Below are 53,065 nucleotides of genomic sequence, written 5' to 3'. Positions count from 1 at the left end.
CCGCCTGTCCATCAGGTATGTCACCTGTGGATAACTATGGTCGGCGGGACGTGTGGGGCTGATCAGGCAAAGGGGTCAAGAGGCTGATCGGTTCCGTCCAATTGTGGTCAGAATTGAACGGATGTCTGGCTTTGTGGCGGCCGTCTTCGTCAGTGGATGATGACGTGGTCGGTGGGGGCGTTCTTGTCGGTCGTCCAGCCGTCGTGGCCGGCCTTGGACTGCCAGTGGCGGCCCGCGTAGCGGACCTCCTTGAGGCCGTAGACCTGGGCGTGCGTGACGGCCCAGGCGGCGACGGCCCAGCCGCCGCGGGCGTTGGTCACCTTGACGCCGTTCCAGGAGTCCGGACGGGACGGGGCGCCCGCGGTGAGCGGGCCCGGGCCGTCCACCTGGAGGCGCGGGCCGAAGGCGCGGCGCATCTCGCGGATCGCGTCGGGGCGGCGGGACCTGGTCTGCTTGTCCGGCGGGTACCAGCAGCGGGCCCCGGCGGGCTGGCGGCCGGTGAAGACCTGGGCGAGGAGCTTGCCGTCCGGTTCGTGCTGGGCGTAGGCGCGGCCGTCGGCGCTGTGCTGGACGCGCTGGGCGGCGTCGTGCACGTCGCGGTCGAGGTAGTCCTTGACCTTGACCAGGGCGTCGAAGAACTTGCTCGTGGACTGGACGGGGTCGCGCAGCTTCGCGGGGCTGCCCCAGCCCTGCGAGGGGCGCTGCTGGAACATGCCGACGGAGTCGCGGTCGCCGCTCGGCAGGTTGCGGATGTGCGACTCCTGGATCGCCGTCGCGTAGGCGATGACGGCGGCGCGTTCGGGGAGCTGCTTGCGGAACGCGACCGCCGAGATCGTCGAGGCGTTCGCGGCCTGGTCGAGGTCCAGCGGCATCTTGGACGTTCCCACGGCGACCTCGCAGCCCGACCCGTGCAGGTAGGGGCGCATCCGGTCGAACGCGATGTAGCCGCCCACCCCCAGCACGAGGACGAGGGCCGCCACGACGAACGGCCAGCGCCGGCGGCGGCGCCCGCCGCCGCCCGAACCCTGTTCGGGGCGCGTCCTCAACCTCGACCAAACAGCCACGCGAAGAAGGTACCGGGAACCGGCCACCAGTAAGCTCAAGGACCATGACGGAAACGTTCACCAGCCCGATTCCCCAGGTCATCGACGAGCTGTGGGAGCGGCGCGCCGAGCTCGGGCCGGACGACGCCGACGCGCGCGCGGCGATCGTCGCCGCCGTCGACCAGCTCGACGCGGGGGAGGCGCGGGTCGCGTGGATCGATCCGGCCACCGACGAGGTGGTCGTGGACGAGCGCGCGAAGCGGTCGATCCTGCTGAGCTTCAAGGTCCTCGGGATGGTGCGTTCGCAGGTCGGCGACTTCCAGTACCACGACCGGATCCCGCTGAAGACCCGGTTCGACGGGGTGCGGGTGGTGCCGGGCGCGATCGCCCGCTGGGGCGCGTACCTGGCGCCGGGGGTGGTGCTGATGCCGTCGTTCACCAACTTCGGCGCATATGTCGACTCCGGGACGATGGTCGACACGTGGGCGACCGTCGGGTCGTGCGCGCAGATCGGGAAGAACGTCCACCTTTCGGGCGGTGTCGGGATCGGGGGCGTGCTGGAGCCGCCGAACGCCAAGCCCGTCGTGGTGGAGGACGAGGCGATGATCGGCAGCCGCTCGATGATCGTGGAGGGCGCGCGGGTCGGGAAGGGCGCCGTGGTCGGCTCCGGGACGAACCTGTCGGCGTCCATGCCGGTCATCGACGTCGAGACGGGCGAGGAGATCAGCCGGGGCCGCATCCCGGATTGGTGCGTCGCGGTCGGCGGCACCCGCTACAAGGAGTTCAAGGGCGGGACGTTCGGTCTTCCGGCGGTGCTGATCCTGAAGCGCCTCGACCCGGGGCAGCGGCACGACAAGGCTTCGCTGAACGACATCCTGCGCGACCACGGCATCAACACCTGACGCGGCTGATACGTGTCGGGGCCTCCTGCGGCAACAGGAGGCCCCGTGCCAATCGTCCCCGCCCGAGCCATCAGACGGATGCATCGATCGGGCCGTCCGGCCGGGATCCGCGAGCGGTCCCCGGCGTCATGGACGACATGCCCAAGGTAAGTCCGTGCGGGCGCCGTCCGGCAAGCCCCTCCGGCGCGGAAACCGCCCGGTCGCGGGCGGGCTCTCTCACCATGCCGTCTGACCTGCGGATATGCGCCGCCGTCGTTCGGTTTCGTTGTTCCCGATATTTGTTCGCCCGGTGCAAGTACATCTGCTCGTTAGCTCGGGCGAATCTTCGAACAACCGGAGCTTGACGCGGATGCGGGAGATCGGGTAATCGCCGGGGCCCGCCAGACTCCGAACAACGCAAATCCCCCGAATGCTTCCGAGTCGCAGCGCCGTCCGCCACGATGAATCTTGAGACGGAACCGGACGGACCCTCCGCGGCGGCAACCGCGTGGCCCGGCCCGCCCGTCGAGATCCACGACCCGCCCGAGCCATCGAACGAGTGAATCGAAAGAGGTTCATCGGTGAACCCTCCGCACCAGAGCGCCTTGCAGGGCGCGCACCGGCGGCACGCGCTCATCCGGATCCTGCTGCTCGTAGTGATCGTCGTCCTCGTCCTCAAGGGGGTCGATCCGTACGGGGCGGTCTTCGTCGCGGCCTATGCCGGTTCGGTGCTGACCGAACTGGTCGTCCGCCGGCGGAGCCGCTCGCGGCACGCGCACCTGTCCGCTCGCGCCGCCGGTGAGCTCTGACCCGCAGACGCCACCGGCGGCGCCCCTCACAAGGGTGCGTCCATGCCGAGACGAGAGAATCCCCTCGATCCGACCGATAACCCGGTCACGGCGTTCGCGGTCAGGCTGCGCCGCCTGCGCGCCGAGGCGGGAACGCCGAGCTACCGCGCCATGGCCGCCCGGTCGTACTACGGCTACACCACGCTGGCCGAGGCCGCGTCCGGGCGCCGCTTGCCCAGCTGGGAGATCACCCGCGCCTACGTGCGGGCGTGCGGCGGAGACCTGGCCGTCTGGGAGCGGCTGTGGCGCGAGACCGCCGAAGCCATCGGCCCTTCGCGCGACTCGCGGCACGGCAAGGGCGGGGAGCGGTCGCCGCCGCAGCCGTCGGCGGAGCCGAACCACGCTTCCGCGGACGCCGCGGTGGACCCCGCCCGCGCCGGCACGCTGCCCGAACTGATGGGGATGCTCGACGGGCTGCGCGCCAGGGCGGGGCTGAGCCTGCGCATGCTCGTCGAGCGGTCCCGCGACGAGCCGGGCCATGGCACGGCCCCGGTTCTGGCGCGGACGACCGTGGCCGACTTCCTGCAGGGCTCCCGGCCTCCCGGGCTCCAGGACGTCCTGCGGATCGTGGAGTTGTGCGGCGGGACCCCCTCGGACCTCCGGGCGTGGGAGACCGCCTGCGACCGCCTTCTGCCGGTGGAGCAGGCTCCGCCGGCAGAAGGCGGGCCCGCCGACGGCGACCAGGCCGGTGGACCGATCGACTACTCGTGGCGCGGCGGTCCCACGGTCCTGCGCATCCTGCTCGGCGCCCAGCTGCGGCGGCTGCGGGAGGAACGCGGCATCTCCACCGAGCGGGCGGGCTACGAGATCCGCGGTTCGCACTCCAAGATCAGCCGGATGGAGCTGGGACGCGTCGGGTTCAAGGAGCGCGACGTCTCGGACCTGCTCACGCTGTACGGGGTGAGCGATCCGGCGGAGCGGGCGTCGTTGCTGGAGCTGGTCAAGAAGGCCAACGCGCCGGCCTGGTGGCACCGGTACGGCGATGTGCTGCCGAGCTGGTTCGAGGTCTACCTGGGGCTGGAGGAGGCCGCGTCGCTGCTGCGGACCTATGAGGTGCAGTTCGTGCCGGGCCTGTTGCAGACCGAGGAGTACGCGGAAGCGGTGGTGCGGCTCGGCTACTCCGACGCCTCCGATGAGGAGGTCGAGCGGCGCGTGTGGCTCCGCACGACGCGGCAGCGGAGGTTCGCCTCCCCGGGTGCACCGACGCTGTGGGCGGTGCTGGACGAGGCGGTGGTGCGCCGCCCGGTCGGCGGCTACGACGTCATGCGCCGCCAGGTCGAGCACCTCATCGCGATGTCGGAGCTTCCGAACGTCACGCTGCAGATCGTGCCGTTCGGGGCCGGCGGGCACGCGGCGGCCGGTGGCCCGTTCACCATCTTGCGGTTCGCCGAGCCGGACCTGTCCGACATCGTCTACCTGGAGCAGCTGACCAGCGCGCTTTACCTGGACAAGCCGACCGACGTCGACACGTACGTGCGCGTGATGAACGAACTCAGCATCAAGGCCCTCCACCCGAGGACGACGCGGCGGTTGCTGCTGGAGCTGCTGGACGGGGTCTGACCAGCGTCGCTAGCCGATCGGCGTTTCGGTGATCTTGAGGGGGCGGTCGGTGAGGACGGCGACGGACGCGGCGTAGCCGGGGCCCGGGGTGAGGTCGGCGAGGCGGACGGGGGAGACGGCCTTGTCGTCGTCCCAGGACAGCACCGCGGCGGGCTCGTCCGGACCGGAGACGTGGATGGCCGTCATCGAGGCGGCCAGGCCGTGGCCGGTGGCCTTGAGCAGCGCCTCCTTGCGGCACCAGTACGAGTGGAAGGCGCGTTTGCGCTGGTCCGGCGGCAGGTTCTGGAGGACGTCCCGTTCCGGGGCGCTGAGGACCATCGTGCCGAGGCGGTCGACGTCCCGGTCGCTCTCCCGCTCGACGTCCACGCCGACCTCCGGGCCGTCGGACAGGACGAGGACGACGCGGTCCCCCGAATGCGACAGCGAGAAGTCCAGGCCGGAGCCGGGAAGGCGGGGCTTGCCGTGCGCGCCGCCGCAGTGCGGGCAGTCGGTGGTGAACCGGATGCCGCTCGGGGCGAGGCCGGTCGCCTCCGACAGGACGGTGCGGGCCAGGAACCGTCCGGTGACGAACCGGGCCTTGTCCTCGGCGCGCATGAACCGCGCGTAGCGGTCGCGCTCACCCGCGTCCAGAAGGTCGCGCATATGCGGTTCGTCCGCCGGGGCCGCCCAGTGGACGGCGCACTCGAGCACAGGCATCTCCACGCCCGCGATCATAAGCCGCGTACGCTTGCTGTCCATGCGGCTTGATCTGTTCTCGGACGTGGCGGACCTGACGGCGGCGATCGTCGACATCGAGTCGGTGAGCGGTGCGGAAGGGCCCCTCGCGGACGCCGTCGAGGAGGCGCTGCGCGCGCTTCCGCACCTCGCGGTGGAGCGCGACGGGAACAACGTGATCGCCCGCACCGACCTCGGGCGCGCCGAGCGGGTCGTCCTGGCCGGGCACCTCGACACCGTCCCGCTGAACGGCAACCTGCCGTCCCGCATGGAGGGCGACCGGCTCTACGGCTGCGGGACGACCGACATGAAGAGCGGCGTCGCGGTCGCCCTGCGCCTGGCCGCGACCGTGACCGAGCCCACCCGCGACATCACCTTCGTGTTCTACGAGTGCGAGGAGATCGAGGCGGAGCGCAACGGGCTGCGGCGGCTCGCCGCGACCCGTCCGGAGCTGCTCGCGGGCGACTTCGCCGTCCTGATGGAGCCGACGGGCGCGCACATCGAGGGCGGCTGCCAGGGGACCATGCGCATCGAGGTGACGGCGAAGGGGGAGAGGGCGCACAGCGCGCGCGCCTGGATGGGGTCCAACGCCATCCACACCGCCGGGCGGATCCTCGACGTCCTGCGCGCGTACGAGCCCACCCGTCCCGTGGTGGACGCCCTGGAGTACCACGAGGGCCTCAACGCGGTGTTCATCCACGGCGGCGTCGCCGGGAACGTCATCCCGGACGAATGCGTCGTCACCGTCAACTACCGGTTCGCGCCCGACAAGTCCCTCGCCGAGGCGGAGGCGTACCTGCGCGAGGTGTTCGACGGCTTCGACGTCAAGGTGACCGACGCCGCGTCCGCCGCCCGCCCTGGGCTCACCCATCCGGCCGCCGCCGCGTTCGTGTCGTCCGTCGCGTCCGGCGGCACCGAGGTCCGCGCCAAGCTCGGCTGGACGGACGTGGCGCGCTTCTCCGAGCTCGGGGTCCCGGCGGTCAACTACGGCCCCGGCGAGCCGACCCTCGCCCACACCAAGGACGAGTACGTCGAGATGCCGCTGATCGCGGACTGCGAGACCCGCATGCGCACCTGGTTGACCGCCTAGGGTCGCTGACCGCCCAGGCGGGCGTGCTCGCCTCCGCCGAGATCGCGCTCGCCGGGGCGCCGGCCGCGCTGCCGCTCGTCCCGGGCCGTCCGGCCGCGGGTTCCGGGGCCGCCCGTAACCGTGCCGCCGCCGGGCCGATCCGAAATCGGCGGCTGACGGTCGGCGCGCCGCACTACCTTGGCCCCATGACACGCGAAGTGAATCCCCGGACGCGCCGGCAGGGGCCGGCCATGCTGCGCGGGCGCGCCGTCCCGCAGACCACCACCGACCAGCGGCTGCTGGACACCCGCGGCCCGGTCGACTGGGTGCACGCCGACCCGTGGCGGGTGCTGCGGATCCAGGCGGAGTTCGTCGAGGGCTTCGGGCTGCTGGCGGAGCTGCCGAAGGCGGTCAGCGTCTTCGGCAGCGCCCGCACCAAGCCGGGGTCGGAGGAGTACGAGATGGCCGTGGACATCGGCGCCCGGCTGCACGACGCCGGCTACGCGGTGATCACCGGCGGCGGCCCGGGGATCATGGAGGCGGCCAACAAGGGCTGCGACGAGAACGGCGGCCTGTCGGTCGGCCTCGGCATCGAGCTGCCGTTCGAGCAGAAGCTGAACGACCACCTCGACATCGGGCTGGAGTTCCGCTACTTCTTCGTCCGTAAGACGATGTTCGTGAAGTACTCGCAGGCGTTCGTGGTGCTGCCGGGCGGGTTCGGCACGCTGGACGAGCTGTTCGAGGCGATCACCCTCGTCCAGACCAAGAAGATCACCCGGTTCCCGATCGTGCTGGTCGGCACCGAGTTCTGGGGCGGGCTGATCGAGTGGGTCCGCAAGACGATGCTGCCGTCCGGGAAGATCTCCCCCGAGGACCTGGACCTGATCCACCTCACCGACGACCCGGACGAGGTCGTCAAGGTCATCGTGGACGCGCACATCGAGGCCGAGCGGCGCCTCCAGGAGGAGCAGGCCGCCGTCGAGGCCGCCGCCGAGCAGGGCATCGACGGCACCTGACGCCGCGTCCTCCGGCCGGTTCCCGCCCCCCGGCGCCGCGGGACCCGGCCGGGAGCCGGTGCTACGCGCCGAAGTAGTGGCCCTCTTCGAGGTCCGCGATGAGGCCCTGCTCGACGGGATGCCAGTCCAGCCGCTTGCGGGTGAGGTCGCTGGAGGCCGGGATGTCCAGCGAGAAGACGCCGCCGACGAAGCCGAAGTGCCCGACGGCGTCCTCCGGCGGCAGCGACGTGACGGGCAGCCCCAGCCCGCGGCCGATGGCCCCGGCGATGTCCCGGACCGGGACGCCCTCCTCGCCGACGCCGTGCAGGACCGTTCCGGCCTGCGCGGACTCCAGGGCCAGCCGGTACAGGCGGGCGGCGTCGAGGCGGTGCACCGCGGCCCACCGGTTCGAGCCGTCGCCCGGGTAGGCGGAGACGCCCTTGTCCCGGGCGGCCGCGATCAGCCACGAGACGAACCCGCGGTCGCCCTTGCCGTGCACCGACGACGGCAGCCGCAGCGCCGAGACCCGCACGTCGCGCGCGGCGAGCGCCAGCGCGTCCCGCTCCGCCGCGTGCCGGACGGCAGCGAACGAGTCGGGATCGGGCGTGCTCTCCTCGGTCGCGACGCGGCCCGGCGTCAGCCCGCCGGTCCCGGACGTCATGATGAACGGCTTGCCGGATCCGGCGAGGGCGTCGCCGATCGCCGCGATCACGCGCCGCTCGATCGCGACGGCGGACGCGAAGTCGGAGAAGTCGTGGTGGAACGCGGTGTGGACGACCCCGTCGGCCGCGGCGGCCGCGCGGGCCAGGCCGTCGGGATCGTCGAGGTCGCCGCGGTGCACGCCGGCGCCGGCGGCCTCCAGCGCCGCCGCGGACGCGTCCGAGCGGGCGAGCCCGGTCACCTCGTGACCCGCGTCCATCAGCTCGCGGACGACGGCGCTCCCGATGAATCCGGTCGCGCCCGTGACGAAAACGCGCATGGTCTGCTCCTTGAACGCAACGATGGGACCGGCCCGACAGAGGCACCGGGACGGTGCAAGGCCGGTATCCCCACCCTGCGCGCCGCAGTCGCTCCACGTCCAAAGCCTGTTCCGTACAGCGCGATACGGATCAGGCATCATCGCACGTCAGAAGCCTAATCAGTCGAGCTGCCTTGAATCTGGATGGATACGCTGACCGTATGTCCGATTCGCCGCAGCCTCCGGTGGACCTCGACTTGCGGCCGGTGCGGTACTTCACCGCCGTCGCCGACCACCGGCACTTCGGCCGCGCCGCCGAGGCCCTGCACATCACCCAGCCGTCCCTCAGCCGGCAGATCCGGCAGCTCGAACGGCAGATGGGCGCCCGGCTGTTCGACCGCACGCCGCAGGGCACCCGCCTCACCGAGGCCGGGGAGGTGTTCCTGCCGCTGGCCAAGGCCCTGCTGCGCTCGTCCGCCAAGGCGGTCGCGCGCACCCGCGCCGCCGCGCGGCCCGGCCGCGTCACGATCGGGTACACCAGCGGCCTCATCGTCACCCCGGCGGTGCAGGAGCTGCGGCGCCTGCACCCGGACGCGGACGTGCGGGTCGTGCACCTCGACTGGAAGGAACCGCGGCGGGCCCTGCTCGACCACCGCGTGGACGCCGTCGTGACCCGGCTGCCGTTCCCGACCGGCCGGCTGCACGTGACGATCCTGTACGACGAGCCCCGCTCCCTCGTCGTGTCCGCCGACCACCGCCTGGCGGGCCGGGAGTCGGTGACCGTCGACGACATCGCCGACGAGCCGCTGCCGCGGGTCCCCGGCGCCGACCCGGCCTGGAGCGCGTTCTGGCGGCTCGAACCTCGGCCCGGCGGACGCCGGGCGCCGGACGGCCCCGTCATGGACGACCTCGAGGACAAGTTCGAGTTCGTCGCCGCCGGGCAGGCCGTCGCGATCGCCGCGGGCACGGGCGGGCACCGGCTGCGCCCCGACCTCGTCATGATCCCGCTGGAGGGCGTCGATCCGAGCCATGTCGTGCTGGCGACCCGCGCCGGCGACCGCTCGGGCCTGGTCGCCGCCTTCCGCAAGTGCGCCGAGGCCCGCCTGACCGGCCCTCCCGCCGGTGACCGCCTGACCGGCCCTCCCGCCGGTGACCGCCTGACCGGCCCTCCCGCCGCGGACCGCTAGACGAACACCATCCCGCCGTTGACGGTGAGGTTCTGGCCGGTGATGAACGCGGCGCGGTCGGAGGCGAGGAACGCGACGGCCTCGCCGATGTCGGCGGGCGCGCCGAAGTGGCCGAGCGGGACGCTCGCGGTGTACGCGTCGCGGGCGTCGGGGCCGATGGAGTCGTGCCGGTCGGTCGGGATCCAGCCCGGCGCGACGGTGTTGACGGTGATGCCGTGCGGGCCGAGCTCGCGCGCCCAGCTGCGGGTGAGGCCGAGCTGGGCGGACTTGGCGGCGACGTAGGCGCTGGAGCGCGCCGGGCCGAGCGCGACGACGTCCGACCCGATCTGCACGATGCGGCCGAACCCGCGCTCGCGCATGCCCGGCACGGCCTTGCGGACGAGCAGCAGCGGGCTCTTGACGAAGAATTCGAGTTGATCGAGGACATCGCGCCAGCGCAGTTCCTCGACGGGCAGGTCCGGCTGCGGTCCGGTGGCGTTCAGCACCAGAATGTCGAGACTTCCGAACTCGGCCGTGATGCGGTCGTACAATTCGTCCACCGCGGCCTCGTCGGTGATGTCGGCGCGGAACAGTTCGGCGCGTCCGCCGGCCTCGGTTATTCGCGTGCGCAGCGCCTCGGCGGCGGCTTCGTCGCGCCGGTAATTGATCGCGACGCGGGCGCCGTCGCGGGCCAGCGCGGCCGAGATCGCGCCGCCCAGTCCGCGTGACGCGCCGGTCACCAGGGCCGTCCGCCGGCCGGATGCGCCGGTCACCGGGGTGCCTTCCGCATCCGTCCCGCCACCTCGCCACCATCCACATGTTGTCGTGATCATGGCTCTCACCGGCACTGACGCGGCCCGGGCGGCCGCGCGAGAGTCCCGGTGCGCGCCGCGGCGGGCGCCGGTGCGCACCGCCGTCGCCGTCACCGTACCCGCGCGCGGTGCGGCCATGCCGTGCGCCGCTCGCCCGGCCTTTTCCCTCTTGCTCCGATCCCGCGCGACATCGGGTGATATTTCCCTTGGACCGTCGAATGCAATATCAAGGCTTTACCTAACGCACTGTTTTGGCGGCGACCGCCGTCGGTGGGTTACCATCTTCTTCCCTGACGTCGATACCGCTCGGGATCTGAGCTCAATTAACATCGGAGCACGGGCCGCACCGATGAGCTTTCTCGGTAGGCCGCGCCCCGTCATACCTTCAAACGAGATTTACCTTCGCCGGTCGATGCCGCCGTGTTCCGCGGGTCGCCGGGCTCCGGCGACGCATTGGCGCGGACCGTCCGCGGTCCCGCATGGGAGGCCGCGCGCCGGTCAGACCAATGACGAGCACAGAGCAATGTCGATCACGGACCAAGGGAGAAGTGCCATGACGTACGTGGTGCCTTACAGCGGCATCTCGAACCGGCTGGGCGACGAGGAGATCAAGGCCGTCGGCGAGGCGCTCCGGCAGGACACGCTGGCGATGGGCCCGCGCGGCAAGGAGTTCGAGCGGCTCCTCGCCGAGCGGCTCGGCTCGCCGCACGCCCAGGCCACCAGCTCGTGCACGACCGCGCTGTTCCTCGCGGCACAGGTGCTCGAGCTCCAGCCGGGCGACGAGGTGATCACCACCCCGCAGACGTTCTGGGTGACGACCTGGCCGCTGCAGGCGCGCGGCGTCGTCGTCAAGTTCGCCGACATCGACCCCGACACGCTCAACATCGACCCGACGACGATCGAGCCGCTCGTCACCGAGAAGACCAGATCCATCTGGGTCGTGCACTTCGGCGGCCAGGCCGTCGACATGGACCCGGTCATGGAGATCGCGCAGCGGCACGGCCTCACCGTCGTCGAGGACTGCGCGCACGCCGCCGGCGCCACCTACAAGGGCCGCGCCCTCGGCACCATCGGCGACATCGGCTGCTTCAGCTTCCACTCGCTGAAGAACATGACCACCGGCGAGGGCGGCGCGTTCGTCACCCGCCACGACCGCTACGCCGAGATGGCGCGCGCGCTCGGCACCATCCACAACTACGGCGAGATGGTCGAGCGCGACGACCAGCGCATCGGCCCGCACGCGCAGCCCGCGTACTACAAGGACGCGCACGTGCTCAGGTCGTACACCCACGACTACGCCGGCGGGCGCTACCTCGTCGGCAACAACTTCCGGATGAGCGAGCTGTCCGCCGCGCTCGGCATCGTCCAGCTCGGCAAGATCGACCGGCTCAACGGGCGCCGGCGGGAGATCGCGCACCGGCTCGACGACGGGCTCAACGGGATCCGCGGCATCGGCGTCCAGTCCGAGAAGCCCTACGCCCACCACGTCTACCACCTCTACACGTGCTTCTACGACCCCGAGGTCGTCGGCGCCCCGAAGGACGACTTCATCCGCCATCTGCAGGAAAAGGAGGGGATCGAGATCGTCATCCGGTACTTCCCGATCCACCTGCTCCCGGAGTTCCGGGCGCTCGGACACCGCTACGGGGAGTGCCCGGTCGCCGAGAAGACCTACTTCGAGCACCAGATCCAGCTGCCCATCTACGACCACCTCACCGACGCGCAGGTGGAGCACATGATCGCCGCGGTGCGCCGCGGCGTCGCCGAACTCGGCGGGGGCCGCTGACCCGGCCCCGCGCGTCCGCAACCCCGAACCCCCTCGTGCGCCCGGCAGGGTGCACATGACGTCTGGAGCCTCACCATGGGCAAGACACCGAACGGTTCCCGCCCCCAGAACAAGGTCGTCGCCGTCACCGGCGGTTCCGGCTTCGTCGGGAGCAACCTCGTGGCCCGGCTCGTCGACGACGGCCACCAGGTCGCCATCGTCGACCTGGCCACGCCCGCGCCGGAGCTGGCCGCCCTCCCGGGCGTCCAGCACCGGCGCGCGGACCTGCGCGACTACGGCGAGACGCTGCTCGCGCTGCGCGGCGTCGACACCGTCTACCACCTGGCCGGCAACGCCAGCGGCACGCTGTCGGTCGAGCGGCCGAGGTTCGACTTCCAGATCAACGGCCTCGGCACCTGCAACGTCGGCAACGCCTGCGTCGAGCAGGGCGTCCGGCGGCTGGTCTACATGTCGTCGGCGATCGTCTACGGCACCCCGCAGACGTTCCCGATGACCGAGGAGCACCCGATCGCGCCGTTCCTGCCGTACGGGGCGTCCAAGCTGTCCGGCGAGCTGACGCTGCGCAGCCTGCACGACGCCCTCGGGCTGCAGGTGATGATCGCCCGGTCGTTCGTCGTGTACGGGCCCGGCGAGGACCCGCGCACCGCCGGCGGGGAGGTGTCGCAGTTCCTGCGCTGGCAGCTGAACGAGCTGCCGATCCCCGTCGTCGGCGACATCGACCGCAAGACCCGCGACTTCGTGCACGTCTCGGACGTGTGCTCGGCCCTGATCACGATGGCCGAGAACGGGGTGCCGGGGGAGATCTACAACATGGGCAGCGGGCGCGAGGTCTCCATGCGGGGCCTCGCCGACGCCGTCGCGGTCGCCACCGGCAAGCCGTCCCGGCTGAAGCCGGACGAGTCGGAGCTGGCCGACAGCTTCCGGCTGGTGGCCGACATCTCCAAGCTGCGCGGCATCGGGTACGAGCCGAAGATCACGCTCGCGGCGGGGCTGAAGTCGCTCGCCGAGCACCTCGGCCCGTTCCCGGAGCTGCCCAGCGTGACGGTCGCGTTCAGCCGCGAGCCGGCCGTCCGGGCGTGAGCGCCGCCCCGCCGGCGTAGCCGCCGGCGCCTGCGCCGGAGCCGGCCCGCCCGGCATGCGCCCGACCGGCGTAGGAACGTTCCAAGACAGTCGCTCCCGATGGCCCGCGCGAGCGTGCCCGGCCCCAGCCGGAACGCCGATCGCGCGGGCCCTCGGTTCGAGCCCGCGCGCCGCCGCGCCCGGCGGCCCCACGGGCGGAGCACCGCATCCACACCCCAGGGGAGTCGAGCATGCCCAGAAGCAGGACACGAGGCGGGCCCCGCGCGGGCACCGACGACGCCGGAGCCGGCCCCCCGGTCCCGCCGCCCGTCGCGCGCGACCGCGCCGCCCGCGCCGGCGTCGGCGCGATCTTCTTCGCCAACGGAGCCGCCTTCGCCTCCTGGGCCTCGCGGGTGCCCGACGTCCGGGATTCGCTGGACCTCACCCCGGGCGGGCTGTCCGTGGCGCTCACCGGGCTGGCCGCCGGGGCCTTAGCCGGGCTGCCGCTGGCCGGGCTGCTCGTCGCCCGGATCGGCAGCCGGCGGATCCTCGCCGGGGCCGGCATCTACCTCGGCGCCCTGCCGCTCGTCGGGCTCGCGCCGCAGCTGCTGTGCCTCACCGGCGCGCTCACCTTCTTCGCCATCACCAACAGCTGCGTGGACGTCGCCATGAACACCCAGGGCGCGCTGGCCGAGCGGCTCAGCGCCCGCCCGCTCATGGGCGGCTTCCACGCCAGGTTCAGCCTCGGCGGCGTCACCGGCGCGGCGGCCGGCGGGGCGGCCGTGCACGCCGGGATGAGCCCGGAGACGCACTTCCTGCTGATCGCCGTGCTGCTGACCGCCCTGTGCACCACCGCGACCGCGTTCCTGCCGCCCGACCCGCCCGGCGCGGGCAGACCCGGGCTCGGGCTCGTCCGCCCCGGCCGCGGCGTGTGGACGCCCGGCCTCGTCGCCTTCTGCGCCCTGATGGGGGAGGGCACCGTGAACGACTGGGGGTCGATCTACCTGCGGGACGTCGCCGGCGCGCCGACCTGGCTCGCCGCCGCCGGGTTCGCGGTGTTCTCCGCCGGGATGGTGACCGGGCGGCTCGTCGCCGACCGGATCCGCGCCGGCACCGGCTCGCACCGGTACCTGTTCGGCTGCGCGGCGCTCGCCGCGTCCGGCGCCGTCCTCGCGCTCGCCCTCCCGTTCACCTGGACGAGCCTCGCCGGGTACGCGCTGATCGGGCTCGGCCTCGCCGCCGTCGTCCCGGTCACCTACAGCCACCTGGCGCGCCGGACGCCCGGATCGCCCGGGCCCGCGATCGCCGCCGCGTCCACCATCGGCTACGTCGGGTTCCTGGCCGGGCCGCCGATCATCGGGGCGCTCAACCACGCCGCCGGGCTGCACGCGGTGATGGTGGTCTTCCTCGTCCTGATGATCATCGTGGTCGCCCTCGCGCCGCGCCTGCGCGACGACCTCGCCGAGTAGCCCGCCTCCGTAGAGTGGGCAGCGCCCCGTCCCCGACCGAAAGGCGTGCGCCATGCCCCTGGCCGTCTGCGTGTTCTGCTCCTCCAGCGCCAAGATCGACCGACGGTACGTCGACCTCGCCGCCGAGGTCGGGGACGAGCTGGCCAGGCGCGGGCACAGCCTGGTCAGCGGCGGCGGCCGGGTGTCCTGCATGGGCGCCGTCGCCCGCGCCGCCCGGGCCGGCGGCGCCCGCACCGTCGGGGTGATCCCGGAGGGGCTGGCGGACGTCGAGCTGTCCGACGAGGACAGCGACGAGCTGGTCGTCACGCCCGACATGCGCACCCGCAAGGGCGAGATGGACAGGCGCAGCGACGCCTTCCTCGTGCTGCCCGGCGGCATCGGCACCCTGGAGGAGCTGTTCGAGATCTGGACCGCCCGGACGCTCGGCATGCACGACAAGGCCGTGGTGATCCTCGACCCGACCGGCGTGTACGAGCCGCTCCGCGAGCTGATGAAGGGCCTCACCGAGCAGGGGTTCGCCCGCCCGAGGATCTGGGACGCGATCGGCTGGACGGCGTCCGTGTCCGAGGCGTTCGACCTGCTGGAACGCTCCCAGCCGAAGATCGGGATGAGCTTCGAGGACTACGCCGAGGCCGAGCTCTGACCGTCCGATGCGCGTCCCCCACGGCCCTGTGGGGGACGCTTCCCGGCCCGGCCGGCGCCGGAGGTGCCGGAAAAGACCAAGATTGTCCTGGGGGTTTGCCGCCCGGCATGTGATCGTTCACCCCCGGTTCAGCACCGGCCGCGACGCTCCTGCGTGATCCCCTCACGTTGAAGGAGACCGCACCATGTCCGTGACCCGTCGCGGTGTCATGAAGGGCGGCGCCGCCGGCGCGCTGTCCATCGCCCTTGCCGGAAGCCTCGACTCCGTCTTCCAGACCTCCGCGGGCGCCGATACCGGCGAGGCCTACGGCTACGGCCCGCTGATCCCCGACCCCAAGGGCGTCCTCGACCTGCCCGAGGGCTTCTCCTACAAGACCCTGTCGACGGAGGGCGACCCGATCTCCGACGGCGTCGTCGTCCCCGGCCACCACGACGGCACCGCCACCTTCCCGGGGAGCAAGCCCGGCCGGACGCGGCTCGTCCGCAACCACGAGCAGAGCAACAACGGCACCCGCGCCGTCGCGCCCGCCGCGCTGACCTACGACCCGGCGGCCAACGGCGGCACCACGACGCTGGAGGTCGACAAGGACGGCAACCTGCTGTCGCAGTACGTCAGCCTCGCCGGCACGTCCACCAACTGCGCCGGCGGGCGCACCCCGTGGGGCACCTGGCTGACCTGCGAGGAGACAGAGGGCTTCACCGGGCAGACCAAGAGCCACGGCTGGGTCTTCGAGGTCGACCCGCACGGGCAGCGCACCAAGCCGGTCCCGCTGACGGCGCTCGGCCGGTTCGCCCACGAGGCCGTCGCCGTCGACCCCGACACCCTCACCGCCTACCTGACCGAGGACGCGCACGGCCCGTTCGGCCTGCTCTACCGGTTCCGCCCGCGCGCACACCGCGGCGACTACCACGCCTACCTGCAAGGCGGACGGCTCGAGGCGATGAACGTCCGGGGCGTCCCGGACCTGTCGGTCGTCCAGGAGCCCGGCACCAAGCTGCACTGCCGCTGGGTGGCCGTGCCGGACCCGTCCGCGAAGACCGAGTCGACCCGCATGCAGTTCGACACCATCACCCGCAGCCAGAAGCTCGAAGGCGCCTGGTGGGGCCACGGCAAGGCGTACTTCGTCTGCTCCTACTCGCACAAGGCCGACGGCGGCGCGGCCGACCACGCCGGGCAGGTCTGGACCTACGACCCGCGCACCAACGAGATCGAGCTGCAGCTGGTGTTCAAGCCGGGCGGCAAGTTCGACGGCCCCGACAACATCACCGTCTCCCCGTACGGCGGCGGTGTGATGCTGGCCGAGGACGGCGACGGGGACCAGCACCTCGTCGGCACCACCAAGGCCGGCAAGCCGTTCGCGATGGCCCGCAACGCCCTCAACGGCAGCGAGTTCACCGGTGTCACGTTCTCCCCGGACGGCAGGATCCTGTTCGCCAACCGGCAGGAGGGCCCCGGCGTGACCTTCGCGATCACCGGCCCCTGGCACAAGCTGCGCGCCTGACCGGCACGGCGGCGGGCCAGGCCGGCACCGGGCTAGGCCGGCCCCCGGCGGGCTAGGCCAGCCCCCGGCGGGCGACCGCGGGGGGACGGGTGCCACGGATCGAGGCGACCATGTCGAGGACCTGGCGCACCCCGTCCGCCTGCGACGGCGGCACCCGGAACACGCTCGCGCCCAGCCACGCGTAGACGGACGCGGCGGCCATCAGCCCGGGATCGGGCTCCGCCGCGTCCGACTCCAGCGCCACCAGCACCGCGCCGGACGGCCCGGCCCGCTCCACCAGCTCGCGCACCCGGGCCGCCGGGGGCGCGGTGCCCGCGTCCACGGTCCCCTCCGGCGCCCGCTCCGGCCCGGTCAGGATCAGGCCCTCGCGCGATCCGGCGCGCTCCTCGTGCAACCCCATGCGCCCAAGCGTGGCACGATCGGGGGTGCGGAGTCGTGTGGAGATCGGAGCGAGATGTTGGTCGTGGTCTTCGTCCTGGCGGGCCTGGCCGTGCTGGGCTCCGTCGTCGTCCTGGCGATGGGCCGGGGCGGCGAGCTGACCGAGACCCATCCCGACCACCCGCCGCTGCCGCTCGGCGACGGCCGGTACGTCACGCCCCGGACCGTCCTGTCGCTGCGGCTGCCCCGCGCGTTCTGGGGCTACCAGGGGCCCGTGGCGGACCAGGCGTTCCGTGACCTCGCCCGTGCCCTCGCCGAGCGCGACGCCCGCGTGGCGGACCTGGAACGGCAGCTCGACGACCTGCGCCGCGGCGCCGCGGTGGCGCCCGAGCCGGAGCGGATCGGTGCGCTGCACGGCCTGCAGGACCCGCATTTCCCCGAGCAGGACGCCCCGCAGATCCGGCTGCGGAAGGATTCCGAGCCGCACGATGCGGAGGACGACCCGGAACCGGGCAAGGACGGTCCATGGGAACTTCCGTGAGCGAGGTCGCCGTCCACGCCGAGGCGTACTCCGACGCACCGCCGGAACGGCTCTTCGAGGTCCTCACCGACTGGCCGAGGCACGCCGAATGGATGCCGTTCACCCGCGCCGAGGGCGGCCGCGACGTCGGCGCCGAGCTGCGGGCGTGGACGGGCGTCGGCCCGGTCGGCTTCCTCGACACCATGGTCATCACCGGCTGGCGCGACGGCCGACGCGTCGCCGTCCGGCACACGGGGCGGGTCGTGCGCGGGGAGGCCTGGTTCGAGGTCCTCCCGTACGGGAAGGGCAGCCGCGTCGTGTGGGCGGAGCGCATCGACCTGCCGCTCGGCGTCCTCGGACGCGCCGGATGGCTGGTAGCCGGCCCCGTCGTGAAGGGGTTCCTGGGCCTCGGGCTGCGGCGGCTGGCCGCGCTGGCGGCCGGTCCCTCCTGACGCCGCCGTTGTCACCGGGCCCGTTCTGTCGGAGGCATGAGGTAGAACGGGCCGGTGAGCACCGCGATCCGAGGCGAGGACGGGCTGGCCCGCTGCCCGTGGGGGCTGTCGGCACCCGAGTACATCGCCTACCACGACGAGGAATGGGGCCGTCCCGTCCGCGACGACCAGGGCCTTTACGAGCGGCTGTGCCTGGAGGCGTTCCAGTCGGGGCTGTCCTGGCTGACGATCCTGCGCAAGCGGGAGGGGTTCCGCGCCGCGTTCCGCGGCTTCGACCCCGAGAAGGTCGCCGCGTTCGGGCCGGACGACGTCGCGCGGCTGATGGCGGACGCGTCGATCGTCCGCAACCGCGCGAAGATCGACGCGGCGATCGCGAACGCGCGGGCCGCGCTCGACCTGCCCGGCGGCCTCGCCGCGACCGCCTGGCGCTACGCCGACCCCGACGCCCCCGCCTATGCCGACACGTCCGACGTCCCCGCCTACACCGACGGCTCCAAGGCCCTCGCCAAGGAGCTGAAGCGGAACGGTTTCCGCTTCGTCGGCCCCACCACCGCCTACGCCCTCATGCAGGCCTGCGGCCTCGTCGATGACCACCTCAAGGACTGCCACCGGCGAGGCGCGTACTGATCGCAGGGCCCTTGGCGTCAGGCCGCCAGACGGCCTTCCGTCAGCGGGCCCTGCGCGCGATCGCAGCAGGGCGGCCGCTGCCGGCTCGTGAGGAACGTCCGGTCACTCGGCCTTGGCGGCTTCCAGGACGGGGATCGTGGAGGCCCTTCGGGCGGGGAGGGCGGAGGTCGCGAGGGTGACGGCGGCGGCGCCGGCGGCGACGAGGACGAACAGCCACCACGGCGGGTCCACGGTCAGGAACGAGCTGCCGGTCGCCACGTGCAGGAGCGCGACGGTGCCGAGCGCGGTGCCGATGCCGAGGAGGCCGCCGAGCAGGACGACCGTGGCGGCCTCCCACCGGACGATCGCCCGGATCTGCGTCACGGTCGCGCCGACGGCGCCGAGCAGGCCGAACTCGCGGGTCCGTTCGGCGACGCTCATCGACACGGTGGTGGCCATCCCGAACAGCGACAGCAGCAGTGCCATCCCGATGAACCCGTAGATGACGCGCATGCCCTTGGTCATCGAGCCCGCCGCCCGCTTCACGTAGGCGTCCCTGTCCATGACCTTGACGCCGGGGACGCCGCCGAGCGTCCGGGACAGCGCGTCCGCGGAGCCGCCGCTGACCAGGATCGCCTGGGCGGCGGCGTCCGGGTCGAGGCGGTCCATGGTGGACGGGGCGACGAGCGCGCCGTCGGCGAACAGGTGGGACGGGTCGTGGTAGGCGCCCGCGACGGTGAGCGCGACGCGGCCCCGCGCGCCCCGCACCACGATCCGCTGGCCCTTGTGCAGGCCGTTCGCCTTCATGATCGACGACGTGAGGCCGATCCGCCCGTCCGGCAGGGACGGCAGGTGCCCGCCGAGGCGGAGCAGCGACGGCAGCGCGGCCTGGTCTACCCCGGCCACGGTGACGTACGGGGAGGAGTCGTCCTCACTGCGCTTCGGCTTCGGCGAGACGAGCTTGACCTCGGACGCGGTGAGGGCGGCGGCGTGCGCGACGCCCGGGACGGCGGCGGCCTTCGCGGCGAGGTCCCGGGGGAGCGGCGCGGGCCCGTCGGAGGTCGTCCCGGTCGCGGCGATGGCGTGGTCGGCCCGCATCACCTGCCGTCCGGCCTCGTCGAAGCGGCCGTTCGCCGACATGACGACCATCGCGGTCGCGCCGACGAGCGCGACGCCGAGCATCAGCGACGACGCGGCCGACGAGACGCGGCGCGGGCTGCGGGTGATGGTGGCGCGGGCGAGCCGCCCGGCCTCACCGCTGACGGCCATCCCGATCCGCCCGACCAGCCCGCCGAGGGGGCCGACGAAGAACGGGGCGAGGACGGCGAGGGCCGCGACGGTCGTCATGCAGCCCATCAGGATCAGCACGGCCGTTCCGGCGGTGCGGTCGGGGCCGGGCGGCTCCTCGGCGCGGATCGCCCAGACGGGGCCGAAGAACATCCACGCGCAGGCGAAGACCGCGAAGGCGCCGGCGAGGCGGGGCCAGCGGCGGCCGGTCGTGTCGTCGGCGCTCGCCGCCCTGAGCGCCTGCATAGGGGAGATGCGCGCCGCCTTCCGCGCGGCCCGCCAGGCGGCGAGCTGGGTGACGAGGATCCCGACGGCGGCGGGGACGGCGAGCGCGATCCACCCGTACTGCGCGTCGGCGGCGGTGATGTCGAAGCCGTCCTGCGCGAACAGCCTGGTCAGCAGGCCTGAGATGGCGTAGCCGAGCAGCACGCCGCCCGCCGACGCGACGACGCCGAGGACGAGCGCCTCCAGCCGGATCAGCCGCTTGATCTGCCGCGGGGTGGCGCCGATCGCGCCGAGCAGCGCGAGCCGCCGGGTCCGCTGCCGGACGAGGGTGCCGAAGGTGTTGGACACGACGAACAGGCCGACGAACACCGCGATGGACGAGAGCATCCCGATGGCGCCGCCGATGGACGCGCCGGCGCCCTGCAGGTCGGCGGACTGCGCGTGCCGGACGCCGCTCGCCGTGCGGACGGTCGCGGCGGAGCCGAACGCGCGGGCCAGGTCGCCGCGCAGCTTCGCCGGCGCCACCCCGGGCGCGGCCTTCACCCACACGGACTGCCAGGTCCCGGCGGGCAGCCCGGCGGCCTGCTGCACGGTCGCGGGCGGGGCGAGCAGCAGGTCGCCGCTCGCGACGGCGCTGTGCCCCTGCACGGTGACGATCCCGACGACCCTCATCGTGCGGGCCTGCTTCGGCGTCAGCACGGTCATCGTGCCGCCGATGCGCAGCTTCCCGGCGCGGGCGCCGTGCCGGGTGACGGCGACCTCGCCGTCGGCGGCGGGCGCCCGCCCGGACTCCAGGTGGTACGGGTCGAGCGCGGCCGTGGACGGCCAGGGCCGCAGCAGGGTCCGCGCCCCGGCCGGCGGCATGATCGTCTTGTGGGCGGCGCCGCTCGCGGTCACCGGGACGGACGCGTCCCCGGCCACGGCGGCGACGCCGGGACGCCCGGCGACCTGCGCGAGGGCGACCCGGCCGTCCGGCGCCGCGTACGGGTCGTCGGGGTCGACCGAGCCGCCCTGGACGAGCACGTCGGCGCGCGCGTACTCGCTCGCGTCGCTGCCGGAGACGGCCTCCTGCGCGCGGAGCGTGAACTGCAGGGACCCGGCGATCAGGCCGATGGAGAACAGCGCCGCGAGCATGGTGGCGGCGAGCCGGAGCCAGCCCTCGGCGAACGAGCGGCGCGCGATGAGCCACATGGGGATCAGCCCTCCATCCGGCGCATCACGGCGTGCACCTGGTCGATGGTCGGCCCGGCGAGCTCGTGGACGATCATGCCGTCGGCGAGGAACAGCACCCGGTCGGCGTGCGCGGCGGCGGCCGGGTCGTGCGTCACCATGACGACGGTCTGGCCGTAGGAGTCCACCGCCGAGCGCAGGAACCCCAGCACCTCCGCGCCCGAGCGGGAGTCGAGGTTGCCGGTCGGCTCGTCGGCGAACAGCACCTCGGGCCGGGTCAGCAGCGCCCGCGCGACCGCGACGCGCTGCTGCTGCCCGCCGGACAGCTCGCTCGGCCGGTGGTCCAGGCGGTCGCGCAGGCCGAGGGCGTCGACGATCGTGTCGAACCACCGCCGGTCCGCGCGGCGGTTCCCGAGCCGCCCGGTCAGCCGGATGTTCTCCTCCGCCGTCAGCATCGGCAGCAGGTTGAACGACTGGAACACGAACCCGAGCCGGTCGCGGCGCAGCCTGGTCAGCCGCGTCCGCGACAGCCGGGTGATCTCCACGCCGCCGATCAGCACCGAGCCGGACGTCACCGTGTCCAGCCCGGCCAGGCAGTGCAGGAACGTCGACTTGCCCGAGCCGGACGGCCCCATGATCGCGGTGAACTGGCCGCGCGGGAAGGCCGCCGAGACGCCGCGCAGCGCGGTCACCGCGCCGTCGCCCGTCCCGTACGACTTGACGAGGCCGGACGCGACGGCGACGTGCTCGCGGACCTGCCCGGCGGGCGGCGCGGCGGATGCTTGTGTCATGCCTTCAAGCCAACCGCCGCGGGCCCTCCGGCACATTGGCGCGCGCTCCAGAAACGGGGGTGGGGCTGCCCCCACCCCGCGCGCGCGTGGAGCCCCTAACGCCCCTCGAAGGAGGGCTGCTGCTTCTTGAGGAACGCCTCGGTCGCGTTCTGGTGGTCGGAGGTCGCCGCGCACTCGTCCTGCAGCACGGCCTCGCGCTCCAGCGCCGACGCCAGGTCGTGCGTCGCCGCGTGGTCGAGCGCCTGCTTCACCGCCGCGTACGCCACCGTCGGGCCCGCCGCGAGGCGCCGCGCCAGCTCCACCGCCGCCGGCGCCAGCTCGTCCGCCGGGACGACCCGGTTGACCAGGCCGAGCTCCAGCGCCTCGGGCGCCTTCAGCGGCTCCCCGAGCAGCAGCAGCTCCGCCGCCTTCGCCCGGCCGACCAGCCGCTGCAGCGTCCACGACATGCCGCTGTCGGGCGCCAGCCCGATGCCGGTGAACGCCGTCGCGAACCGGGACTTGTCCGACGCGACGGCCAGGTCGCAGGCGAACGCCAGCGCCGCGCCCGCGCCCGCCGCGACCCCGTTCACCGCCGCGACGACCGGCTTCGCCATCCCGGCCAGCTCCAGCACGATCGGGTTGTAGTGCTTCGTGACGGTGCCGTCGAGCCCCCGTCCGGCCGCCAGGTTGTCGGCGTGCTCGCGCAGGTCCTGGCCCGCGCAGAAGGCCCGCCCCGCACCGGTCAGGATCACCGCGCGGGCCGACGCGTCCGCCGCCGCGCGCCGGACCGTCTCCAGCAGCGCGCCCTTCATCTCCGCCGTCAGCGAGTTCATCGCGTCCGGACGGTTCAGTGTGATTGTTCCCACACCGTCGGTCACGTCGTACAGCACGGTCTCGGACATGCGGCACCCTCCCGGTCCTCGGTAGATCTTCCCCGGCAACCATCGACGAACCGGGGCGCGGCGGGCAAGTGCCGTCCCGCCCCCGTGCACCCGGCGTGACCGTCCGGTGCCCCTCCGGCCCGCGCTTCCGCCTCGCTCCCGGCGGCCCGTCCGGTGCCGATCGAACAGCGCCGGAGTGCCCCGTACGCCTGCAGTCTTCCGATCTGGAGGCTGATCGTTACCACTTCGCGCCCAGGAGACGAGATAATGGACCACTACTGATGACGCGGATGCGACAGGCGGCCACGCGGCCAACGGTGCCCGGAGGCTCCAAACGGCCCCAAGCGGGGCCTTTAGGCAGGAAGGGGATGCACGCATGGCGGCGATGAAGCCGCGGACGGGAGACGGTCCGCTCGAAGTGACCAAGGAGGGGCGCGGAATCGTCATGCGGGTCCCGCTCGAAGGCGGCGGCCGCCTTGTGGTCGAGCTCTCCGCCGACGAGGCCAAGGAACTCGGCGAGGCCCTCAAGGGCGTCGTGGGCTGACGGCTCCGCCGCTCCCGGCTCTCCGGCGAAGGTCCCGGCGTGCTCGCCGGGACCGTCGCCGTTCCCGATCACCGAAACATCCGGTAGAAGCTCAGCTCAGGGGGGATCCGTCGCCATGCCCATCGAGACCCGCATCCACGGCGCCGGCGGCACCGTGACCGGCACCGCGGTCGACCTCGGGGCGGAGGCGGTGGCGGTCCCCGTGCGGTCCGGCCCGGTCGCGCCGGACGCCGAGGTCGCGAAGGCCCTGCCGTTCACCCTGGACGAGCTGCTGGAGCTGCACGGCGCCAAGGGCGAGGCGGGCGAGATCATCGCTGCGCCCGTCCAGGTCGGCGGCGACGTCCGCGAGCTGCTGCTGTACGGTGTCGGCGAGGCGGCGCCCGCCGACCTGCGCAAGGCCGGCGCGGCCCTCGCCCGCCGCGGCCGCGGCCGCACGGCCCTCGTCGCGGGCGTCCCCTCCGGCGACCTCGCCGCCTTCGTCGAGGGCGCCCTGCTCGCCTCCTACGAGTTCCGGATCGGCGCCGCCGCGCCCAAGCGCCCGCTCGGCACCCTCGCCGTGCTGACCGAGGCCGGGCCCGACGCCGACGCGCCCGCGATCGAGCGCGGCACCGCCCGGGCCCGCGCCACCGCCCTCGCCCGCGACCTCACCAACACCCCGGCCTCCGAGAAGGACCCGTCGTGGCTCGCCGCCCGCGCCGCGGAGGTCGCCCGCGACGCCGGCCTCGCCGTCCGCGTCCGGGACGAGAAGGAGCTGGTCGAGGGCGGGTTCGGCGGCCTGCTGGCGGTCGGCTCCGGCTCGGTGCGCCCGCCCCGCCTGATCGAGCTCTCCTACGATCCGCGAAGCGCCGGGGGGTCTGGGGCGTCGTCCCCCCAGAAGGAGCAGGGCCCCGAGGGCGCGCCCGACCGGCACGTCGTGCTCGTCGGCAAGGGGATCACGTTCGACAGCGGCGGCCTGGCGCTCAAGCCGAACGACGGCATGAAGACCATGAAGACCGACATGGCGGGCGGCGCCGTGGTCATCGCCGTGATGAGCGCGCTGCGCGGCCTCGGCGTCCGCGCCCGCGTCACCGGCCTGATCGCGGCGGCGGAGAACATGCCGTCCGGGTCGTCGATGCGGCCCGGCGACGTGATCACCCACTTCGGCGGCAAGACCTCCGAGGTGCTGAACACCGACGCCGAGGGGCGGCTCGTCCTCGCCGACGCCCTCGCCTACGCCGACGCCGAGCTCGACCCCGACGCGGTCGTGGACGTCGCGACCCTCACCGGCGCCGCCAAGGTCGCGCTGGGCCTGCGGTACGGCGCGCTGTTCAGCAACGACGACGCCCTCGCCGGGGCCCTCACCGCGGCGGGGGCCGCGGCGGGCGAGCCGCTGTGGCGGCTGCCGCTCGTCGAGGACTACCGCAAGGGCATCGACTCCGACGTCGCCGACGTCGCCAACATGGGCCGCGGAGAATTCAACGGCGGCGCGATCGCGGCGGCGCTGTTCCTCCGCGAGTTCGTCGGCGACCGCGCCTGGGCCCACCTCGACATCGCCGGCCCGGGCCGCGCCACCGCCGACGACGCCGAGATCACCCGCGGCGCCACCGGCTACGGCACCCGCCTCCTCCTCGACCACCTCACCGCCTGACCCTCCGCTGACCCCGCGGCGTGCAGCCGTCGTGAGCCGCTCAGAACGGCGACGCGCCGCGCGTCAGCGGGTGCGGCGGTCGATGACGGGGACGCGGCGGCGCCGCCGGGCCTCCTTGACGATCTTGGGGAGCTTCGCGTCCCAGCCGGGGCCGACCGCGAAGCACCACGGCACCGCGGCCGCCGTCGCCGGGACGTCCCGCATCGTCAGCGCCACCAGCACGGGCCGGTCGGACGTGCGGGCCATCTCCGCCAGCTCCGCCGTCGGCAGGAACACCACGTAGTCCTGCTCGCCGCGGCGGGTGCCGGGGACGCCGCGGCGCAGCGCCGTGATCGCCGCCACCTCGTCCCAGGGCAGGAGCCGGCCGGACCGGCGCGGCAGCGGCCAGGGCGCCGGCCGCCGCACGCCCGAGGCGTTCAGCTCCAGCACGGGACGGCGCGCCAGCAGCCCGCCGAGCGACACCGCCAGGCCCGCGCCGAACAGCAGGAAGCCGGCGATGCCGAGCACCATGAACGCGACGCTGCCGACGCCCGCGCCGCGGATGACGCCGCCCGCGACGAACCCGATCGACGCGACGAACAGGATCACGAAGGCGGCGAGCCGCCAGATCGCCCGCCACGTCACCCGGTCCCGGACCGCGAACACCTCAGCGGGCGCCTCCGCAGACGCCTCAGCGGGCGCTTCCGTGGGCGCCTGAGCGGAGGCTTCCGCAGACGCCTCTGCGGGCCCTTCCGCGGGCGCTTCCGTAGAGGCCTCCGCAGGTGCCTCCGGTCCCGCATTCGCGGCGGGCTCGGCCGGGGCGCGCTCCGCGTCCGGCTCCTCCGGGGTGTCAGCGGCGCCCGACCGGCGACCTGCGTTCCGCTGGCGCTCCACCGTCAGTCGCGCTTCACCGCGCACAGCAGGCCGTCGCCCACCGGGACCAGCAGCGGGACGAGCCGCTCGTCGTCGCGGATCGCCCGGTGCACCTCGCGGATCGCCTCGGTCTCGGGGTCGCGGGCGTCAGGGTCGGCGACGCGGTCGTGCCACAGCGCGTTGTCGAACGCGACGACGCCGCCCGGCCGCAGCAGCCGCAGCGCCGCCGCCAGGTACTCGGGGTACTCGTGCTTCGCCGCGTCGCAGAACACCATGTCGTAGGCGCCGTCGGTGAGCCGCGGCAGCACCTCCAGCGCCGGGCCGATGATCATCCGGGTGCGGAACGCGGACAGGCCCGCCTCGCGGTAGGCGAGCTTCGCCAGCCGCTGGTGCTCGGGCTCGATGTCGACGCTGGTCAGCACCGCGTCCTTCGGCATCCCGCGCATCAGGTACACGCCGGACACCCCGCAGCCCGACCCGACCTCCACGACCGTCCGCGCGCCCAGCAGGGACGCCAGGAAGCGCAGCGCGGCGCCGCCCGCCGGGCCGATCGGCGTCGCGCCGATCTCGTGGCCGCGCCGCCGGGCCTCCAGCAGCGGCTCGTCTTCGGGGAGGAAATCCTCCACGTAGGCCCGGGTGGCCTGAATGGCGTCGATGGCTGCCTCCTCGCGGGACCCCCGCCTGGCTCATGCTGGAAAGACCATATCGCTGACCGGGAACCATCCGGAGTTCCAGCGCGTTGCAGAGAACGTAAGCACCCGCCGTCCGGTGGGTGGAACGACGAGCACCGAACCGGTCCAGAACCGCCCCAGCCCAGGCGAGACCGTGCCGTTCCAAGGCGAAGAGTCTTGGCTCACCAGAGAGGAACAGCCCGGCACCATGGGAGTCGCAGCACTGAGTTTTAGAGGCGCTGTGGGGGTCGGCCCCAGGCAGGGGCTGGGGAGCGCCGCGCGTGAGAACGCCCCCGAGGCCGAGTGGGCGCCGCCGTCCTGGGACGAGGTCGTCCGCGAGCACTCCGCGCGCGTGTACCGGCTCGCCTACCGGCTGACCGGCAACCAGCACGACGCGGAGGACCTCACGCAGGAGGTCTTCGTCCGCGTGTTCCGCTCGTTGTCGAACTACACGCCCGGCACGTTCGAGGGCTGGCTGCACCGGATCACCACGAACCTGTTCCTCGACATGGCGCGGCGCCGCCAGCGCATCCGCTTCGAGGGACTCGCCGACGACGCCGCCGAGCGGCTGCAGGGCCGCGAGCCCACGCCCGCGCAGGCGTTCGACGACACCAACTTCGACGCCGACGTCCAGGCGGCACTGGACGCGCTGGCCCCCGAGTACCGCGCGGCCGTCGTGCTGTGCGACATCGAGGGCCTGTCCTACGAGGAGATCTCCGCCACCCTGGGCGTCAAGCTCGGCACCGTGCGCAGCCGCATCCACCGGGGGCGCGCGCAGCTGCGGGCCGCGCTGGAGCACCGCGCGCCGACCCGGCGCCGGCCCGGGACCCGCAACGACTGGCAGGCCGCCGAGGCCACCGCCACGGGGGAGCGGGCCGAAACGGAGATCGCCGGCACCGGTAGCGTGCGGTCCGCCGGCGGCGCCGAGCCGGACGCGGCGGACGCGGCGGCCGGGGCCCGGCCGCAGCCGGAGGGCGTGTAGCGACCGCGCGCGTGGCAGCGGGGCCGCGCGCGGAGAGAACGGAACGAACAGGGGCGTCATGACCAGGCGTAGCAAGGGCATCCAGCCGGGGGCCGGCCGGCGCGGGGGACCGTCCCCGCGTGAGGAGGCCGTGTGAGCTGCCTTGGTGAGCGCCTGACCGCTCTGATCGACGACGAGCTGGACCCCGCCGAGCGGGACCGGGTCCTCGCGCACCTGGCCGGCTGCGCCGCCTGCCGGGCCGAGGCCGACGAGCTGCGCCGGGTCAAGGGGCGGCTGCGCGGGCTGAACGCGCTGCCCGCCTCCGACGGCGCCGACGACCTGCCGTCCGGCGACTTCCTGAACCGCCTGCGCTCCATGGGGGCCGGCGCCGGCCCCGTCCCGCCGGAGCCGCCCGCGACGACCCAGCCGATGCGCCCCGCGTCCGCCCGGCCGCTGCGATCATCCGCCCGTCCCGCCCGGACGGCGCCGCCGGCCGCCCGTCCCCGCGACAACCGGCCCGGCGCCCGCGCCGCCGGCCTGACCCGGCACCGCCGCCGCTACCTCGTGGTGGGCGCCGCGACCCTGTTCATCGGGCTCGGCACCGCCTCCTACGCGGCGGGCGGCCGCCAGCACTCGCCGGCCGTCACCCCCGCCTTCGACCGGTTCGCCGTCGAGCACGCGCTGACCACCGGCGACGCGCCCGTCACCGACCCGCTGACCGACCCGGCGAACCAGATCAAGACCGCGCCCGGGCCGTGACCGGGACCCCCTCGACGGCCTGCCACCGCCGGGGACGGCGCCGCACCCTGATCGCCGGCGGCCTCGCCGGCGCGGTGGCCCTCGCCTGGGGGCTGGCCGGGGACCCGGGCGCCGCGCGCCGCGCCCGCAGCGACCCCGCCGCCGTCGGCCTGCTGCGCTCCGCCGCCGACGCCGCCCGGCGCGTCCCCTACCAGGGGCGCCGCTTCCTGACGACGTGGAACCGCGGCCGGTCCGCCACGTCCCGCGTCAGCGCCGTGCACACGCCGGGCGACGGCGTCCGGTACACCTCGGCGGCGGGCTCGGAGGGCTACCTTCCGGACGCGTCCGCGGGCGACGCCACCGGGTTCACCAAGCGGACGCTCGAGCTGCTGACCCGCAACTACACCGTCGTGCGGAAGCCCGACGCGTCCATCCTCGGCCGCCGCGCCTGCGTGGTGGAGGCCCGCCGGCAGGACGGCACGGTCGCGGGCCGGTTCTGGCTGGACGCCGAGACCGGGCTGATGCTGCACCGGGAGTTGGTCGACGCGACCGGCCGCCCGGTGGTCACCAGCGGCTTCACCGAGATCAGCTTCACCGTCCCGGCCCAGGGCGGCGCCGCGCCGCGCACCGGCCGCACCCGCGGCTCGTCCGTGGACGCCCCCGCCGTCACCGAGGCACCGGCCGCCGGGACCGAGGCGGAGGGCCCGAGCAGCGCCAACGCCGCGCCGAACAGCTCCGCGACCTCGATCCTCGAGGTGCCGCTGGACGCCCGCGCCCTCGACGGCCTGAAACGCCGCGGCTGGCCCGTCCCCGATCGGCTGCCCGGCCACCTCAGCCTCTACGACGCGCGCCGCGAGGCCGGCGGCGCCGTGCACCTCAGCTACTCCGACGGCCTGGCCTCGGTGTCGGTGTTCGTGCAGCGCGGCACCCTCGACACGAGCGCCCTGACCGGCTGGAAGAAGGCCGTCCGGCACGGCCGGACCGTGTTCTGCCGCGAGTCGCTGCGCCGCTGGGCCGTCGCCGCGGCCGACGGATACGTGTACACCGTCCTGACCGACGCGCCGCAGAGCACGGCGGAGGCGGTCGCCTTCGAGCTGCCGCGCCACCCCGACCCGTTCTGGACGCGGATGGCGCGCGGCGCGCGGCGGCTGGCCTCGGCCGCCGACCCGTTCAAGTGACCCGAACCGGGGAACGCCCAAGTCCGTCCAAAGCGGGAGGACCCGAGAGGCGCCGCGGCAGGCCTCTGCCTTACGCTCGCCACATGCCTATCGCGGCACGATGAGCACGGATGACGAGACCATGCTCGGTAGGAGAGATGGGGATGACGGAAGACAACCGCCGGCCGGGGGACGAGGACGCCGTCCCCGGGCAGGAGCCTGAGCGGCAGGACGCGGCGGCTCCTCCCGAGACGGTGACCGACCAGGAGATCCCCCTGGAGCAGCCGGCGGCGGAGCCCGAACCGGACCCGGAGCCGGGCGGCACCGACCGGCTCGTGGCGGGCGGCGGCGAGCAGGCGGGCGGGTTCGCCCCGCCGGACGCGCCGCGCGCCGAAGCCCCGCCGCAGGACGACGTGCCCGGCCCCATGGCGCCCCGGGAGGTGCCGCTGCAGGACGCGCCCCCGCGCGACATGCCGCAGCCGCCGCCCCCGGTCGCGCTCGACAAGCCCATGGACGGGCCGCAGCCCATGGACGGGCCGCAGGACCAGCGTCCGCGGCCCGGATTCGTCCCCTACGACCAGGACCCGCGGGCCGTGCACGGCCAGCCGCCGTACGGGGGCTGGCAGCAGGGCCCGCCGCCGCCCGGCGGGCGGCCGCCCATGGGCCCGCCGCCTCCCGGGGCGCCGATGGGCCCGCCGCCGCCCGGCGGGCCCCGCCCGATGGGGGCGTTCGGGACGCCCGGGACGGGCCCGAACTGGGCGCCGATCCCGGCTCCGCCGCCCTCGTCCGGCCGCGGCCCCGGCCTCGGCCTGCTGGCCGTCATCGCGCTGATCGTCGCGCTGGTCGCGGGCGCCGTCGGCGCCGGCATCGGGGTGATCGCCACCGACGACGACAACGGCGACGGCGGCTCGGTCAGCCTCGGCGGCGGCAGCGGCAGCGACACCAAGGTGCAGAGCCGCCCGCCGGACTCCGTCGCGGGCGTCGCGCAGCGGGTGCTGCCCAGCGTCGTGATGATCCGCGTGGAGTCGTCGCAGGGCGAGGTCGGCGGCACCGGCTTCATCGTTAACGGCGGCTACATCGTCACCAACAACCACGTGGTGTCCGAGGCCCGGCAGGGCGCCCAGATGCAGGTGATCTTCAACGACAAGAAGACGCTGCCCGCCACGGTGAAGGGCGCCGACCCGTCCTCCGACGTCGCGGTGGTGAAGGTGGAGGGCCAGCACTCGCTGCCCGCGCTCGCCCTCGGCGACTCCACCAAGCTCGCGGTCGGCGACCCGGTGATCGCCATCGGCTCGCCGCTCGGCCTGCAGGGCTCGGTGACGACCGGCATCGTCAGCTCGCTGAACCGCGCCGTGCCCACCCAGGGCGAGGGCGGCGGCGACTCGTCCTACCTCAACGCGATCCAGACCGACGCCGCGATCAACCCCGGCAACTCGGGCGGCCCGCTGGTGGACGCCAAGGGCCGGGTGATCGGCATCAACACCGCGATCGCCACGCTCGGCGGCCAGTCGCTCGGCGGCGGCGGCCAGAGCGGCAGCATCGGCCTGGGCTTCGCCATCCCGATCAACCAGGGCAAGCGCGTCGCCGAAGAGATCATCAGGACCGGGCAGGTGAAGATGGCGAAGCTCGGCGTGCTGCCCGACCCGCAGTACCAGCAGGGCGGCGCGCGCATCATGCAGCAGGCGGTGCAGGGCCAGGACCCGGTCACCAAGGGCGGCCCGGCCGACAAGGCGGGCCTCAAGCCCGGCGACGTCATCACCAAGGTCGACGACCAGCCGATCGAGGACGCCACCGACCTGATCGCGCAGATCCGCAGCCGCGCGCCCGGCGACCGGATCAAGGTCACCTACCAGCGCGGCGGCAAGGAGACCACGGTCGAGATCACGCTGGGTTCGTAGCGCCGGATGTTAAGGCCGGGTTCATCCCGGCTGGGGATACGCTGGGGGGACCGGTCCGCGCAGGGCCGGTCCCCGGTGGCTTGTGGAGGACGGGTTGTTCGACGTCGGACTCGGCGAGATGGCGGTGCTGGTCGTCCTCGCCCTGGTCATCTTCGGTGACAAGCTGCCCCAGGTCGCCGGGCAGGCGGGCCGGATGCTGCGGCAGTTCCGGCAGATGGCCAACTCGGCCAAGGCGGACCTCGAGGCGGGCCTCGGCCCGGAGTTCAAGGACTTCGACATCGCCGACCTGCATCCCAAGACGTTCGTCCGCAAGCACCTGTTCGAGGACGACGACTCGTTCCTGAACGGCAAGCTGTTCGACGACGACGAGCCGTCCTACGTCCCGGCGTCGCCCCAGGCCCTCGACTACGGCGAACGGCCCCCCTTCGACAACGAAGCGACCTGACCCGAAAACGAAAGGCCCCGCCATCGGCGGGGCCTTTCGTTCTTTCGGTCTACCTTCCCTTGGGGGAGATGCCGAGGGACATGCCGGCGAGGCCGCGGGAGCGGCCGGCGAGCTTGTCGGCGATGGTGCGCAGCTCCTTGGCGGCGCCCGCGTCGGGGTCGCCGAGGACGAGGGGGACGCCGTTGTCGCCGCCCTCGCGCAGCCGCGGGTCGATCTCGACCTGGCCGAGCAGCGGGACCTTGGTGCCGAGGGTGCGGGCCAGGGCGTCGGCGACGGTCTGGCCGCCGCCCTCGCCGAAGATGTACTGGCGCTCGCCGCAGTGCGCGCAGGTCAGGTACGACATGTTCTCGATCACGCCGACGACCTGCTGGTGGGTCTGCGCGGCGATCGCGCCGGCCCGCTCGGCGACCTCGGCGGCGGCCTGCTGCGGGGTGGTCACCACGAGGATCTCCGCGGACGGCAGCAGCTGCGCGACGGAGATCGCGATGTCGCCGGTGCCGGGCGGCAGGTCCATCAGCAGGACGTCCAGGTCGCCCCAGTAGACGTCGGCGAGGAACTGCTGCAGGGCCCGGTGCAGCATCGGACCGCGCCACACCACCGGCTGGTTCCCGGCGGTGAACATGCCGACGGAGATGACCTTCACGTCGTGCGCCACCGGCGGCATGATCATGTCGGCGACCTTGGTGGGGGCGTCGGCGACGCCCAGCATCCGCGGCACCGAGTGGCCGTAGATGTCGGCGTCGACGACGCCGACCTTGCGGCCCTGCGCGGCGAGGGCCGCGGCCAGGTTGACGGTCACCGAGGACTTGCCGACGCCGCCCTTGCCGCTGGCGACCGCGTAGACCTTGGTCAGCGAGTTCGGCTTGGCGAACGGGATCTCCTTGGCGGGCTCGCCGCCGCGCAGCTTGGTCTGGAGATCCTTGCGCTGCTCCTCGCTCATCACGTCCAGGTCGACCTGGACGGAGGTGACCCCGTCGAGCTTGGAGACGGCCTCCGTGACGTTCTTGGTGATGGTGTCCCGCATGGGACAGCCGGCAACGGTCAGGTACACGCCGACGCGGACGGTGCCGTCCGCCGCGATGTCGACGTCCTTGACCATGTCGAGCTCGGTGATGGGCTTGCGGATCTCAGGGTCGTTCACCGTGGCGAGGGCCGCGGTCACCTGCTCGGTCGTCAACTGGTGGGCCATGCGTCCATGGTATGAACCCCGCGGCGGTATCGGCCAATCGGGTGCCGGACCTCACACCTCCCGAGCACCTCCCGGGCGCCGGGCGGCGCCGGGGCGCGCGACACCCGCCTCCGGCCCCTTCGCCCGCGGCTTCCGGCACCGTAACATCGGGGCGTGACATCGCAGTCCAGCACCATGTCGCCCGCCGAGCTGGCGGTGTGGCGCACGATGCTCCGCGCCCAGGTCCAGATCTCCCGCCGGCTCCAGGCGGACCTGCTCGCCGACCATGATCTCGCGCTGGGCTCCTACGACGTGCTGATGCACCTCGGCGAGGCGCCGGACGGGCGGCTGCGGATGAACGATCTCGCCGACCGGGTGCTGCTGTCGCGCAGCGGGCTGACCCGGCTGGTCGACCGGCTGCAGCGGGACGGCCTCGTCGTCCGGCAGTCCTGCACCAGCGACGCGCGGGGCCTGTACGCGGTGCTGACCCCGGCGGGGCGGGCGCGGCTGGCGGACGCGACGCCGACGTACCGGCAGGGCGTCCGCGAGTACGTGCTGAGCCGGCTGGACGAGCCCGACCTGAGCACCTTCGGCCACATCCTCGACAAGCTCGCCGACGAACCGTCCTAGCGCCCGGCCGCGGTCAGGACAGCGTGGGGTGCTGGTCCTTGGCGTCGAGCTCGCGGATGATCTGCTGGAGCTCGGAGCGCAGGAAGTCGCGGGTGACGACCTCGCTGAGCGCGACCCGCAGCCCGGCGATCTCCCGGGTGATGTACTCGGTGTCGGCGATGGTGCGCTCGTTGCGGGAGCGGTCCTGCTCGTACTGGACGCGGTCGCGGTCGTCCTGCCGGTTCTGGGCGAGCAGGATCAGCGGCGCCGCGTAGGACGCCTGCAGCGACAGGATCAGCGTCAGGAAGATGAACGGGTAGGGGTCCCAGCGCAGGAAGTGCGGGGCGAGGAAGTTCCAGCCGATCCAGACGACGATGAACCCCGTCATGTAGACCAGGAACCGGGCGGTCCCGAGGAACCGGGCGATCCGCTCCGACAGCCGGCCGAACGACTCGGGGTCGTAGTGCGGCCGCGGCACGATCGTCCGGCGGATCTCGCGCGGCTGGTCCAGACGTGTGGTCATCTCGCCCCCTCGGCGCCCCGGAGTGCCTCTTCCTCGGGATCCGCGGACGCCTCGGCGAACGCGTCCATGGCGGTCTCCCGCCAGTCCTCGGGCAGCAGGTGGTCGAGGACGTCGTCGATGGTCACCGAGCCGAGCAGGTGCCCGTTCTCGTCCACCACGGGCGCGGCGACCAGGTTGTAGGTGGCCAGGATCATCGCGACGGACTCCAGCGTCATGGTGGGCCGCAGCGGGTCGAGCTCGGTGTCGACGATCCCGCTGACCAGCGTCGGCGGCGGTTCGCGCAGCAGCTTCTGGAAGTGCACGGTGCCGAGGTAGCGGCCGGTGGGGGTGGCGGTCGGCGGGCGGCACACGTACACCTGCGCGGCGAGCGCGGGGTTCAGGTCGGGGTTGCGGATCTGCGCGAGCGCCTCGGCGACGGTCGCGTCCGGCGGGACGATCACCGGGTCGGTGGTCATCAGGCCGCCGGCGGAGTCGTCCTCGTAGGTGAGCAGCCGCCGGACGGGCGCGGCGTCCTGCGGCTCCATCAGCGTGAGCAGCTGCTCGCGCTGCTCGGTGGGCAGCTCGCCGAGCAGGTCGGCGGCGTCGTCGGGGCCCATCGCCTCCAGGACGTCGGCGGCGCGGTCGGCCTCCAGCTTGCCGAGGATCTCGATCTGGTCGTCCTCGGGCAGCTCCTCCAGGACGTCGGCGAGCCGCTCGTCGTCGAGGGCGGCGGCGACCTCGGTGCGCCGCTTCGGGGTCAGCTCGTGCACGATGCCGGCGAGGTCGGCGGCCTTCATCTGGCCGAACGCGGCGATCAGCCCGGCGGCGCCCTGGCCGTGCTCGACGGCGGAGAACCCCTCGACGTCGTTCCAGTCGACGACGAGGCTCTCGCCGCGGCGGCGCAGCCCGGGCCCGCGGCGCAGGCCGCGTCCGCCGCGCCGGACGGCGACCTTGCCGACCAGCCAGTCGCGGGTGCGGGTGGGCTCCATCGCCACGTCGACGACGGAGACGGGTTCGCCGGAGTCGCAGAACCGGACGGTGCGGTCGAGCATCTCGGCGATCACCAGGGTCTCGGACTCGCGCTTGCTGAACCGCCGCATGTTCAGCCGGCCGTCGAAGATGATCGCGTCGGCCTCGATCACCTGCACCCGGGTGATCGGCAGGAACACGGGGCGGCGGGGGCCGACCTCGACGACGAGGCCGAGCACCCGGGGCGGCCGGGGGGCCAGGCGCAGCGCCACCACCACGTCGCGGACCCGGCCGACCTGGTCGCCGGCCGGGTCGAACACCGCGATCCCGGCGAGCCGCGCGATGTAGACGCGCGTCGGAGCTCCGCTCATGGGCCTGACACTACCCAGGACGCACCGGGCGATTCGGTGCGGGCGCGGCGGCCCGGGGATGGCCGGCGGGTGAAGCGGGGGTGCCGGAGGCGGCGTTCCGGGGTGCGGCGGGCCGCGGGGCGGGTCTCAGGCCTCGACCCAGCCGTGCTTCTTGGCGAAGCCGAGGAAGCTCTCCCGGATGCTGACGATCTGCCGGCCGGTCAGGTCGGGCGTGCCGGACAGCAGCAGCTCGGTGATGTCCTCGCGCAGCTCCGCCGGTTCGAGGACGTCGCACAGGCCCTCGTCCAGCAGCTGGGAGGACGACGACTGCCGCGGCGCCGGGGAGGAGGACGACGACGCCCGGGACAGGATGCGGACGCCGAACGCCTTCGGCCCGCGCTCGCTGTCGACCGTCTCGAACTCGACCGTCGCGCCGGGCGTCAGGCCCGACTTGTCGTCCAGCACCTCGTTGGCGTGGACGAACACGTCGTCACCGCCGCCGTCGGGGACGATGAACCCGTAGCCGCGCACCCCGTCGAACCGCAGAACCCGTCCAGTACGCACCAGAACCGACCAACTCTCCACACCGCGAAACGCGAACCAGAAGTACCTGTTCCCAATCTAGCGCGCCCGTCCCCCGCTCCCCGGGAACCGGCGTCGTCGCCCATGGGTGCTGCATAATGCGCCTGTGGACCGCACGGGCGCCCGGCATTCCGGATGGGTCGGCAGGACGGTGCGGGCCGCCGGATCCCCGCTGCCCGTGGCGGCCGCCTGCCTCGCCGCCCTGGCGCTCGTGGAGCAGGCCGCCGGGCTGCTGCTGGACGGCCGGGGCCCGGTCGCGCGGCTGGTGATGGACGTGTCCGGCGCGCGGGACGGTCATGGCGCGGTGCGCGTCCCCTTCGTCGCGCTCATGGTGCTGCTGTGCCTGTGCGCGACGCTGCCCGCGGCGTTCCCGCGCCCGGCGGTCGCGGCGTTCACCGTCGCGGCCGCGAACGCGGTCTCGCTCGGCCTCCTCGACACGGCGACCGTCGCGGGCTCGGCCGCGCTGCTGGTCGCGGCCCACCGCGCCGGGCGGGCCGGGGCGCATGCCGCCGCGCTGGCGGTCGGGCTGCCGTTCCCGGTGCTGGCGCTCGCGGGCCCCGGGACGGCGGAGTTCCGGGTGCGGGCCGTGCTGCTCGCCTCGCTGGTGCCGGTCGCGGCGCTGGCCGGCGCGGTCCGGCGGGCGCGGGCCGAGGCGCTGGAGAGCACCGCCGCCCGGCGGGCGATGGCCGGGACGCTGCTGGAGAACAGCGCGCGCGGCGAACGCGCCCGCATCGCCCGCGAGCTGCACGACGTCGTCGCGCACCACATCTCCATGATCGCGGTGCAGGCGGAGACGGCGCGGCTCGCCACCCCCGGCATGCCCGCCGCGGGCGCGAAGCGGCTGCTGGACATCGGCGACACGGCCCGCGCGGCGCTGACGGAGATGCGGCGGCTGCTCGGCGTGCTGCGCGACGACACCCGCCGCGCGGAGGCGCGGGTCGCGGAGCGGCGGCCGCAGCCGGGGCTCGTGCAGCTCCTCGACCTGCTCGACGAGGCCCGGGACGTCTCCGGCGCGGCGGCCCGGCTGATCGTCCACGGGGCGCCTGACCCGCTGGACCCGGGCGTTGAGCTGGCCGCGTACCGGATCGTCCAGGAGTCGCTGACCAACGCGCGGCGGCACGCGCCCGGCGCGGCCGTCGACGTCGAGCTGCACTACACCGGCGACGCGCTGCGGGTCCGGGTCCGCGACAACGGGCCGGGCGGCCCCGCGTCCCCGGCGTCCGGCGGGCACGGGCTGCTCGGCATGCGCGAGCGCGCCGCGGCCGTCGGCGGCGAGGTCCGCACCGGCCCGGCGGCGGGCGGCGGCTACCTCGTCGAGGCGTGCCTGCCCGCCGGCACCGGCCTGCCCGCGGCACCGGAAGGAGCACGATGAGCGACCCGGGAACGATCAGCATCGTCGTCGCCGACGACCATCCGGTGGTGCGCACCGGCTTCGCGACGCTGCTGGACGCCCAGCCCGGCTTCACCGTCGCGGGGACGGCCGAGGACGGCGGGGAGGCGGTCCGGGTCTGCGCCGAGCTGTCGCCCGACGTGGTGCTGATGGACGTCCGGATGCCCGGCACGGACGGCATCGAGGCGACCCGGCGGATCGTCGCGTCCGGCGCGGACCGGCCGCGGGTGCTGATCCTCACCACGTTCGACCTGGACGAGTACGTCTACGACGCGCTGCGCGCGGGGGCGAGCGGGTTCCTGCTCAAGGACGTGACCGCCGAGCGGCTCTTCGACGCCGTCCGGGTCGTCGCGGACGGGGACGCGCTGCTCGCCCCGGCCGTCACCCGCCGGCTCATCGACGAGTTCGCCCTGCTCAAGCCCCGGCAGGGCGCCCTTCCCGCGGCGACGCTGGACGTGCTGACGCCGCGGGAGAAGCAGGTGCTGCGGCTCGTCGCGGACGGCCTGTCCAACGCGGAGGTCGCCACCCGCCTGGTCGTCACGGAGGAGACGGTGAAGACGCACGTCAGCCGCATCCTCACCAAGCTGGCGCTGCGCGACCGCACGCAGGCCGTGATCACCGCCTACGAGACCGGCCTCGTCGTCCCCGGCGCGAACCGTAGCTCTTAGGAGGGAGGCCGGGGTCCCTGGCGTGGGGGACGGGGATCGCTCGGTGCCGTGACGACCGGTGGGGTGTCCGCTTTCTACGCTTCCGGCATGGAAGCGACCATCGAAGTCGACGGCCTGCGCAAGCGCTTCGGCCGCGCCCTCGCGCTGGACGGCATGTCGTTCGCCGTCCGGCCCGGGGAGGTCACCGGGTTCGTCGGGCCGAACGGGGCGGGGAAGTCCACCACGATGCGGGTGATCCTCGGCCTGGACGCGCCCGACGAGGGCCGCGCGCTGGTCGGGGGCCGCCCGTACCGGAGCCTGCGCGACCCGCTGCGGCACCTCGGCGCGCTGCTGGACGCCGCCGCGCTGCAGCCGAGCCGCACCGCCCGCAACCACCTGCTGTGGCTGGCGCACTCGCAGGGCCTCGGCGCCGCGCGCGTCGACGCGGTGATCGGCCGGGTCGGGCTGGACGGGGCGGCGCGGCGCCGGGCGGGCGGGTTCTCGCTCGGCATGCGGCAGCGGCTCGGGATCGCGGCGGCGCTGCTGGCGGACCCGCCGATCCTCATGCTCGACGAGCCGTTCAACGGCCTCGACCCGGACGGGATCCGGTGGATGCGGGGGTTCCTGGCGGCGCTGGCCGCCGAGGGCCGCGCGGTCCTCGTGTCCAGCCATCTGATGAGCGAGCTGCAGGACACCGCCGGGCATCTGGTCGTGGCGGGGCGCGGCCGGGTCGTCGCGGACGCGAGCGTCGCCGAACTGCTCGCGGCGGCGTCGCGCGGACGGGTCATGATCCGCACGTCCGCCCGCGCCCGGGCGATGACGGTGCTGGCGAACGCGGGCGCCACCGTGACCGTCGACGGCGCCGACACCCTCACCGTCTCCGGGCCGGCCGCCGAGGAGATCGTCCGGCTGCTCGGCGGCGCGTCGGTGCCGTTCTCCGAGGTCGCCGCGCACCGCGCGACGCTCGAAGAGGCCTACATGGAGCTGACCCGCGACGCGGTCGAGTTCGGCGCCGCCGAGCGGGCCGCGTCATGACCGCGGTGCTCCCGCCGCGGGCGGGCGAGCGGCGCGCCCTCGATGGCTTCGCCCGGCTGCTGCGCGCGGAATGGACCAAGTTCCGGACCGTCCGGGGCTGGGTCGTCGGCACCGTCGCCGCCGCCGTGGTCACCGTGCTGATCGGGGTCCTCGGGACGGGCGGGCCGAACCTGAACCATCCGCCCGACGCGATCCCGATCGGGCCCGGCGGCGAGGCGGTCAACGACAGCTTCTACTTCGTGCACCGGGCGCTGCGGGGCGACGGGTCGATCACGGTCCCGGTGACGTCGCTGACCGGCATCGTGAGCGTGGGCCCGGACGAGCGGAACGGCGTCGAGCCGTGGGCGAAGGCCGGGATCATCGTCAAGGACGGGCTGCGCCCCGGCTCCCGCTACGCGGCGCTCATGGTGACGGGCGGCCACGGCATGCGGATGCAGCACGACTACGTGCACGACACCGCCGCCCCGCGCGCGATCGCGTCGGCGCGGTGGCTGCGGCTCGTCCGCTCCGGCGACACGATCACCGGGTACGGCTCCGCGGACGGCGCGCACTGGACGCCGGCGGGCACGGCGCGGCTGCCCGGTCTCGCGTCCACCGTGCAGGCGGGCGCGTTCGTCGCGTCCCCGATGTCGATCACAGCGACCGGGCACGGCGCGGCTTTCGACCCCGCCGTCGCGACCGCGACGTTCGGGCAGGTCGCCCTGGACGGCGGGTGGACGCCGGGCGGGTGGAAGGGCGAGCAGGTGCGGGGCGCCGGAACGTCCGGCAGCTACACCGACACGGTCCACGGCGGGTTCACCGAGGCGGGACGGGGGCTCACCGTGACCGGCGCCGGCGACATCGCCCCCATCGTCGGCGGACCGGCCCTCGGCACCGGCTACACCATCGAGAACCTGCTCGTCGGCGCGTTCGCGGGCATCCTGGTGATGGCCGTCATCGGGGCGCTGTTCGTCTCCGCCGAGTACCGGCGCGGGCTCGTCCGCCTCACCTTCGCCGCGAGCCCGCGCCGCGGCCGCGTGCTGGCCGCGAAGGCCCTGGTCGCCGGCGCGGTCGCGTTCGTCACCGGGCTGGTCGCCGCCGCGGTCGCCGTCCCGCTCACCAGCGCGCGGGCGCGCGGCCACGGCTTCTTCATCCTGCCGGCCTCCGCCTGGACCGAGGTTCGCGTGGTCGCCGGCACCGCGCTGCTGTTCGCGCTCGCGGCCGTCCTCGCGCTGGCCGTCGCCGCGGTGATCCGGCGCGGCGCGGCGGCCGTGACGATCATCGTCGCGGCGCTGGTGCTGCCCTACGTCCTGGCCACGGGCGGGCTGCTGCCGGACGGGCCGTCCGGGTGGCTGCTGCGGGTCACCCCCGCCGCCGGGTTCGCGATCCAGCAGAGCGTCGTGCGCTATCCGCAGGTCGACACCGTCTATGCGCCGTCCTCGGGCTATTTCCCGCTGCCGCCCTGGGCGGGTTTCGCCGTCCTGTGCGCCTACACCGTGGTGGCGCTCGCCGCCGCCGCCCATCTGCTCCGCCGGAGGGACGCATGACCCGGCCGCCTTTTCTGCGTGCGCTGCACGCGGAGTGGACGAAGTTCCGCACCGAGGCGGGCCCCGCCTGGCTGCTGCTCGCCGCGATCGCCTCGACGGTCGCGCTCGGCGCGGGCGCGGACGGTTCCGCCCACTGCGCGCCGCCCGACTGCGCGTCGGACGTGACGCGGCTCAGCCTGACCGGGGTGATGCTCGGCCAGGCCGCCGTCGCGATCCTGGCCGTCCTGACCATCGGCAACGAGTACGGAACCGGCATGATCCGGACGACGTTCACCGCGGTCCCGCGCCGGGCCGCCGTCCTCGCCGCGAAGGGCACGGTCCTCGCCGGGACGGTGCTGGCCGCCGGGGCGGTCGCGATCGCGGCGTCGCTGCTGGCCGGACGGCTCGTCCTGCCGGGGAACGGGTTCACGGCCGCGAACGGCCGCCCGCCGATCTCGCTCGCGGACGGTCCGACGCTGCGCGCCGCCGCCGGGTCCGTCCTCTACCTGGTGCTGGTCGCGCTGCTCGCGCTCGGGGTGGCGGCCGCCGTCCGGGACTCGGCCGCCGCCATCGGCACCGTCCTCGGCCTGCTGTATCTGTTCCCGATCGTCATCAACGTCATCGGCGACCCGGCCTGGCAGCGCCGCCTGGAGAAGATCGCGCCGATGCCCGCCGGGCTGGCCGTCCAGGCGACGACGGGGCTCGCCGGGCTCCCGATCTCCCCGTGGCGGGGCCTCGCGGTGCTCGCCGCGTGGGCCGCCGCCGCCCTGCTCGCCGCGGTTGCCCTCGTCCGCGCCCGCGACGCCTGACCCCTGTGCTTCAACGCATCCGTGTGACGTTCTTGTGTCATCGGGGTGAGTAGGCGTCGGGGTGAAGGTGAGGGATATTCGGGTTCCGTGCTGGTGGTGACGTCGGGAGCCTGGTATGCGCGTGCGGCCGGTGATGACGATCCTCGTGGCGGGACTGGTGGCCTGGGCGCCCGCCGCCTTCGCGGACGGCGGGTTCCCCGCGTCGCCGCCGAACGACCCGGACTACGCGAGCGCCGAGGTGCAGGGCTGTGGCAAAGGCGTCAACGGGGAGCAGCACGCGCTCTACTCGTTCATGCCGAAGTGCGCGCCGAACGCGAAGGACCCGGAGAACGCGTCCGGGATGTCGGTCGACAAGGCATGGCGCGAGTACACGACCGGGTCGCCGGACGTCGTGATCGCCTACGTCGAGGGCGGGATCAACTGGCACAACGGCGACGCCGCCGAACTGGCCGACAAGGTGTTCCTCAACACCGGCGAGATGCCCAAGCCCGAAGGGTCGTCCACCTACGACAAGGACGGCGACGGCGCGGTCACCGCCGCCGACTACGCCGCCGACCCGCGGGTGAAGGACGCCAACGGCAACGGGCGCATCGATCCCGAGGACCTGATCGCCGCCTTCTCCAACGGCAAGGACGACGACGGCAACGGCTTCACCGACGACATCTCCGGCTGGGACTTCTACGAGCGGCAGAACGACCCCGCCACCTACGACTCCACGTACGGGCACGCGAACGGCCAGATGAAGACGCTTGCCGCCCAGACCAACAACGGCGTGCAGGGCGCCGGGGTGTGCCCGCGCTGCCGCATCCTGCCCGTCCGGGCAGGTCAGGAGGCCCTCGACCGGACGGACGACCTGGCGCAGGCGTGGCTGTACGCCGCGCACATGGGCGCGAAGGTGATCGTCAGCACGACCGCCGACCTCGGCTACTCCGCCTTCATGCGGCAGACCGTCGAGAAGCTGTGGCGGGACGGCGTCGTCATGGTCGAGTCGAGCAACGACTTCGACTCCACCGACCACCAGGGCGGCATGTTCTGGCCGCACGTCATCCCCGGCAACGGCCTCGTCCCGAACACGGCCGGGGTCCCGGACCCGCTCGCCAACACGCTCACCACCACCTACCGGACGCGTTCGGACGAGACGTCGTTCGGCGCGAAGGCGATGTTCTCCGTCGCCACGCAGGGCGGGTCGACGTCGGAGTCGACGCCGACGACCGGCGGGGTGTTCGGCCTGCTGCTGTCGTACGGGATCCAGGTCGGGAAGCCGCTGACGAACGAGGAGGCCGTCCAGGTGCTGCGCGCGACGGCCTCCGACGTCGACGACCCGTCCCTGCCCTGGCCCGGCAAACCGGGATGGGACCGGCAGTACGGGTACGGGCGGCCGAACGTCGCCAGGGCCATGCAGGCCGTGAAGGACGGGAACGTCCCGCCCGTCGGCGCGTTCACCGGGCCCGACTGGTACTCGCTCTACGATCCGGTGACCGCGAAGTCGGTCGACGTCACCGGGTACGTCGCCGCGCCGCGCTCGTCCGGGTACCGGTACGAGCTGGACTGGGCGCCGGGCATCGAGCCGTCCGGCACCGCGTTCCGGCAGGCCGGCTCCGGCTCGGGTAGCTCGCCTCACGACGGTCACATCGGCACTCTCGACCTGTCGCAGGTTCCGAAATCGGTATGGGACGCGCCGTACAGGCTGTCGGACGACAAGGCGCTGTCGGCCAGCGAGCAGTACACGGTCACGCTGCGGCTGCGCGTGTGGGACGCGTCCGGGCGGATGGCGGAGGAGCGGCGCGCCATCGCCGTCCACCACGACCCCGCGCTGCGCGCCGGATTCCCGAGGAGGCTCGGCGTCGGCAACGAGAGCCAGCCCGCGATCACCGAGCTCCAGGGCCGCAAGGCGATCGTCTACGGCGACGGCGACGGCCGCGTCCACGCGCTCGACGGCGCGTCCGGCAAGGAGCTGCCCGGGTGGCCGGTCACGACGCGGCCGACCGTCCCGCAGCACGCCTACCCGGGCATCGACCCAGGTCACGAGCCCGTCGTCGCGCCCGTCGCGATCGGCGACCTGTTCCATGACGGCCACCAGGAGATCGTCGCGACCAGCACGACCGGCCGTACCTATGTCTTCGACGCGTCCGGACGGCTCCTTCCCGGCTGGCCGAAGACCCTCGACACGGGCGTGACCGCGCCCCCGGTTCCGCGTCCCGCGCTGAAGTACACGCGGCTGCCGGTGCAGGGCGCGACCGCCTCGCCCGTCCTGGTGGACCTCGACGGCGACGGGCGGCTCGACGTCGTCCAGGCGGGCTGGGACGGCCGGATCCACGCCTGGCGCCCGGACGGCTCCGACCTGCCCGGATGGCCCGTCGAGGTGCGCACGGGCGACGGGCCGCCCGACGGGTACGTCCGGATCGACGACCACAAGCTGCCCGGCACGCCCGCCGTCGCCGACCTCGACGGCGACGGCAAGCCCGAGATCGTCGTCCGGTCGCAGCTGTCGGACAGCAAGGGCGGGGGAGAGCAGTTCTACGGCGCCAACTACGCGTTCGCCTACCACGCGGACGGCGCCCCCGTCGCCGGCTGGCCCGTCCGGATGGCCTCGGTCATGACGTTCTACGGCAGCGCGCAGGAGTTCATCACCGAGGGCGTCAACCAGCCCGTCACGGCGGACGTGGACGGCGACGGCAAGGACGAGGTGGCAACCGGCCCGTCCTTCGGTCCGACCTACCTGATCTCCGGGACCGGCAAGATCCTCCGCGACTACGGGCCCCTCGCCAACCCGGCCCTGGACCCGGCCGCCGTGCTCGGCGGGAACCTGCCCGCCGACGTGCCGCTCTCCTTCACCACGTCCGGGGCGTTCGGCAGGTTCGGGCCGCTGAACCGGCTGAGCTACACCGAGGGCGGGTCCGGCGCCGCGTCCCTGGTCGCCGCGCTGCTGTTCCCGGGCAGCGGGCAGCCGATCGGCAACTTCCAGCGCGGCTACGACGCCGCCACGGCCCTGCCCGTCCCGGGATTCCCGCAGCGCCGCACCGGCCTCGCCTTCCTCGGTTCGCCGCTCATCGCGGACGTCACCGGCGACGGCCGCGCCGAGGTGATCGGCGGCGGCGACACCTCCACCCTGCACGCGTTCGGCCCGACCGGCCAGGCCGCCGGATTCCCCCTGTTCACCGGCGGCTGGACGGTCTGGTCCCCGTCCGCCGGGGACCTCGACGGCGACGGCCGGACGGACCTGGTCGCCACCACGCGCGAGGGCTACCTGTTCGCCTGGACGACGCAAGGGAAGGCGGCCTCCGCCGAATGGCCGACCTACCATCACGACGACCAGCGCACGGGCCACTACGGACCGCTGCGCTGACCGGGCGCCGCCCGAGAAGGACCGGCCGGACCCGGCTGACTTGCGCTTTCGCGCGGCGCAGGGGATGTCCTCCACACCCGGTCGCGCGTACGGTTAGCCGCTGTGAGATGGGTCATAGTCCTCGTCGCGGCGGCGCTGCTGTCCACGGTGTCGGGGTGCGGCGGCGGCCCGGCGCGGCCGTGGCGCCTCGTCATCGCGGCGGGCGGCCGGAAGGCGGTCTACTACGCCTACGGCCAGGGGATCGCGCGAGCGGCGGCGGCCCACCTGCCCGGCGCGCGCCCCCAGGTGCTGGCGACGGCCGCGTCGGTGGAGAACCTGCGGCTGGTGGCGTCCGGACGCGCCGACGTCGCCTTCACGCTCGCCGACTCGGCGGAACTGGCCTTCGAGGGCCGCCCGCCCTTCACCAAGCAGGAACCGGTCGTCGCCCTCGCCCGCCTCTACGAGAACTACACCTACCTCGTCGTCGCGGCGAACAGCGACATCCACAAGCTGACCGACCTGCGCGGACGCCGCGTCTCCCTGGGCGCGGACGGCTCCGGCACCGAACTGATCGCGACGCGGCTCCTCACCGTCGCCCGCCTCGACCCGCGCAAGGACGTCCGCCCCAGCCGGACGCAGCTCGCCGACGCGGCCACCGCACTGCGCGCGGGCCGCATCGACGCCTTCTTCTTCTCCGGCGGGCTGCCGATCCCGCAGATCGCGGAGCTGGCGAAGCAGATGCCCATCCGGCTCGTCGAGCTCGCCGACTACGCCGCGCCGCTCCGCAAGAAGTACCAGGCGTTCTACGAGGAGCAGTCGATCCTCGCCTCGACGTACGGCCTCGACGGGCCCGTGCAGACCATCGGCGTCCCGAACTACCTCGTCGTCAACGCCTCGATGCCCGACGACCGGGCCTACGCGCTGACCCGGCTGCTGTTCACCCGCCGGGACGATCTGGCGGCGGCCCACCCCGCCGCGCTGTACCTGGACCGGAGGTCGGCGGTGTCGACGTATCCGCTGCCGCTGCATCCCGGGGCGATCCGCTACTACCGGGAGACCAAGGGCGAGGGATGAGCGGGACGGGCGGCGGCCCCGACCCCGTCGCCGCCGGCAGGACGACCCTGACGTGCAGGCCGCGCGGCCGCGCCGGCATTAGCAGCACCCTCCCGCCGGACGCCTCCGCCAGCACGCTGACGATGCTCAACCCCAGCCCGGTGCCGTCCACGTTCTGCTGGCCGGCGCCGCGCCAGAACCGCTGCGTCGCGTTCGCGAGGTCCGCCTCCGGCATCCCCGGGCCGTCGTCCACCACGTCGATGCCGACCACCGGGACGTCCGGCGCGTCCGGGAAGGCCCGCGGCCGGGACACGGTGACCGTGACGGTCGCTCCCGGCCCCGCGAACTTGACCGCGTTGTCGATGAGCGCCTCCACGATCTGCCCGACGCCGCCCTGCACCGCGTACGCGGCCGCGTGCGACGCGCCCCGGTAGCGGATCCGGACGCCGGGGGAGACGCGGCGCCGCGCGTCCACCTGCTCCCGCGCCACCCGCCCGCAGTCGACCACCCGGATCGGGTAGTTGCCGCCCTCGGCGCGCGCCAGCGCCAGGATGCCGTCCAGGATCCGGCCCAGCCGGGTGACCTCGTCGACCGCGAGCGCCAGGTCGTCCTCCCCGCCCGGCGGGACGTGCGGCGCGAGGTTCTCCACCCGCAGCCGCAGCGCCGCCAGCGGGTTGCGCATCTGGTGCCCGGCGTACGACACGAACGACCGCTGCTGCTCCAGGACGCGGCCCAGCGCCGCGACCATCTCGTTGAAGTGCTCGCCGAGCCGCCGCAGCTCCGCCGGCCCCGTCGTCACCGGGACCCGCGCCTGCCACTGGCCCGCCGACAGCTCCCCGGTCGCCACGTCCAGCTCCCGGATCGGGCGCAGGAACCAGCGGGTCAGCGGGACGGCCGCCAGCCCGAACACCACCAGCGCGCCGAGCCCGGCGGCGGCCAGCTCCGACCACCGCCGCACCGTCCGCGCCCGCACCTGCGTCGTCGGGGCGATGGTGACGACCGCGGCGACGACCCGGCCGCCGAGCCCCACCGGCTCCGCGACGACCAGCGGGCCCCGCCGCCACGGCCACACCACCTCGTCGACGTCGGAGCGCTCCCCGGACAGGGCGTCGCGCAGCCGCCTGCCCGCCCGCCGGCCGATGTCGGTGCCCGCCCGCGACGCCAGCACGACCTCGCCGTTGCGGTCGACCACGGCGGCGGCGATCCCGTACAGGGCGTCGTAGCGGCTGAGCTCCGCGCGCAGCGTCACCGTCTCGCCGCTGCGCAGCGCCGGCTCGGCCAGGGACGCGAACCGGGCGGTGTCGTTCAGCTGGTCGATGAACAGGTTCTGCGTCTGCCGGCCCGCGAACGCGATCGCGAGCGGCACCTCCAGCGCCGTGAGCACCACCAGCAGCAGGGACGCGTAGAGCACCAGCATGCGGCGCAGCATGCCGCTCACCTCCCGGCCCGGTGCGGCCGGGACGCCGTCACGGGTCCGTCGCCGCCCCGCCCGCCGGGGCGGCCGCGGCCCGCGGGGCCGGCTCGTCCTCGACGGCCAGCCGGTAGCCGACCCCGTGCACCGTCCTGATCAGCGCCGGGTCGCCGAGCTTGGCGCGCAGCGTCGCGATGTGCACGTCCAGGGTGCGCCGCGCCCCCGGCCACACGCCGTTCCACACCTCGATCAGCAGCCGCTCCCGGGTGACGACCAGGCCGGGCTGCCGGGCGAGCGCGGCGAGCAGCTCGAACTCCTTGCGGGTGAGCGCGACGGGCGACCCGTCGGCGGCGGTGACCTGGTGCCGCGCGGTGTCGACCCGCAGCCCGCCCGCCGCCACCACCACCGGCCGCGCCGCCGGCCGGACCCGGCGGATCACCGCGTCGATCCGGGCGGCCAGCTCCGCGATCCCGAACGGCTTGACCAGGTAGTCGTCGGCGCCGGTGCGCAGCCCGAGGACCCGGTCGCGCTCCTCGCCCCGCGCGGTCACCGCGATGATCGCGACGTCGCCGCCGGCGCGCAGCCGCCGGCACACCTCGATGCCGTCCAGGTCCGGCAGGCCGAGGTCCAGCAGCACCAGATCGGCGGGCGGCGCCGCCAGCGCCGCCGCGCCCGTCGCCGCCCGGCACACCTCGAAGCCCTGCCGGCGCAGTGCCACCGTGAGCGCGTCGGCGAACCGGTCGTCGTCGTCGACGAGAAGGATTCGCATGGTGGGGACAGCGTAAAAAGCGGGGCGTCCCCTGCCTACGGGCCAGATCCTAGAAGTTTCTCAAATTTGCCGCTCCGCCCTCCGGCCCCGGCCCGCCCCGCGCCTACCTTCCCGGCAAGGGCGCGCACACCGCGCCTCCGGGCCGCGCCTTCGACGGGGCGGATGGCCGGCCGTCCCGGACCGAGAGGAACAGGCGGATCCCGATGCGAACCAGGAAGGCGGCGGCGCTGGCCGCCGCGGTGGCGCTGATCGCGGCCGGATGCGGATCGAAGGGCGAGAAGCACAGCGGCGGGGACTCCTCGACGCTGACGATCGGCGCGTCCATGTCGCTGACCGGGTCGCTGGCCCGCGAGGGCGGCCTGACCAAGGAGGGCTACGAGCTCTGCAAGAAGGCCGTGAACGCCAAGGGCGGCGTCGCGGCCGGCGGCAGGCACCTCAGGCTCGACATCAAGTACCAGGACGACACGTCCAAGCCCGACACCGCCGCCCAGATCGTCGACCAGTTCAACGACAAGGGCGTCAAGCTGATCCTCGGCCCCTACGGCTCGGCGACCACCGAGGCCGCCGCCGCCGTCATCGAGCGCAACGGCCAGGTGATGGCCGACAGCTCCGGCGCCGACGACAAGATCTTCCAGAAGGGGTACAGGCGGACCTTCGCCGCGCTGTCCCCTGCGCACTCCTACGCCGCGTCCATGGTCCAGGCGATCGCGGAACTGGCCAAGCCGAAGCCGCGCACGATGGCGTTCCTGTCCGCCGACGACGGGTTCTCCAAGACCGTCGCGCAGTCCGGCGCCGACCAGGCCCGCAAGCTCGGCTTCACCGTCGTGGCCACCGAGTACTTCCCGAGCGGCACCTCCGACGTGTCCGCCGCGCTCACCAAGATCAAGCCGATGCGGCCGGACGTCGTCGTCGGCTCGGTGCACGTCGCCGAGGGCATCGCGATCATCAAGCAGGCCAAGGAGCTGGGCGTGCGGCCGTCCGGCGGCTTCGCCGAGACCGTCGCGCCGCCCACCCCCGACTTCGCCAAGTCGCTCGGCGCCGACGCCGAGAACGTGCTCGGCTCCACCCAGTGGACCGAGAAGACGGCCGGTAAGGACAAGTGGATCGGCACCGCCGCCGACTACGCCACCCAGTTCGCCGCCATGTTCGGCGGCCGCGCACCCGAATACCACGGCGCCGAGGCGACGGCCGCGTGCATCGCACTCGTCGACGCCGTCGAGAAGGCCGGCAGCACCGACCCCGGCAAGGTGCGGGACGCCCTCGCCGCCCTCGACGAGCCGACCTTCTTCGGGCCGCTGAAGTTCACCCCCGAAGGCCAGAACCTGACCAAGACCATGCAGGTCGTCCAGGTGCGGAAGGGCAAGCCCGTCACCGTCTGGCCCAAGGAGGCCGCCGAGGCCCCGCTGATCTGGCCCGGCACCGGGAACCGGTCATGAGCCAGTTCCTCCAGGCGACCGTGTACGGGCTGCTGCAGGGCGGCCTGTTCGCGCTGATCGCCGTCGGGTTCTCGCTGGTGTGGGGGGTGATGAACGTGATCAACCTGGCGCACGGAGCGTTCGTCCTCGTCGGCGCCTACCTGGCCTTCGAGCTGAACCGGCGGATCGGCCTGGACCCGTTCGCCGCGATGGTCCCCGTCGCCGCCGCCCTGTTCGCCGCCGGCTACCTGGTCCAGCGCTGGCTCATCAACCTGGTGGTCAAGGCACCGATCTTCATCACCCTGCTGCTCACCTTCGGCCTCAACCTGCTGCTGGTCAACGGCCTCATCCTGCTGTACTCCGGCGACTACCGCTCGGTGACCACCGGCTACGCCGCCGACGGGTTCGCCCTGATGGCGGGCGTCCGGGTACCGGTCGGACGGCTCCTGGCGGCGGCCGTCGCGCTGCTGCTCACGCTGGCCCTCGTCGCGGTGATGCGGCGCACCCGCACCGGCCTCGCCATCCTCGCCACCGGCATGGACCGCGGCGCGGCCCGGCTGATGGGCATCCGGGCCCGGCACGTCTACGCCCTCACCTTCGGCCTCGCCGCCGCGATGGCGGGCGCGGCCGGCGCGGCGGTCAGCGCCGTCGGCACCTTCAGCCCCGCCGACGCCGGCCGCTTCACCCTGTTCAGCTTCGTCGCCGCCGTCCTCGGCGGGCTCGGCAACATGTACGGCGCGCTGATCGGCGGCATGGTGCTCGGCCTCGTCGAGGCGTGGGGCGGGCAGCTGCTGCCCGGCACCCTCGTCAACGCCGTCGCGTTCGCCGTCCTCGTGATCGTGCTGGCCGTACGGCCCCAGGGCATCGCCGGACGGGCCTTCTACTCCTCCCGGGTCGAGGTGTGACCATGGCCGAATCCAGCACCGCCGCGCCGGCGGAGACCTCCGCCGGCCCCGTTCGCGGACGCCGCCCGCGCCTGCCCGCCTGGTGGCCGTGGGGAGGCGGGGTCCTCCTCGTCCTCGGCTGCCTCGGCCTGCAGAGCCAGCTCTACACCGGCCAGGAACGGACCGTCACCACCGTCTTCATGTTCGTCGCGCTCGCCGCGGCGTGGAACCTCATCGGCGGCTACACCGGCTACGCCTGCTTCGGGCAGGTCGGCTTCTTCGGCCTCGGCGCGTACACCACCGTCGTCCTCATGGTGCACGCGAAGCTGTCGTTCTGGATCGCGCTGCTCGCCGCCGCCGTCGTCGCCGCGGTGTTCGCCGCCGTGGTAGGGCTGCCGCTGCTGCGGCTCAAGGGCCACTACTTCGCGGTCGCGACGCTCGGCGTCGCCGAGGGCCTGCGCGAGCTCGTCACCAACGTCCCCCGCTGGACCGGCGGCGGATCCGGCGCGACGATCCCGTCCACCGGCGACCGGGCGATCACCCCGTGGCTCGGCAATGACGGGTTCTACCTGCTGTTCCTCGGCATCGCCGTCGTCTCCGCCGCCGTCGTCGCGCTGATCTCGCGCGGCCGCGCCGGCTACGCGCTGCGCGCCGTCAACCAGGACGAGGACGCCGCCGCCGCGATGGGCGTCAACACCACCGTCGCCAAGACCGCCGCGTTCGCCGTGTCCGCCGCGCTCACCGGCGCCGCCGGCGCCGCCTACGCGTTCCAGCAGGTCACGATCTACCCGCAGCGGCTGTTCGACGTCGACATCACCGTCCTGATGATCGTGATGGTGGTGCTCGGCGGCGCCGGCACCGTGCTCGGCCCGATCCTCGGCGCCGCCGGCATCGCGATCGCCTCCGAGTACCTGCGCCAGCACCTGCCCGAGGCGCACGACCTCACCCTCGGCGCGCTGATCATCATCGCGGTGGTCCTGCTGCCGCAGGGCGTCGTCAACTTCGCCCGGGACGCGGCCCGCACCCGGGACTTCTCCCTGCTGTCCAACGTCCGGAGGTACCGGCTGTGAGCGGCGACACCCCCGTCCTGCGGGTCCGCGGGCTGCAGCGCCGGTTCGGCGGCCTGCTCGCGGTCTCCGGCGTCGACCTGGCGCTGCCCGCCGGGCGCGTCCTCGGCGTGATCGGCCCGAACGGGGCGGGCAAGAGCACCCTCGTCAACCTCATCAGCGGCCACCTCAAGCCGACCGCCGGGTCCGTCCTGATCGGCGACACCGACCTCACCGGCGCCCGGCCCTGGCGGATCGCGCACGCCGGCGTCGCGCGGACCTTCCAGATCGTCAAGCCGTTCCGCGGCCTCACCGTCGCCGACAACGTCACCGTCGCGGTGATGTTCGGCCCGGCCCGGATCCGCTCCCGCGCCCGCGCCCGGCGGGAGGCCGAGCGGGTGCTGGAGCGGGTCGGCCTCGGCGGCAAGGGCGACCTGCCGCCCGCCGAACTGCCCGTCGCCGACGCCCGCCGCCTCGAGCTCGCCAAGGCGCTCGCCCTCCGGCCCCGCGTGCTGCTGCTGGACGAGGTCCTGGCCGGGCTGCGCGCCGCCGAGATCGACCCGGCGCTCCGGCTCATCGACGAGCTGCGCGGCGAGGGCCTCACCTTGCTGGTCATCGAGCACATCGTCCAGGCGATCGCCGCCGTCTCCGACGAGATCCTCGTCCTGCACCACGGCGCCGTCCTCACCCAGGGCCCGCCGGACGAGGTGCTGGACGACGCGCGGGTCATCGAGGCGTATCTCGGCCACCGGTACACGAGGAAGAACCGCTCATGATGCTCGAGATCGACCGGCTCACCGCGGGCTACGGCCGGGTGCGGGTGCTGCACGAGGTGTCCCTGTCGGTGGACGAGGGGGAGATCGTCGCGCTCGTCGGCCCCAACGGCGCCGGGAAGTCCACGCTGCTGCGGGCCGTCACCGCGATGATCCCGGACCGGAGCGGGTCGGTCCGGGTGGCGGGCCGCGAGCTGATCGGCGCGGCCGTCGAGGACGTCGCCGCCGCCGGGGTCGCGCACGTCCCCGAGGGCCGCCGGCTGTTCCCGGGGCTGACCGTCCGGGACAACCTGCGGCTCGGCGGCTGGGTGCCCAGGAACGGCGACCTCGCCCCGGTCCTGGAGATCTTCCCCCGGCTCGCCGACCGGCTCGGCCAGGTCGCGGGCAGCATGTCCGGCGGCGAGCAGCAGATGTGCGCCATCGCGCGGGCGCTGATGGGCCGGCCGCGGCTGTTGCTCATCGACGAGCTGTCCCTGGGCCTCGCGCCCGTGGTCGTGGACGAGATCCTGGCGCGGCTCGCCGGGATCGCCGAGAGCGGGACGGGCGTCCTGCTCGTCGAGCAGGACGCGGGCGCCGCCCTGGAGGTCGCCGACCGCGGCTACGTGCTGGAACTCGGCCGGATCGGGCTGTCCGGGACCGCCGCCGAGCTCGCCGCCGACCCGCGGATGCGCAGCGCCTACCTGGGCGGCGACCCGCCCCAGACGCCCGTTTCTTGACCCTCAGGCCCCTGCTGGGGAGCGGGGCGCGTACCGGCCGCCGGTGCGCGCCCCGCTTTACGTTCCCCTGCCACAAAGCACCTGCCCCGTGCCCCTGGGGGCCTGCCTGGGCGGGTTGCTGGCCGCTTTCCGCCCGTCCAAAGGGGCCTTTGCGTGGGTGTGGGACGGGCTGATCCAGGGCCGTGCGGAGGGTTTTCCAGGTGCGTGAGGTGGGTCGAATCCCCTGCCCAGGGGTGGTCTGGGCGGCTGTGGGGTGATCGACAGGCCGCCTATCCCGCCCCTGTGGAGATCGTTCCAAACTTTTTTTGGGGCGGGAGAACTGGGCTGCAGCCCTTGCGTGGGGGGTGTTTTGGGTGGTCTTTGCTGGTGGGGTGGGGTCTTGGGGCGTGCTTGACGAAATATGGGGGCGCTTGAACCTGTT

General features: G+C 73.8%; 48 protein-coding genes and 3 pseudogenes. 35 read left to right on the top strand and 16 right to left on the bottom strand.

Annotated features, from left to right (window positions below; genetic code table 11):
* Positions 1 to 149 precede the first annotated feature (149 nt).
* A complete protein-coding gene (locus AB0C78_RS39785; protein ID WP_360758555.1) occupies positions 150 to 1,064 on the bottom strand; it encodes a hypothetical protein in 915 nt (304 codons plus the stop codon).
* Between the two features lie 44 nt (positions 1,065 to 1,108).
* Between AB0C78_RS39785 and AB0C78_RS39780 the strand changes: the two genes are divergently transcribed.
* The 4 genes and pseudogenes from AB0C78_RS39780 to AB0C78_RS39765 all read left to right on the top strand — a co-directional run bounded on the left by AB0C78_RS39780 (position 1,109) and on the right by AB0C78_RS39765 (position 4,332).
* Positions 1,109 to 1,945 carry a 2,3,4,5-tetrahydropyridine-2,6-dicarboxylate N-succinyltransferase gene (locus tag AB0C78_RS39780; protein ID WP_360758553.1) on the top strand — a complete coding sequence of 279 codons (837 nt, stop codon included), beginning with the start codon at positions 1,109 to 1,111 and terminating at the stop codon, positions 1,943 to 1,945.
* A gap of 560 nt (positions 1,946 to 2,505) precedes the next feature.
* On the top strand, positions 2,506 to 2,733 hold the full coding sequence (locus AB0C78_RS39775; protein WP_360758551.1) for a hypothetical protein: 228 nt from the start codon (positions 2,506 to 2,508) through the stop codon (positions 2,731 to 2,733).
* Positions 2,734 to 2,775: 42 nt separating this feature from the next.
* Positions 2,776 to 3,369, top strand: a pseudogene (locus tag AB0C78_RS39770) (helix-turn-helix transcriptional regulator); the annotation flags it as partial.
* Positions 3,370 to 3,468: 99 nt separating this feature from the next.
* The gene (locus AB0C78_RS39765) at positions 3,469 to 4,332 is read left to right on the top strand and encodes a helix-turn-helix transcriptional regulator (protein WP_360758559.1); all 864 of its coding nucleotides are present in this window, start codon (positions 3,469 to 3,471) and stop codon (positions 4,330 to 4,332) included.
* Between the two features lie 9 nt (positions 4,333 to 4,341).
* Here the strand turns inward: AB0C78_RS39765 and AB0C78_RS39760 are convergent, their stop codons facing one another.
* Positions 4,342 to 5,028 (bottom strand): 4'-phosphopantetheinyl transferase superfamily protein, encoded by a 687-nt coding sequence (locus AB0C78_RS39760; protein ID WP_360758557.1) that lies wholly within the window; start codon positions 5,026 to 5,028, stop codon positions 4,342 to 4,344.
* A 40-nt stretch (positions 5,029 to 5,068) separates the two neighbouring features.
* Here AB0C78_RS39760 and dapE point away from each other — a divergent pair, with 40 nt between their 5' ends.
* Positions 5,069 to 6,136 carry a succinyl-diaminopimelate desuccinylase gene (dapE, locus tag AB0C78_RS39755; protein WP_360758549.1) on the top strand — a complete coding sequence of 356 codons (1,068 nt, stop codon included), beginning with the start codon at positions 5,069 to 5,071 and terminating at the stop codon, positions 6,134 to 6,136.
* A gap of 185 nt (positions 6,137 to 6,321) precedes the next feature.
* On the top strand, positions 6,322 to 7,131 hold the full coding sequence (locus tag AB0C78_RS39750; RefSeq protein WP_360758547.1) for a TIGR00730 family Rossman fold protein: 810 nt from the start codon (positions 6,322 to 6,324) through the stop codon (positions 7,129 to 7,131).
* Between the two features lie 61 nt (positions 7,132 to 7,192).
* Here the strand turns inward: AB0C78_RS39750 and AB0C78_RS39745 are convergent, their stop codons facing one another.
* Positions 7,193 to 8,089 (bottom strand): SDR family oxidoreductase, encoded by an 897-nt coding sequence (locus AB0C78_RS39745; RefSeq protein ID WP_360758545.1) that lies wholly within the window; start codon positions 8,087 to 8,089, stop codon positions 7,193 to 7,195.
* A gap of 200 nt (positions 8,090 to 8,289) precedes the next feature.
* On the opposite strand from AB0C78_RS39745, the gene AB0C78_RS39740 reads away from it, so the two are divergent.
* On the top strand, positions 8,290 to 9,255 hold the full coding sequence (locus AB0C78_RS39740) for a LysR substrate-binding domain-containing protein (protein WP_360758543.1): 966 nt from the start codon (positions 8,290 to 8,292) through the stop codon (positions 9,253 to 9,255).
* On the opposite strand, the gene AB0C78_RS39735 is transcribed toward AB0C78_RS39740, so the two are convergent.
* Complete coding sequence (locus AB0C78_RS39735) at positions 9,252 to 10,007, bottom strand: SDR family oxidoreductase (protein ID WP_360758541.1); 756 nt, start codon at positions 10,005 to 10,007, stop codon at positions 9,252 to 9,254. The genes AB0C78_RS39740 and AB0C78_RS39735 overlap by 4 nt on opposite strands.
* A gap of 592 nt (positions 10,008 to 10,599) precedes the next feature.
* Here AB0C78_RS39735 and AB0C78_RS39730 point away from each other — a divergent pair.
* From AB0C78_RS39730 to AB0C78_RS39710, 5 genes are all read left to right on the top strand, one after another.
* Positions 10,600 to 11,832 (top strand): DegT/DnrJ/EryC1/StrS family aminotransferase, encoded by a 1,233-nt coding sequence (locus AB0C78_RS39730; RefSeq protein WP_360758539.1) that lies wholly within the window; start codon positions 10,600 to 10,602, stop codon positions 11,830 to 11,832.
* A gap of 75 nt (positions 11,833 to 11,907) precedes the next feature.
* A complete protein-coding gene (locus AB0C78_RS39725; RefSeq protein ID WP_360758537.1) occupies positions 11,908 to 12,912 on the top strand; it encodes an NAD-dependent epimerase/dehydratase family protein in 1,005 nt (334 codons plus the stop codon).
* A gap of 230 nt (positions 12,913 to 13,142) precedes the next feature.
* Positions 13,143 to 14,360 carry an MFS transporter gene (locus tag AB0C78_RS39720; RefSeq protein WP_360758535.1) on the top strand — a complete coding sequence of 406 codons (1,218 nt, stop codon included), beginning with the start codon at positions 13,143 to 13,145 and terminating at the stop codon, positions 14,358 to 14,360.
* A 52-nt stretch (positions 14,361 to 14,412) separates the two neighbouring features.
* Positions 14,413 to 15,003 carry a TIGR00730 family Rossman fold protein gene (locus AB0C78_RS39715; protein ID WP_360758533.1) on the top strand — a complete coding sequence of 197 codons (591 nt, stop codon included), beginning with the start codon at positions 14,413 to 14,415 and terminating at the stop codon, positions 15,001 to 15,003.
* 184 nt (positions 15,004 to 15,187) lie between these two features.
* A complete protein-coding gene (locus tag AB0C78_RS39710) occupies positions 15,188 to 16,504 on the top strand; it encodes an alkaline phosphatase PhoX (protein ID WP_360758531.1) in 1,317 nt (438 codons plus the stop codon).
* 52 nt (positions 16,505 to 16,556) lie between these two features.
* Here AB0C78_RS39710 and AB0C78_RS39705 read toward each other — a convergent pair whose 3' ends face one another.
* Positions 16,557 to 16,904 carry a hypothetical protein gene (locus AB0C78_RS39705; protein WP_225992319.1) on the bottom strand — a complete coding sequence of 116 codons (348 nt, stop codon included), beginning with the start codon at positions 16,902 to 16,904 and terminating at the stop codon, positions 16,557 to 16,559.
* Positions 16,905 to 16,958: 54 nt separating this feature from the next.
* Here AB0C78_RS39705 and AB0C78_RS39700 point away from each other — a divergent pair, with 54 nt between their 5' ends.
* From AB0C78_RS39700 to AB0C78_RS39690, 3 genes are read left to right on the top strand one after another with little or no spacing between them, the layout of a single operon-like run.
* Entirely contained in the window at positions 16,959 to 17,423 is a 465-nt protein-coding gene (locus tag AB0C78_RS39700; protein WP_360758529.1) for a hypothetical protein, read from the top strand.
* Complete coding sequence (locus AB0C78_RS39695) at positions 17,408 to 17,854, top strand: SRPBCC family protein (protein ID WP_360758527.1); 447 nt, start codon at positions 17,408 to 17,410, stop codon at positions 17,852 to 17,854. The genes AB0C78_RS39700 and AB0C78_RS39695 overlap by 16 nt, the downstream gene beginning before the upstream one ends.
* A 54-nt stretch (positions 17,855 to 17,908) precedes the next feature.
* The gene (locus AB0C78_RS39690; protein ID WP_360758525.1) at positions 17,909 to 18,481 is read left to right on the top strand and encodes a DNA-3-methyladenine glycosylase I; all 573 of its coding nucleotides are present in this window, start codon (positions 17,909 to 17,911) and stop codon (positions 18,479 to 18,481) included.
* 102 nt (positions 18,482 to 18,583) lie between these two features.
* Here AB0C78_RS39690 and AB0C78_RS39685 read toward each other — a convergent pair whose 3' ends face one another.
* The 3 genes from AB0C78_RS39685 to AB0C78_RS39675 form a co-directional block, all read right to left on the bottom strand.
* Positions 18,584 to 21,163, bottom strand: coding sequence for an FtsX-like permease family protein (locus AB0C78_RS39685; protein WP_360758524.1), 2,580 nt, complete (start codon positions 21,161 to 21,163; stop codon positions 18,584 to 18,586).
* A 5-nt stretch (positions 21,164 to 21,168) separates the two neighbouring features.
* A complete protein-coding gene (locus AB0C78_RS39680) occupies positions 21,169 to 21,933 on the bottom strand; it encodes an ABC transporter ATP-binding protein (RefSeq protein WP_360758522.1) in 765 nt (254 codons plus the stop codon).
* Between the two features lie 95 nt (positions 21,934 to 22,028).
* Positions 22,029 to 22,814 carry an enoyl-CoA hydratase-related protein gene (locus tag AB0C78_RS39675; RefSeq protein ID WP_360758520.1) on the bottom strand — a complete coding sequence of 262 codons (786 nt, stop codon included), beginning with the start codon at positions 22,812 to 22,814 and terminating at the stop codon, positions 22,029 to 22,031.
* A 355-nt stretch (positions 22,815 to 23,169) separates the two neighbouring features.
* Between AB0C78_RS39675 and AB0C78_RS39670 the strand changes: the two genes are divergently transcribed.
* Both AB0C78_RS39670 and AB0C78_RS39665 read left to right on the top strand, forming a co-directional pair.
* A complete protein-coding gene (locus tag AB0C78_RS39670) occupies positions 23,170 to 23,337 on the top strand; it encodes a DUF3117 domain-containing protein (protein WP_083946426.1) in 168 nt (55 codons plus the stop codon).
* 115 nt (positions 23,338 to 23,452) lie between these two features.
* The gene (locus AB0C78_RS39665; protein ID WP_360758518.1) at positions 23,453 to 24,964 is read left to right on the top strand and encodes a leucyl aminopeptidase; all 1,512 of its coding nucleotides are present in this window, start codon (positions 23,453 to 23,455) and stop codon (positions 24,962 to 24,964) included.
* 63 nt (positions 24,965 to 25,027) lie between these two features.
* Here the strand turns inward: AB0C78_RS39665 and AB0C78_RS39660 are convergent, their stop codons facing one another.
* Both AB0C78_RS39660 and AB0C78_RS39655 read right to left on the bottom strand, forming a co-directional pair.
* Complete coding sequence (locus tag AB0C78_RS39660; protein WP_151545161.1) at positions 25,028 to 25,609, bottom strand: hypothetical protein; 582 nt, start codon at positions 25,607 to 25,609, stop codon at positions 25,028 to 25,030.
* 230 nt (positions 25,610 to 25,839) lie between these two features.
* The gene (locus AB0C78_RS39655) at positions 25,840 to 26,442 is read right to left on the bottom strand and encodes an O-methyltransferase (RefSeq protein ID WP_360758515.1); all 603 of its coding nucleotides are present in this window, start codon (positions 26,440 to 26,442) and stop codon (positions 25,840 to 25,842) included.
* 253 nt (positions 26,443 to 26,695) lie between these two features.
* Here AB0C78_RS39655 and sigE point away from each other — a divergent pair.
* The 5 genes and pseudogenes from sigE to AB0C78_RS39630 form a co-directional block, all read left to right on the top strand.
* Positions 26,696 to 27,295, top strand: a pseudogene (gene sigE / locus AB0C78_RS39650) (RNA polymerase sigma factor SigE); the annotation flags it as partial.
* Between the two features lie 306 nt (positions 27,296 to 27,601).
* Positions 27,602 to 28,207 carry a zf-HC2 domain-containing protein gene (locus AB0C78_RS39645; protein WP_151545159.1) on the top strand — a complete coding sequence of 202 codons (606 nt, stop codon included), beginning with the start codon at positions 27,602 to 27,604 and terminating at the stop codon, positions 28,205 to 28,207.
* A complete protein-coding gene (locus AB0C78_RS39640; RefSeq protein ID WP_360758513.1) occupies positions 28,204 to 29,364 on the top strand; it encodes a sigma-E factor regulatory protein RseB domain-containing protein in 1,161 nt (386 codons plus the stop codon). The genes AB0C78_RS39645 and AB0C78_RS39640 overlap by 4 nt, the downstream gene beginning before the upstream one ends.
* Before the next feature lie 143 nt (positions 29,365 to 29,507).
* Entirely contained in the window at positions 29,508 to 31,241 is a 1,734-nt protein-coding gene (locus AB0C78_RS39635; protein ID WP_360758511.1) for a trypsin-like peptidase domain-containing protein, read from the top strand.
* 94 nt (positions 31,242 to 31,335) lie between these two features.
* Positions 31,336 to 31,686 (top strand): sec-independent translocase, encoded by a 351-nt coding sequence (locus tag AB0C78_RS39630; RefSeq protein ID WP_360758509.1) that lies wholly within the window; start codon positions 31,336 to 31,338, stop codon positions 31,684 to 31,686.
* Between the two features lie 49 nt (positions 31,687 to 31,735).
* Here the strand turns inward: AB0C78_RS39630 and AB0C78_RS39625 are convergent, their stop codons facing one another.
* Positions 31,736 to 32,875, bottom strand: coding sequence for an Mrp/NBP35 family ATP-binding protein (locus AB0C78_RS39625; protein WP_360758507.1), 1,140 nt, complete (start codon positions 32,873 to 32,875; stop codon positions 31,736 to 31,738).
* A 153-nt stretch (positions 32,876 to 33,028) separates the two neighbouring features.
* On the opposite strand from AB0C78_RS39625, the gene AB0C78_RS39620 reads away from it, so the two are divergent.
* A complete protein-coding gene (locus tag AB0C78_RS39620; RefSeq protein ID WP_360758505.1) occupies positions 33,029 to 33,484 on the top strand; it encodes a MarR family transcriptional regulator in 456 nt (151 codons plus the stop codon).
* A 13-nt stretch (positions 33,485 to 33,497) separates the two neighbouring features.
* Here AB0C78_RS39620 and AB0C78_RS39615 read toward each other — a convergent pair whose 3' ends face one another.
* The 3 genes from AB0C78_RS39615 to AB0C78_RS39605 all read right to left on the bottom strand — a co-directional run bounded on the left by AB0C78_RS39615 (position 33,498) and on the right by AB0C78_RS39605 (position 35,848).
* Positions 33,498 to 33,986: a DUF1003 domain-containing protein gene (locus AB0C78_RS39615; RefSeq protein WP_360758503.1), complete on the bottom strand. Its 489-nt coding sequence runs from the start codon at positions 33,984 to 33,986 to the stop codon at positions 33,498 to 33,500.
* Entirely contained in the window at positions 33,983 to 35,305 is a 1,323-nt protein-coding gene (locus AB0C78_RS39610; protein ID WP_360758501.1) for a CBS domain-containing protein, read from the bottom strand. The genes AB0C78_RS39615 and AB0C78_RS39610 overlap by 4 nt, the downstream gene beginning before the upstream one ends.
* 126 nt (positions 35,306 to 35,431) lie before the next feature.
* Complete coding sequence (locus tag AB0C78_RS39605; protein WP_360758499.1) at positions 35,432 to 35,848, bottom strand: cold shock domain-containing protein; 417 nt, start codon at positions 35,846 to 35,848, stop codon at positions 35,432 to 35,434.
* Between the two features lie 124 nt (positions 35,849 to 35,972).
* Here AB0C78_RS39605 and AB0C78_RS39600 point away from each other — a divergent pair, with 124 nt between their 5' ends.
* The 7 genes from AB0C78_RS39600 to AB0C78_RS39570 all read left to right on the top strand — a co-directional run bounded on the left by AB0C78_RS39600 (position 35,973) and on the right by AB0C78_RS39570 (position 45,651).
* On the top strand, positions 35,973 to 37,238 hold the full coding sequence (locus AB0C78_RS39600; RefSeq protein ID WP_360758497.1) for a sensor histidine kinase: 1,266 nt from the start codon (positions 35,973 to 35,975) through the stop codon (positions 37,236 to 37,238).
* Entirely contained in the window at positions 37,235 to 37,924 is a 690-nt protein-coding gene (locus AB0C78_RS39595; protein ID WP_360758495.1) for a response regulator transcription factor, read from the top strand. Before AB0C78_RS39600 ends, AB0C78_RS39595 begins: the two co-directional genes overlap by 4 nt.
* 87 nt (positions 37,925 to 38,011) lie before the next feature.
* Positions 38,012 to 38,938, top strand: coding sequence for an ATP-binding cassette domain-containing protein (locus AB0C78_RS39590; RefSeq protein WP_360758493.1), 927 nt, complete (start codon positions 38,012 to 38,014; stop codon positions 38,936 to 38,938).
* Positions 38,935 to 40,464: an ABC transporter permease subunit gene (locus AB0C78_RS39585; protein ID WP_360758491.1), complete on the top strand. Its 1,530-nt coding sequence runs from the start codon at positions 38,935 to 38,937 to the stop codon at positions 40,462 to 40,464. The genes AB0C78_RS39590 and AB0C78_RS39585 overlap by 4 nt, the downstream gene beginning before the upstream one ends.
* The gene (locus AB0C78_RS39580; RefSeq protein WP_360758489.1) at positions 40,461 to 41,252 is read left to right on the top strand and encodes an ABC transporter permease; all 792 of its coding nucleotides are present in this window, start codon (positions 40,461 to 40,463) and stop codon (positions 41,250 to 41,252) included. The genes AB0C78_RS39585 and AB0C78_RS39580 overlap by 4 nt, the downstream gene beginning before the upstream one ends.
* A gap of 115 nt (positions 41,253 to 41,367) precedes the next feature.
* Positions 41,368 to 44,598 carry an FG-GAP-like repeat-containing protein gene (locus tag AB0C78_RS39575; protein ID WP_360758487.1) on the top strand — a complete coding sequence of 1,077 codons (3,231 nt, stop codon included), beginning with the start codon at positions 41,368 to 41,370 and terminating at the stop codon, positions 44,596 to 44,598.
* Positions 44,599 to 44,700: 102 nt separating this feature from the next.
* Positions 44,701 to 45,651, top strand: a complete 951-nt coding sequence (locus AB0C78_RS39570) for a TAXI family TRAP transporter solute-binding subunit (RefSeq protein WP_360758485.1) — start codon at positions 44,701 to 44,703, stop codon at positions 45,649 to 45,651.
* A gap of 40 nt (positions 45,652 to 45,691) precedes the next feature.
* Here AB0C78_RS39570 and AB0C78_RS39565 read toward each other — a convergent pair.
* Together AB0C78_RS39565 and AB0C78_RS39560 are read right to left on the bottom strand one after the other, a co-directional pair.
* Positions 45,692 to 47,047: pseudogene (locus AB0C78_RS39565) on the bottom strand (HAMP domain-containing sensor histidine kinase); the annotation flags it as partial.
* A gap of 49 nt (positions 47,048 to 47,096) precedes the next feature.
* The gene (locus AB0C78_RS39560; RefSeq protein WP_151546096.1) at positions 47,097 to 47,810 is read right to left on the bottom strand and encodes a response regulator transcription factor; all 714 of its coding nucleotides are present in this window, start codon (positions 47,808 to 47,810) and stop codon (positions 47,097 to 47,099) included.
* Positions 47,811 to 48,013: 203 nt separating this feature from the next.
* Between AB0C78_RS39560 and AB0C78_RS39555 the strand changes: the two genes are divergently transcribed.
* From AB0C78_RS39555 to AB0C78_RS39535, 5 genes are read left to right on the top strand one after another with little or no spacing between them, the layout of a single operon-like run.
* Entirely contained in the window at positions 48,014 to 49,246 is a 1,233-nt protein-coding gene (locus AB0C78_RS39555) for an amino acid ABC transporter substrate-binding protein (protein ID WP_360758483.1), read from the top strand.
* Positions 49,243 to 50,130, top strand: coding sequence for a branched-chain amino acid ABC transporter permease (locus AB0C78_RS39550; protein ID WP_360758481.1), 888 nt, complete (start codon positions 49,243 to 49,245; stop codon positions 50,128 to 50,130). The genes AB0C78_RS39555 and AB0C78_RS39550 overlap by 4 nt, the downstream gene beginning before the upstream one ends.
* Before the next feature lie 2 nt (positions 50,131 to 50,132).
* Positions 50,133 to 51,179 carry a branched-chain amino acid ABC transporter permease gene (locus AB0C78_RS39545; RefSeq protein WP_360758479.1) on the top strand — a complete coding sequence of 349 codons (1,047 nt, stop codon included), beginning with the start codon at positions 50,133 to 50,135 and terminating at the stop codon, positions 51,177 to 51,179.
* The gene (locus AB0C78_RS39540) at positions 51,176 to 51,931 is read left to right on the top strand and encodes an ABC transporter ATP-binding protein (protein ID WP_360758477.1); all 756 of its coding nucleotides are present in this window, start codon (positions 51,176 to 51,178) and stop codon (positions 51,929 to 51,931) included. The genes AB0C78_RS39545 and AB0C78_RS39540 overlap by 4 nt, the downstream gene beginning before the upstream one ends.
* Positions 51,928 to 52,644 carry an ABC transporter ATP-binding protein gene (locus AB0C78_RS39535; RefSeq protein ID WP_360758475.1) on the top strand — a complete coding sequence of 239 codons (717 nt, stop codon included), beginning with the start codon at positions 51,928 to 51,930 and terminating at the stop codon, positions 52,642 to 52,644. The genes AB0C78_RS39540 and AB0C78_RS39535 overlap by 4 nt, the downstream gene beginning before the upstream one ends.
* Positions 52,645 to 53,065 lie beyond the last annotated feature (421 nt).

The sequence above is a fragment of the Actinomadura sp. NPDC048394 genome (genome assembly GCF_040651755.1).
Classification (GTDB): domain Bacteria; phylum Actinomycetota; class Actinomycetes; order Streptosporangiales; family Streptosporangiaceae; genus Spirillospora; species Spirillospora montaniterrae.
Note: the sequence above shows the minus strand (reverse complement) of the source record. Positions and strands in the feature narration are given on the sequence as shown.

Coding starts and splice junctions, on each gene's coding strand:
- AB0C78_RS39780 (WP_360758553.1), top strand. CDS start 1,109: ATGACGGAAACGTTCACCAGCCCGATTCCCCAGGTCATCGACGAGCTG.
- AB0C78_RS39760 (WP_360758557.1), bottom strand. CDS start 5,028: ATGCCTGTGCTCGAGTGCGCCGTCCACTGGGCGGCCCCGGCGGACGAA.
- dapE (WP_360758549.1), top strand. CDS start 5,069: ATGCGGCTTGATCTGTTCTCGGACGTGGCGGACCTGACGGCGGCGATC.
- AB0C78_RS39750 (WP_360758547.1), top strand. CDS start 6,322: ATGACACGCGAAGTGAATCCCCGGACGCGCCGGCAGGGGCCGGCCATG.
- AB0C78_RS39745 (WP_360758545.1), bottom strand. CDS start 8,089: ATGCGCGTTTTCGTCACGGGCGCGACCGGATTCATCGGGAGCGCCGTC.
- AB0C78_RS39740 (WP_360758543.1), top strand. CDS start 8,290: ATGTCCGATTCGCCGCAGCCTCCGGTGGACCTCGACTTGCGGCCGGTG.
- AB0C78_RS39730 (WP_360758539.1), top strand. CDS start 10,600: ATGACGTACGTGGTGCCTTACAGCGGCATCTCGAACCGGCTGGGCGAC.
- AB0C78_RS39725 (WP_360758537.1), top strand. CDS start 11,908: ATGGGCAAGACACCGAACGGTTCCCGCCCCCAGAACAAGGTCGTCGCC.
- AB0C78_RS39720 (WP_360758535.1), top strand. CDS start 13,143: ATGCCCAGAAGCAGGACACGAGGCGGGCCCCGCGCGGGCACCGACGAC.
- AB0C78_RS39715 (WP_360758533.1), top strand. CDS start 14,413: ATGCCCCTGGCCGTCTGCGTGTTCTGCTCCTCCAGCGCCAAGATCGAC.
- AB0C78_RS39710 (WP_360758531.1), top strand. CDS start 15,188: ATGTCCGTGACCCGTCGCGGTGTCATGAAGGGCGGCGCCGCCGGCGCG.
- AB0C78_RS39705 (WP_225992319.1), bottom strand. CDS start 16,904: ATGGGGTTGCACGAGGAGCGCGCCGGATCGCGCGAGGGCCTGATCCTG.
- AB0C78_RS39700 (WP_360758529.1), top strand. CDS start 16,959: ATGTTGGTCGTGGTCTTCGTCCTGGCGGGCCTGGCCGTGCTGGGCTCC.
- AB0C78_RS39695 (WP_360758527.1), top strand. CDS start 17,408: ATGGGAACTTCCGTGAGCGAGGTCGCCGTCCACGCCGAGGCGTACTCC.
- AB0C78_RS39685 (WP_360758524.1), bottom strand. CDS start 21,163: ATGTGGCTCATCGCGCGCCGCTCGTTCGCCGAGGGCTGGCTCCGGCTC.
- AB0C78_RS39680 (WP_360758522.1), bottom strand. CDS start 21,933: ATGACACAAGCATCCGCCGCGCCGCCCGCCGGGCAGGTCCGCGAGCAC.
- AB0C78_RS39675 (WP_360758520.1), bottom strand. CDS start 22,814: ATGTCCGAGACCGTGCTGTACGACGTGACCGACGGTGTGGGAACAATC.
- AB0C78_RS39670 (WP_083946426.1), top strand. CDS start 23,170: ATGGCGGCGATGAAGCCGCGGACGGGAGACGGTCCGCTCGAAGTGACC.
- AB0C78_RS39665 (WP_360758518.1), top strand. CDS start 23,453: ATGCCCATCGAGACCCGCATCCACGGCGCCGGCGGCACCGTGACCGGC.
- AB0C78_RS39635 (WP_360758511.1), top strand. CDS start 29,508: ATGACGGAAGACAACCGCCGGCCGGGGGACGAGGACGCCGTCCCCGGG.
- AB0C78_RS39625 (WP_360758507.1), bottom strand. CDS start 32,875: ATGGCCCACCAGTTGACGACCGAGCAGGTGACCGCGGCCCTCGCCACG.
- AB0C78_RS39615 (WP_360758503.1), bottom strand. CDS start 33,986: ATGACCACACGTCTGGACCAGCCGCGCGAGATCCGCCGGACGATCGTG.
- AB0C78_RS39610 (WP_360758501.1), bottom strand. CDS start 35,305: ATGAGCGGAGCTCCGACGCGCGTCTACATCGCGCGGCTCGCCGGGATC.
- AB0C78_RS39595 (WP_360758495.1), top strand. CDS start 37,235: ATGAGCGACCCGGGAACGATCAGCATCGTCGTCGCCGACGACCATCCG.
- AB0C78_RS39590 (WP_360758493.1), top strand. CDS start 38,012: ATGGAAGCGACCATCGAAGTCGACGGCCTGCGCAAGCGCTTCGGCCGC.
- AB0C78_RS39585 (WP_360758491.1), top strand. CDS start 38,935: ATGACCGCGGTGCTCCCGCCGCGGGCGGGCGAGCGGCGCGCCCTCGAT.
- AB0C78_RS39580 (WP_360758489.1), top strand. CDS start 40,461: ATGACCCGGCCGCCTTTTCTGCGTGCGCTGCACGCGGAGTGGACGAAG.
- AB0C78_RS39575 (WP_360758487.1), top strand. CDS start 41,368: ATGCGCGTGCGGCCGGTGATGACGATCCTCGTGGCGGGACTGGTGGCC.
- AB0C78_RS39560 (WP_151546096.1), bottom strand. CDS start 47,810: ATGCGAATCCTTCTCGTCGACGACGACGACCGGTTCGCCGACGCGCTC.
- AB0C78_RS39555 (WP_360758483.1), top strand. CDS start 48,014: ATGCGAACCAGGAAGGCGGCGGCGCTGGCCGCCGCGGTGGCGCTGATC.
- AB0C78_RS39550 (WP_360758481.1), top strand. CDS start 49,243: ATGAGCCAGTTCCTCCAGGCGACCGTGTACGGGCTGCTGCAGGGCGGC.
- AB0C78_RS39545 (WP_360758479.1), top strand. CDS start 50,133: ATGGCCGAATCCAGCACCGCCGCGCCGGCGGAGACCTCCGCCGGCCCC.
- AB0C78_RS39535 (WP_360758475.1), top strand. CDS start 51,928: ATGATGCTCGAGATCGACCGGCTCACCGCGGGCTACGGCCGGGTGCGG.